General features: G+C 66.2%; 52 protein-coding genes, 3 tRNA genes and 3 pseudogenes (1 of these 58 running past the window's edge). 32 read left to right on the top strand and 26 right to left on the bottom strand.

The genetic code is table 11. From position 1 onward, the window contains the following. On the top strand, positions 1-839 hold the 3' end of the coding sequence (locus tag AC3FNH_RS27120; protein WP_488722256.1) for a peptidase domain-containing ABC transporter. It extends 2,299 nt beyond the left edge of the window; the window shows 839 of its 3,138 coding nt (coding positions 2,300-3,138); its start codon lies off the left edge, out of view; it ends in the stop codon at positions 837-839. After that, positions 836-2,161, top strand: a complete 1,326-nt coding sequence (locus AC3FNH_RS27115) for a sigma-54 interaction domain-containing protein (protein WP_488722255.1) — start codon at positions 836-838, stop codon at positions 2,159-2,161. The genes AC3FNH_RS27120 and AC3FNH_RS27115 overlap by 4 nt, the downstream gene beginning before the upstream one ends. Before the next feature lie 35 nt (positions 2,162-2,196). Here AC3FNH_RS27115 and AC3FNH_RS27110 read toward each other — a convergent pair whose 3' ends face one another. The 6 genes from AC3FNH_RS27110 to AC3FNH_RS27085 form a co-directional block, all read right to left on the bottom strand. Beyond that, on the bottom strand, positions 2,197-2,490 hold the full coding sequence (locus AC3FNH_RS27110) for a YkvA family protein (RefSeq protein ID WP_276098036.1): 294 nt from the start codon (positions 2,488-2,490) through the stop codon (positions 2,197-2,199). A gap of 179 nt (positions 2,491-2,669) precedes the next feature. After that, positions 2,670-3,815, bottom strand: coding sequence for a BMP family ABC transporter substrate-binding protein (locus AC3FNH_RS27105; protein WP_488722254.1), 1,146 nt, complete (start codon positions 3,813-3,815; stop codon positions 2,670-2,672). A 76-nt stretch (positions 3,816-3,891) separates the two neighbouring features. Then, positions 3,892-4,812 carry an ABC transporter permease gene (locus AC3FNH_RS27100; protein WP_276098034.1) on the bottom strand — a complete coding sequence of 307 codons (921 nt, stop codon included), beginning with the start codon at positions 4,810-4,812 and terminating at the stop codon, positions 3,892-3,894. A gap of 17 nt (positions 4,813-4,829) precedes the next feature. Next, entirely contained in the window at positions 4,830-5,939 is a 1,110-nt protein-coding gene (locus AC3FNH_RS27095) for an ABC transporter permease (protein ID WP_276098033.1), read from the bottom strand. After that, complete coding sequence (locus AC3FNH_RS27090) at positions 5,932-7,509, bottom strand: ABC transporter ATP-binding protein (protein ID WP_488722253.1); 1,578 nt, start codon at positions 7,507-7,509, stop codon at positions 5,932-5,934. The genes AC3FNH_RS27095 and AC3FNH_RS27090 overlap by 8 nt, the downstream gene beginning before the upstream one ends. Positions 7,510-7,818: 309 nt before the next feature. Further along, positions 7,819-8,748: a pirin family protein gene (locus tag AC3FNH_RS27085; protein ID WP_488722252.1), complete on the bottom strand. Its 930-nt coding sequence runs from the start codon at positions 8,746-8,748 to the stop codon at positions 7,819-7,821. 681 nt (positions 8,749-9,429) lie between these two features. Here AC3FNH_RS27085 and AC3FNH_RS27080 point away from each other — a divergent pair. From AC3FNH_RS27080 to AC3FNH_RS27065, 4 genes and pseudogenes are all read left to right on the top strand, one after another. Further along, positions 9,430-10,146 carry an ABC transporter permease gene (locus tag AC3FNH_RS27080; RefSeq protein ID WP_488722251.1) on the top strand — a complete coding sequence of 239 codons (717 nt, stop codon included), beginning with the start codon at positions 9,430-9,432 and terminating at the stop codon, positions 10,144-10,146. Positions 10,147-10,169: 23 nt separating this feature from the next. Then, positions 10,170-10,796, top strand: a pseudogene (locus AC3FNH_RS27075) (glycine betaine ABC transporter substrate-binding protein); the annotation flags it as partial. A gap of 11 nt (positions 10,797-10,807) precedes the next feature. Continuing rightward, a pseudogene (locus tag AC3FNH_RS27070) lies at positions 10,808-11,973 on the top strand (osmoprotectant ABC transporter ATP-binding protein OsmV). Between the two features lie 31 nt (positions 11,974-12,004). Then, entirely contained in the window at positions 12,005-12,364 is a 360-nt protein-coding gene (locus tag AC3FNH_RS27065) for a hypothetical protein (protein WP_488722250.1), read from the top strand. Here AC3FNH_RS27065 and AC3FNH_RS27060 read toward each other — a convergent pair. Next, positions 12,321-13,766 carry a heavy metal sensor histidine kinase gene (locus AC3FNH_RS27060; protein ID WP_488722274.1) on the bottom strand — a complete coding sequence of 482 codons (1,446 nt, stop codon included), beginning with the start codon at positions 13,764-13,766 and terminating at the stop codon, positions 12,321-12,323. The two genes, AC3FNH_RS27065 and AC3FNH_RS27060, sit on opposite strands and share 44 nt — an antisense overlap. A gap of 11 nt (positions 13,767-13,777) precedes the next feature. After that, positions 13,778-14,464 (bottom strand): heavy metal response regulator transcription factor, encoded by a 687-nt coding sequence (locus AC3FNH_RS27055; RefSeq protein WP_276098029.1) that lies wholly within the window; start codon positions 14,462-14,464, stop codon positions 13,778-13,780. 196 nt (positions 14,465-14,660) lie between these two features. Here AC3FNH_RS27055 and AC3FNH_RS27050 point away from each other — a divergent pair, with 196 nt between their 5' ends. From AC3FNH_RS27050 to AC3FNH_RS27025, 6 genes are all read left to right on the top strand, one after another. Continuing rightward, a complete protein-coding gene (locus AC3FNH_RS27050; protein ID WP_488722249.1) occupies positions 14,661-16,475 on the top strand; it encodes a copper resistance system multicopper oxidase in 1,815 nt (604 codons plus the stop codon). Beyond that, complete coding sequence (locus tag AC3FNH_RS27045; protein ID WP_276098027.1) at positions 16,475-17,497, top strand: copper resistance protein B; 1,023 nt, start codon at positions 16,475-16,477, stop codon at positions 17,495-17,497. Before AC3FNH_RS27050 ends, AC3FNH_RS27045 begins: the two co-directional genes overlap by 1 nt. 60 nt (positions 17,498-17,557) lie before the next feature. After that, positions 17,558-17,944 (top strand): copper homeostasis periplasmic binding protein CopC, encoded by a 387-nt coding sequence (copC, locus tag AC3FNH_RS27040; RefSeq protein ID WP_488722248.1) that lies wholly within the window; start codon positions 17,558-17,560, stop codon positions 17,942-17,944. 4 nt (positions 17,945-17,948) lie between these two features. Beyond that, positions 17,949-18,860, top strand: a complete 912-nt coding sequence (gene copD / locus AC3FNH_RS27035) for a copper homeostasis membrane protein CopD (protein ID WP_276098024.1) — start codon at positions 17,949-17,951, stop codon at positions 18,858-18,860. Positions 18,861-18,902: 42 nt separating this feature from the next. After that, positions 18,903-19,394, top strand: coding sequence for a DUF411 domain-containing protein (locus AC3FNH_RS27030; RefSeq protein ID WP_488722247.1), 492 nt, complete (start codon positions 18,903-18,905; stop codon positions 19,392-19,394). Positions 19,395-19,518: 124 nt separating this feature from the next. Then, positions 19,519-19,791: a helix-turn-helix domain-containing protein gene (locus tag AC3FNH_RS27025; protein WP_488722273.1), complete on the top strand. Its 273-nt coding sequence runs from the start codon at positions 19,519-19,521 to the stop codon at positions 19,789-19,791. A 243-nt stretch (positions 19,792-20,034) separates the two neighbouring features. On the opposite strand, the gene AC3FNH_RS27020 is transcribed toward AC3FNH_RS27025, so the two are convergent. Further along, positions 20,035-20,124: transfer RNA gene (locus tag AC3FNH_RS27020), tRNA-Ser, on the bottom strand. A gap of 237 nt (positions 20,125-20,361) precedes the next feature. Between AC3FNH_RS27020 and AC3FNH_RS27015 the strand changes: the two genes are divergently transcribed. Then, the gene (locus tag AC3FNH_RS27015) at positions 20,362-20,868 is read left to right on the top strand and encodes an outer membrane lipoprotein (protein ID WP_276098021.1); all 507 of its coding nucleotides are present in this window, start codon (positions 20,362-20,364) and stop codon (positions 20,866-20,868) included. An 81-nt stretch (positions 20,869-20,949) separates the two neighbouring features. Here AC3FNH_RS27015 and hemW read toward each other — a convergent pair whose 3' ends face one another. The 5 genes from hemW to AC3FNH_RS26990 all read right to left on the bottom strand — a co-directional run bounded on the left by hemW (position 20,950) and on the right by AC3FNH_RS26990 (position 25,669). Next, a complete protein-coding gene (hemW, locus tag AC3FNH_RS27010) occupies positions 20,950-22,191 on the bottom strand; it encodes a radical SAM family heme chaperone HemW (RefSeq protein ID WP_488722246.1) in 1,242 nt (413 codons plus the stop codon). After that, the gene (gene rdgB / locus AC3FNH_RS27005; protein WP_488722245.1) at positions 22,188-22,805 is read right to left on the bottom strand and encodes an RdgB/HAM1 family non-canonical purine NTP pyrophosphatase; all 618 of its coding nucleotides are present in this window, start codon (positions 22,803-22,805) and stop codon (positions 22,188-22,190) included. Before rdgB ends, hemW begins: the two co-directional genes overlap by 4 nt. 15 nt (positions 22,806-22,820) lie before the next feature. Then, positions 22,821-23,540 carry a ribonuclease PH gene (gene rph, locus AC3FNH_RS27000; protein WP_488722244.1) on the bottom strand — a complete coding sequence of 240 codons (720 nt, stop codon included), beginning with the start codon at positions 23,538-23,540 and terminating at the stop codon, positions 22,821-22,823. 99 nt (positions 23,541-23,639) lie between these two features. Beyond that, positions 23,640-24,554: a PP2C family protein-serine/threonine phosphatase gene (locus AC3FNH_RS26995; RefSeq protein WP_276098017.1), complete on the bottom strand. Its 915-nt coding sequence runs from the start codon at positions 24,552-24,554 to the stop codon at positions 23,640-23,642. Between the two features lie 50 nt (positions 24,555-24,604). After that, positions 24,605-25,669: a serine/threonine protein kinase gene (locus tag AC3FNH_RS26990; protein WP_488722243.1), complete on the bottom strand. Its 1,065-nt coding sequence runs from the start codon at positions 25,667-25,669 to the stop codon at positions 24,605-24,607. Positions 25,670-25,825: 156 nt separating this feature from the next. Between AC3FNH_RS26990 and AC3FNH_RS26985 the strand changes: the two genes are divergently transcribed. The 4 genes from AC3FNH_RS26985 to AC3FNH_RS26970 all read left to right on the top strand — a co-directional run bounded on the left by AC3FNH_RS26985 (position 25,826) and on the right by AC3FNH_RS26970 (position 30,403). Further along, the gene (locus AC3FNH_RS26985; RefSeq protein WP_276098015.1) at positions 25,826-26,761 is read left to right on the top strand and encodes a YicC/YloC family endoribonuclease; all 936 of its coding nucleotides are present in this window, start codon (positions 25,826-25,828) and stop codon (positions 26,759-26,761) included. Positions 26,762-26,823: 62 nt separating this feature from the next. Then, the gene (gmk, locus tag AC3FNH_RS26980) at positions 26,824-27,474 is read left to right on the top strand and encodes a guanylate kinase (protein ID WP_276098014.1); all 651 of its coding nucleotides are present in this window, start codon (positions 26,824-26,826) and stop codon (positions 27,472-27,474) included. Between the two features lie 90 nt (positions 27,475-27,564). Continuing rightward, on the top strand, positions 27,565-27,768 hold the full coding sequence (gene rpoZ / locus AC3FNH_RS26975) for a DNA-directed RNA polymerase subunit omega (RefSeq protein ID WP_006578656.1): 204 nt from the start codon (positions 27,565-27,567) through the stop codon (positions 27,766-27,768). Between the two features lie 208 nt (positions 27,769-27,976). Beyond that, on the top strand, positions 27,977-30,403 hold the full coding sequence (locus tag AC3FNH_RS26970; RefSeq protein WP_276100778.1) for a RelA/SpoT family protein: 2,427 nt from the start codon (positions 27,977-27,979) through the stop codon (positions 30,401-30,403). Between the two features lie 17 nt (positions 30,404-30,420). Here AC3FNH_RS26970 and greB read toward each other — a convergent pair whose 3' ends face one another. Further along, positions 30,421-30,987: a transcription elongation factor GreB gene (gene greB / locus AC3FNH_RS26965; RefSeq protein WP_488722242.1), complete on the bottom strand. Its 567-nt coding sequence runs from the start codon at positions 30,985-30,987 to the stop codon at positions 30,421-30,423. A 132-nt stretch (positions 30,988-31,119) separates the two neighbouring features. Here greB and AC3FNH_RS26960 point away from each other — a divergent pair. The 4 genes from AC3FNH_RS26960 to AC3FNH_RS26945 all read left to right on the top strand — a co-directional run bounded on the left by AC3FNH_RS26960 (position 31,120) and on the right by AC3FNH_RS26945 (position 32,375). Continuing rightward, positions 31,120-31,196, top strand: a tRNA-Arg gene (locus AC3FNH_RS26960). Positions 31,197-31,444: 248 nt separating this feature from the next. Continuing rightward, entirely contained in the window at positions 31,445-31,729 is a 285-nt protein-coding gene (locus AC3FNH_RS26955; RefSeq protein WP_488722272.1) for a hypothetical protein, read from the top strand. Between the two features lie 213 nt (positions 31,730-31,942). Continuing rightward, positions 31,943-32,182 (top strand): hypothetical protein, encoded by a 240-nt coding sequence (locus AC3FNH_RS26950; protein WP_488722241.1) that lies wholly within the window; start codon positions 31,943-31,945, stop codon positions 32,180-32,182. Positions 32,183-32,299: 117 nt separating this feature from the next. Beyond that, positions 32,300-32,375: transfer RNA gene (locus AC3FNH_RS26945), tRNA-Met, on the top strand. A 155-nt stretch (positions 32,376-32,530) separates the two neighbouring features. Here the strand turns inward: AC3FNH_RS26945 and AC3FNH_RS26940 are convergent. Next, positions 32,531-32,800 (bottom strand): hypothetical protein, encoded by a 270-nt coding sequence (locus AC3FNH_RS26940; RefSeq protein ID WP_488722240.1) that lies wholly within the window; start codon positions 32,798-32,800, stop codon positions 32,531-32,533. A gap of 94 nt (positions 32,801-32,894) precedes the next feature. Further along, the gene (locus tag AC3FNH_RS26935; RefSeq protein ID WP_276098010.1) at positions 32,895-33,197 is read right to left on the bottom strand and encodes a hypothetical protein; all 303 of its coding nucleotides are present in this window, start codon (positions 33,195-33,197) and stop codon (positions 32,895-32,897) included. 265 nt (positions 33,198-33,462) lie between these two features. Between AC3FNH_RS26935 and AC3FNH_RS26930 the strand changes: the two are divergent. The 3 genes and pseudogenes from AC3FNH_RS26930 to lpxO all read left to right on the top strand — a co-directional run. Next, positions 33,463-33,588, top strand: a pseudogene (locus tag AC3FNH_RS26930) (DUF2252 family protein); the annotation flags it as partial. 36 nt (positions 33,589-33,624) lie between these two features. Further along, positions 33,625-33,930, top strand: coding sequence for a hypothetical protein (locus tag AC3FNH_RS26925; protein WP_224078107.1), 306 nt, complete (start codon positions 33,625-33,627; stop codon positions 33,928-33,930). Positions 33,931-34,076: 146 nt separating this feature from the next. Next, entirely contained in the window at positions 34,077-34,979 is a 903-nt protein-coding gene (gene lpxO / locus AC3FNH_RS26920; RefSeq protein WP_276098009.1) for a lipid A hydroxylase LpxO, read from the top strand. A 72-nt stretch (positions 34,980-35,051) separates the two neighbouring features. Here the strand turns inward: lpxO and AC3FNH_RS26915 are convergent, their stop codons facing one another. Further along, positions 35,052-36,527, bottom strand: coding sequence for a sensor domain-containing diguanylate cyclase (locus AC3FNH_RS26915; RefSeq protein ID WP_488722239.1), 1,476 nt, complete (start codon positions 36,525-36,527; stop codon positions 35,052-35,054). A gap of 192 nt (positions 36,528-36,719) precedes the next feature. Beyond that, positions 36,720-38,156 carry an aminotransferase-like domain-containing protein gene (locus AC3FNH_RS26910; RefSeq protein ID WP_276098007.1) on the bottom strand — a complete coding sequence of 479 codons (1,437 nt, stop codon included), beginning with the start codon at positions 38,154-38,156 and terminating at the stop codon, positions 36,720-36,722. Positions 38,157-38,334: 178 nt separating this feature from the next. Between AC3FNH_RS26910 and AC3FNH_RS26905 the strand changes: the two genes are divergently transcribed. Both AC3FNH_RS26905 and AC3FNH_RS26900 read left to right on the top strand, forming a co-directional pair. Next, positions 38,335-38,700: a hypothetical protein gene (locus AC3FNH_RS26905; RefSeq protein ID WP_488722238.1), complete on the top strand. Its 366-nt coding sequence runs from the start codon at positions 38,335-38,337 to the stop codon at positions 38,698-38,700. 122 nt (positions 38,701-38,822) lie between these two features. After that, complete coding sequence (locus AC3FNH_RS26900) at positions 38,823-40,439, top strand: NAD(P)/FAD-dependent oxidoreductase (protein ID WP_276098005.1); 1,617 nt, start codon at positions 38,823-38,825, stop codon at positions 40,437-40,439. Here the strand turns inward: AC3FNH_RS26900 and AC3FNH_RS26895 are convergent, their stop codons facing one another. Then, positions 40,440-41,723 (bottom strand): TIGR03862 family flavoprotein, encoded by a 1,284-nt coding sequence (locus AC3FNH_RS26895; protein WP_488722237.1) that lies wholly within the window; start codon positions 41,721-41,723, stop codon positions 40,440-40,442. Between the two features lie 94 nt (positions 41,724-41,817). Between AC3FNH_RS26895 and AC3FNH_RS26890 the strand changes: the two genes are divergently transcribed. Beyond that, a complete protein-coding gene (locus AC3FNH_RS26890; RefSeq protein ID WP_488722236.1) occupies positions 41,818-42,402 on the top strand; it encodes a DUF1415 domain-containing protein in 585 nt (194 codons plus the stop codon). Between the two features lie 15 nt (positions 42,403-42,417). Here AC3FNH_RS26890 and AC3FNH_RS26885 read toward each other — a convergent pair whose 3' ends face one another. Continuing rightward, on the bottom strand, positions 42,418-43,251 hold the full coding sequence (locus AC3FNH_RS26885) for a class I SAM-dependent methyltransferase (protein WP_276098002.1): 834 nt from the start codon (positions 43,249-43,251) through the stop codon (positions 42,418-42,420). Between the two features lie 260 nt (positions 43,252-43,511). Here AC3FNH_RS26885 and AC3FNH_RS26880 point away from each other — a divergent pair, with 260 nt between their 5' ends. The 4 genes from AC3FNH_RS26880 (at position 43,512) to AC3FNH_RS26865 (ending at position 48,124) form a co-directional block, all read left to right on the top strand. After that, entirely contained in the window at positions 43,512-45,134 is a 1,623-nt protein-coding gene (locus tag AC3FNH_RS26880; RefSeq protein WP_488722235.1) for a flagellar assembly protein A, read from the top strand. Between the two features lie 295 nt (positions 45,135-45,429). After that, complete coding sequence (locus tag AC3FNH_RS26875) at positions 45,430-45,777, top strand: ArsR/SmtB family transcription factor (RefSeq protein ID WP_488722234.1); 348 nt, start codon at positions 45,430-45,432, stop codon at positions 45,775-45,777. Next, positions 45,767-46,240 carry an SRPBCC family protein gene (locus AC3FNH_RS26870; protein WP_488722233.1) on the top strand — a complete coding sequence of 158 codons (474 nt, stop codon included), beginning with the start codon at positions 45,767-45,769 and terminating at the stop codon, positions 46,238-46,240. The genes AC3FNH_RS26875 and AC3FNH_RS26870 overlap by 11 nt, the downstream gene beginning before the upstream one ends. Before the next feature lie 327 nt (positions 46,241-46,567). Continuing rightward, complete coding sequence (locus AC3FNH_RS26865) at positions 46,568-48,124, top strand: methyl-accepting chemotaxis protein (RefSeq protein WP_276097998.1); 1,557 nt, start codon at positions 46,568-46,570, stop codon at positions 48,122-48,124. Between the two features lie 59 nt (positions 48,125-48,183). Here the strand turns inward: AC3FNH_RS26865 and AC3FNH_RS26860 are convergent, their stop codons facing one another. From AC3FNH_RS26860 to AC3FNH_RS26845, 4 genes are all read right to left on the bottom strand, one after another. Beyond that, positions 48,184-49,914: an acetyl/propionyl/methylcrotonyl-CoA carboxylase subunit alpha gene (locus AC3FNH_RS26860; protein ID WP_488722232.1), complete on the bottom strand. Its 1,731-nt coding sequence runs from the start codon at positions 49,912-49,914 to the stop codon at positions 48,184-48,186. Beyond that, positions 49,911-51,572, bottom strand: coding sequence for a 5-oxoprolinase subunit PxpB (gene pxpB / locus AC3FNH_RS26855; RefSeq protein WP_488722231.1), 1,662 nt, complete (start codon positions 51,570-51,572; stop codon positions 49,911-49,913). The genes AC3FNH_RS26860 and pxpB overlap by 4 nt, the downstream gene beginning before the upstream one ends. Before the next feature lie 18 nt (positions 51,573-51,590). Next, a complete protein-coding gene (locus tag AC3FNH_RS26850; RefSeq protein WP_488722271.1) occupies positions 51,591-52,391 on the bottom strand; it encodes a putative hydro-lyase in 801 nt (266 codons plus the stop codon). A gap of 68 nt (positions 52,392-52,459) precedes the next feature. Then, positions 52,460-53,749 carry an MFS transporter gene (locus AC3FNH_RS26845; RefSeq protein WP_488722230.1) on the bottom strand — a complete coding sequence of 430 codons (1,290 nt, stop codon included), beginning with the start codon at positions 53,747-53,749 and terminating at the stop codon, positions 52,460-52,462. Positions 53,750-54,120: 371 nt separating this feature from the next. Here AC3FNH_RS26845 and AC3FNH_RS26840 point away from each other — a divergent pair, with 371 nt between their 5' ends. Beyond that, positions 54,121-54,789 carry a GntR family transcriptional regulator gene (locus AC3FNH_RS26840; protein WP_276097994.1) on the top strand — a complete coding sequence of 223 codons (669 nt, stop codon included), beginning with the start codon at positions 54,121-54,123 and terminating at the stop codon, positions 54,787-54,789. A 577-nt stretch (positions 54,790-55,366) separates the two neighbouring features. Here AC3FNH_RS26840 and AC3FNH_RS26835 read toward each other — a convergent pair. Beyond that, on the bottom strand, positions 55,367-55,664 hold a 298-nt coding region (locus tag AC3FNH_RS26835; protein WP_488722229.1), incomplete at its 5' end, for a hypothetical protein.

The following is a 55,664-nucleotide window of genomic DNA, read 5'->3' as shown; positions in this document are numbered from 1 at the left end:
ACGATGCGGGCGTGGCGATGGAGCGGCTCGGCGACGTGCTGGACCTGGAGCCCGAGCAGAAGCCGCAGGACGTGATGTCGCGCGTGATGCTGCCGGACCTGCAGGGCGAGATCGAGATGGACGGGCTTTACTTCCGCTACGGCGGCGAGGATACGGCCTATGTGCTCGAAAACATCAGCCTGCATATCAAGCCCGGCGAGATGGTGGCGATCGTCGGGCGCAGCGGTTCGGGCAAGACCACGCTGGCCAAGCTGCTGGTCGGGTTCTACCGGCCGACGGAGGGCTCGATGAAGGTGGACGGCTACGACATCGGCGTGATCGACACCGAGTTCTACCGCGCGCAGGTAGGCTACGTGATGCAGACCAACCTGCTGTTCTCGGGCACCATCGCCGAGAACATCGCCTGCGGCGACGAAAGTCCGGACCGGCGCCGCATCGAGGAAGTGGCCCGGATGGCGGACGCGCACCCGTTCATCACCAAGCTGCCGCTCGGCTACGAGCAGATCGTGGGCGAGCGCGGCATGGGGCTGTCGGGCGGGCAGATCCAGCGGCTGTGCATTGCGCGCGCGCTGTACCACGACCCGCGGCTGCTGGTGTTCGACGAGGCCACGTCCGCGCTCGACACCCAGTCCGAGAGCAACATCCTGGCGAACATGCAGGAGATCCTGCGCGGGCGCACGGCGGTGATCATTGCGCACCGACTCAGCACCATCATGCAGGCCGACAAGATCCTGGTGCTGTACGAGGGCGCCATCGTCGAACAGGGCCGTCACGAGGAACTGCTCGAGCGCAAGGGCATGTACTACCAGCTGGTGCAGAAGCAACTGAGTGCAGCATGAAGCTATACAACCAGGGCGGACGGCCGCCCGCAGCCAACGCCGCCAGTACCTCCACGGTCTCGTTCGCGGGGCTGATGGAGAAGATCGAGATCTTGCGCTCGACGCTGCGCTGGTCGTCGCGGCTGGAGCGGGCCGATATCGAGAAGCTGCTCAAGCAGGCCACCACGCTGCGCGACGAGGTGATGGGGCTGTCCCACAAGGAGCGCTTCATCCACGCCGCCGCCGGTGGCGAGGCGCCGGTGGAGGAAGAAGTCGAGCGCATGCCGCGCGAGCGGCGCCAGGCGCTGCTGGAACGCAGCTTCATCTTCGAAGGCACCTTCGGCGACAACCCGAAGCTGCTCGAATCGCTGGAGATCGCCGAGAAGGCCGCACCTACCGATCTCCCGGTGCTCATCGACGGCGAAAGCGGCACCGGCAAGGAACTGATGGCCAAGGTGATCCACGCCAACGGCTCGCGCCAGGAACGGCCGTTCATCTCGGTCAACTGCGGGGCGATTCCGGAAAGCCTGCTGGAGTCGGAGTTGTTCGGTCACAAGAAGGGCGCCTTCACGGGTGCCAGCAACGACCGGCGCGGCAAGTTCGAGAGCGCGCATACCGGCACTATCTTCCTCGACGAAATCGGCGAGCTGCCGCTGACCGGGCAGGTCAAGCTGCTGCGCGTGCTGGAAGCGCACGAGATCCAGCGGGTGGGGTCGGACGAAGTGATTGCCGTCGACACGCGCATCGTCGCCGCGACCAACAAGGACCTGCGGCGCATGAGCAAGGAGGGGACCTTCCGCGAGGACTTGTTCTACCGGCTCAGCGTGATCCACGTGTCGCTGCCCGCGTTGCGCGAACGGCGCGATGAAATCCCGTTGCTGGTCGCCTATTTCAGCGACGAAGCGGCCGGCATGCTCAAGCGCCGGCCGGTCCGGCTCACGCCACGGTTGCGGGATTTCCTGATGCACTACGAGTATCCCGGGAATATCCGCGAACTGCGCAACCTGATGTATCGCGTGTCTTGCCTGGCCGGCGATACGGCGGACCTCGTCCACCTGCCGCAGGACATCCGTCCAAAGCCGGTGGCGCTGGCCGTGGTGCCGCTCGGGCCTGTCGGCGCGGTGTCAGCGCTGCCTGCCTCGCTGAGCGAGGCCAAGCGCGCTGCCAGCGATGAGGCGGAACGGGCGTTTCTTGAACGGGGGCTGCAGGAAGTGGGGGGGACCGTGGCAGAACTGGCGCGGCGGTGCGATATGAATCGTTCCCACTTGCAGATGCTGCTCAAGAAGCATGGGATTCATTCGAAGGATTTTCGGGGGCAGAGGGAGAAGGGGGGAGGGGGATGAGGAGGGTCTGGGGCGCACCCCAGACCCAGCGAGATTCACCGCGCCCGGACCGTAGTCGCGCCCGCGCGCGCCTGCGCCTGCCGCAGAATATGCGGGGGCAGGCGCTTGAGCATGAAATGCACGGCAAGCGGAATCAGCACCACGTCATCGACGATGCCAAGCCCGGCGATGAAGTCGGGAATCAGGTCGATAGGTGAAACCGCATACAGCAGCAGCCCAAAGGCTGCAGGCCTGAGCCACCGCGGCGCATCCGGATGCCGCAGCGCATACCAGAACAGGCGGCCGTCGCGCCGCACCAGCGTCAACAAGGCCGAGAAACGCTTCCACATGAGTGGCCTCCATCACATTATGGGCGCCGGCCAGCGGCGCATGCACAGATAGCTTGGGCCGGTCGGGGCGGCTTCAAGTTCCGGAGAATGGCGGGGCAGGGAAAGAGAAGAGGGGTGCGCCCCGGCAAGGCCGGGGCGGGCCGGCATGCCGTGGCGGCATGCCGGAAGAGGACTGCCGATCAGCCCGGGATCTTGCCTTCCACGCCTTCGACGTAGAACTTCACGCCGTGCAGGAAGTTATCGTCGGCGGTCTGGTCCTTGGCGACCTGTTCCTTGCCGGTGTTGTCCTTGATCGGACCCTTCCAGATCGGCGCCGAACCGTCAACGATGCCCTTCTTGCGCTCGGCGACCAGCGCCTTCACGTCCTCGGGCACGATCGTATTGAAGTCCTTCAGGTCGATCATGCCTTCCTTCAGGCCCCACCACGTGGTACCGCTCTTCCAGCGGTTGTTCAGCACGTCATCCACCACCTTGCTGTAGTAGACGCCCCACTGGATTTCCGAGGCGGCCAGGTGAGCCTTCTCGCCGAACTTGCTCATATTGCTGTCCCAGCCGAACGCATATACGCCCTTTTCCTGCGCGGTCTGCACCACGGCGGCAGAGTCGGTGTTCTGCATCAGCATGTCCACGCCCTGGCCGATCAGCGTCGTGGCGGCTTCGCGCTCCTTGCCCGGATCGAACCACTTGTTCACCCACACCACCTTGACGGTCGCGTTCGGGTTGACGCTGCGCGCACCGAGCGTGAACGAGTCGATGTTGCGGATCACCTCGGGAATCGGCACCGAACCCACCACGCCCATCTTGCCCGACTTGCTCATCTTGCCGGCGACCACGCCCGCCAGGTAGGCACCCTCGTAGGTGCGCACGTCATACTGGGCGAGGTTCTCGGCGGTCTTGAAGCCGGTGGCGTGCTCGAACTTCACGTCCGGGAATTCCTTGGCGACCTTCAGCATCGACTCCATGTAGCCGAAGGTGGTGCCGAAGATCAGCTTGTTGCCCTGGCTGGCCAGGTCGCGGAACACGCGCTCGGCGTCGGCGGCGGACTCCGGCACGTTCTCGACATAGGTGGTCTTGACCTTGCTGCCGAACTTCTCTTCCACGGCCTTGCGGCCGGCGTCGTGCGCGTAGGTCCAGCCCGCATCGCCCACCGGGCCGATGTAGACGAAGGCGACCTTGAGCGGCTCGGCCTTCTGTTCAGCGGCGGGCGCGGAGGCCGGTGCGGCGCTCTCTGCCGGCTTCTCGGCTTCCTTCTTGCCGCAGCCGGCCAGGGCCAGCACGGCGGTGGCGGCCAGTGCCGCCAGGGTCTTCCTGCGCGTGACGATCATTGATTTCTCCTTGTGATGAATTGATGAATTGTGTTGGCTTTCGAAGGCTCGTTGAAATGGGACTGGGGCAGCGGCATCACGCACTGCCCGGACGGAACGGCTTGCCCAGCGAGGCGGGCATGTTCAGCCGGATCCAGGCCGGATTGCGCGAGATCAGCGCCAGCACGACGATGGTGGCCGCGTAGGGCAGCATCGACAGGAACTGCGACGGCACCGAGACGCCAATGCCCTGCAGGTAGAACTGCAGGATGGTCACGCCGCCGAACAGCCATGCGCCGACCAGCACGCGGCCCGGGCGCCAGGTGGCGAACGTGGTCAGCGCCAGCGCGATCCAGCCGCGGCCGGCGACGAGGTTTTCGACCCACATCGGCGTGTACACCAGCGACAGGTAGGCGCCGGCCAGGCCGCAGCAGGCGCCGCCGAACAGCAGCGCGCCGAAACGGATGGTGCGCACCGGATAGCCGAGCGCATGCGCGGATTCCGGCGATTCGCCGATCGCGCGCAGCGTCAGCCCGGCGCGCGTGCGGAACAGGAACCACATGATGGCGAAGCACAGCAGCAGGCTGAAGTACACCATCCAGTGGTGCTGAAAGAAGGCAGGACCGATAAAGGGAATGTCGGCCAGGCCCGGGATCGACCTGGCCTGCGCGGGCATGGCGTGGCCGACGAAGCGCTGGCCCATGAAGGCCGACAGCCCGGTGCCGAAGATCGACAGCGCCAGGCCGGTGGCGACCTGGTTGGTGGCCAGCACCAGCGCCAGCCACGAGAACAGCGTGGCCATCAGCATGCCGGCCACGGCGCCGGCGAGAAAGCCGAGCAGCGGCTGCTGCGTCTGGTAGCCGACCATGAAGCCAGTCACGGCGGCGACCAGCATCATGCCTTCGGCGCCCAGGTTGAGCACGCCGGAACGTTCGTTGATGAGCAGCCCAAGCGCGGCCAGCAGCAGCGGCGTGCCGGCGTTGATCGCGGTGGCGATCAGAGGAGCGAGTTGTTCCATGTTGTACGTAGCTCCGCTCAGGCTGCCGTGGCGCGCCAGCGCAGGCGGTTTTCGATGAGGGTGTCGCAGGCCAGCAGGAAGAACAGCAGCATGCCCTGGAACACCCAGCCGATGGCCGACGGCAAGCCCAGCCGCGATTGCGCCATTTCGCCGCCGATATAGAACAGCGACATCATGATGCCGCCGAACACGGTGCCGACCGGATGCAGGCGGCCGACGAACGCGACGATGATGGCCGTGAAGCCGTAGCCAGGCGAGATCGACGGCAGCAGTTGGCCGATCGGGCCGGTGACTTCGAACGCGCCGGCCAGGCCCGCGGTGGCGCCCGAGATCAGCAGGGCGCTCCACAGCGCGCTGCGCGATGAAAAGCCGGCATAGCGCGCGGCGGCCGGCGCGGTGCCGCCGACCTGCAGGCGGTAGCCGGCGAAGCTGCGGAAAACGAACACCGTCATCACCGCGACCAGCACCAGCATCACCGCAAAGCCCGCATGCAGGCGCGAGCCGGACATCAGGTTCGGCAGCAGGTATTCGGACGAGAACACCCTGGACTGCGGAAAGTTCATGCCGTTGGGATCCTTGAGCGGTCCATTGACGACCCATAGCATGAGCTGCTGCGCGATGTACGTGAGCATCAGCGAGACCAGGATCTCGTTGGCGTTGAAGCGGTCCTTGAGCAGCGCCGTGATCGACGCCCAGGCCATGCCGCCGATCACGCCCGCGAGCGAAGCCAGCATCAGCACGACGGTTCCGTTCAGCGTCTGGCCTGGCACATCGAAGAACAGCACCGTGGCTCCCGCGAAAATGCCGCCGGCGATAAGCTGGCCATCCGCGCCGATGTTCCACACATTGGCGCGGTAGCAGACCGACAGGCCCAGCGCGCACAGCACCAGCGGCACGGTCTTGAGCAGGACTTCGCCAATCGCGCGCTTGTCCCGGAGCGGATCCGCGAGGAACACCTTGAGCGCGGCCATCGGGTCCTTGCCGAGCGCCAGGAACAGCAGCGCGCCGAACAGCAGCGTGAGCGCGAGCGCGATCACCGGCGAGGCATAGGCCATGCTCCGCGACGGCAGGCCGCGCGGCGCCAGCGTGATGGGGGAGCGGGGCAGGAGCGAGCGCATCTCAGCCATGGCTGGCCACCTCCGCTGCGTGGGCGTCGCGCGACTGCGCCGGTCCGCCTTCCCACAGGCCGCTCATCCACAGGCCGATCTGTTCGCGCGTGGCGGTCTCGGCCGGGATCGATGGCGACAGGTGGCCCTTGGCGATGACGTGCAGCCGGTCGCAGATCGCGAACAGCTCGTCGAGTTCTTCCGAGACCACCAGGATCGCGCAGCCGGTGGCCTTGAGCGCGAGGATCTCGTTGTGGATCTGCGCGGCGGCGCCGACATCGACGCCCCAGGTCGGCTGCGCGACGATCAGCACCTTGGGTCCGCTTTCGATCTCGCGGCCGACGATGAATTTCTGCAGGTTGCCGCCGGACAGGCTGCGGGCCAGCGCGTCGGGCCCGCTCGCTTTCACGCGGAAGCGGCTGATGATCGAAGTGGCCAGGCCGGCCGCCGCCTTCGGCGAGATCATGCCGTTGCGTACGTATGGAGGTGTCTGGTGCGACAGCAGCGTATTCGTTGCCAGGCTCATGCCGGGCACCGCGCCGCGCCCGAGCCGCTCTTCCGGCACGAAGGCCAGCCCCGCGCGCCGCCGCTGGCGCGCATCGAGCCGGCCGACCGGCTTGCCCGCGAGCCGCACCGAGGCGGCTTCCACGCGCGTGTCTTCCCCGGACAGCGCGGCCAGCAGCTCCTGCTGACCGTTGCCCGATACGCCGGCAATGCCGACGATCTCGCCGGCGTGCACGTCGAGCGAGATGCGCTGCAGCTCGGTCGCGAACGCATGCGCGCGCGGCAGCGACAGTTCCTGCACGCTCAGGCGCACCTCGCCGCGCTGCGCGGTCACGCGCGCTTCGCGCGGCGGCTCGCCGCCGATCATCAGGCGCGACAGCGAGGCCGCGCTTTCCTGGCGCGGGTCGCACACGCCGGTGACCTTGCCCATGCGCATCACGGTGGCGTGATGGCAGAGCGCACGGATTTCGTCGAGCTTGTGGCTGATGTAGAGGATGCTGGTGCCTTCGGCCGCGAGCTGGCGCAGCGTGACGAACAGCGTTTCCACGGCTTGCGGCGTCAGCACCGAGGTCGGCTCATCCAGGATCAGCAGCTGCGGGTTGGCCAGCAGCGCGCGCACGATCTCCACGCGCTGCCGCTCGCCGACCGACAGCGTATGGACATGGCGGTTCGGTTCCAGCGGCAGGCCATAACGCTCGGCGGTGGCGCGGATGCGCTCGGCCAGCTGCTTCATGCTGCTGCCCGCGCCCTGGCGGCCGCCAGGCAGGCCCAGCGCGATGTTCTCGGTCACGGTCAGGGTGTCGAACAGCGAGAAATGCTGGAACACCATGGCAATGCCCAGGTTGCGGGCGTCGTGCGGGCTGTTGATCGTGACCGGTGCCCCGTTGAAGTGCATCTCGCCGGCGTCCGGGCGGACCGCGCCGAAGATGATCTTCATCAGGGTGGATTTGCCGGCTCCGTTTTCGCCCAGAACGGCATGGATTTCGCCGGGGGCGACGCTGAGGCTGATGTCATCGTTCGCGATGACGCCGGGATAGCGCTTGCTGATATGGGCTAGCGCCAGCCTGGGAGGGTGTTGTGATGTCACTGAGGCGGCTCGGGTTGTTATGGCAGCAACGTGGAAGGCAGGCATTCAGCAGCAGTGCGTGGCGCAGCATCGCCGCGACGCATTGCAGCATTCATCATGATTTCGTGATGCACGATATTGGTTAAGAATTATATAAGTGCGTGGCTCCGTGGCGGCTGGTTTCCGGGGTTTGTCCAAGCGCCGCAACGGTTGGCGGGTGGTTGCAAGTCGCATGCCGGGGATCGCAAAGAAAAACCGCCGCTCTCCTTTCGGAGGGCGGCGGTCTGAAGCGCTTCGGGGCCCTGGCGCGAGGGTCGTGGCAGGCGGGGTTCAGGCCCCGGTAGCAGCCGGGATCGTCGCAAAACGCCCGTCGCGGAAGTCCGCCAGCGTCTGGTAGATCTGCTCCTGCGTGTTCATCACGAACGGCCCATACTGGGCGATCGGCTCGCCCAGCGGCTGTCCGGCGATCAGCAGGAAGTGGGCATCGGCTTCGGCGCTGACGATCACGCCATCTGCCGTGCTGGCGTTGTCGAGCACGCCCATGCGCTGCGACTCGACCACCGCCTTCTCGCTGCCTTCACCGATCGACACCTCGCCCCGGTACACATAGACGAAGGCGTTGTGCCCGGCCGGCAGCGCCTGCCGGAACTGTTGGCCGGCAGGAAGGTGCACGTCAAGGTAGACCGGTTCCGTCACCGGGCGCGTTACCGCGCCGGACACGCCGTGCGAGGCTCCGGCCAGCACGCGCACGGTGCCGCCGTTGTCCAGCGCCACGGTCGGGATCGAGGCGGCGGGCATGTCGCGGTACCACGGGGCGGTCATCTTGTCCGCCGCGGGCAGGTTCAGCCAGAGCTGGAAGCCTTCCATGCGGCCGTCTTCCTGCTCGGGCATTTCCGAGTGCACCACGCCGGCGCCCGCCACCATCCACTGCGCGCCGCCGTTCTCGAGCAGGCCCTCATTGCCGGCGCTGTCACGGTGGCGCATGCGGCCGGCCAGCATGTAGGTGATGGTCTCGAAGCCGCGATGCGGGTGATCGGGGAAGCCGCCGATGTAGTCGTCCTTGCTGTCGGTGCCGAAGGCATCGAGCATCAGGAACGGGTCCAGCCGGCGCTGCAGGTTCTGCGTCAGCACGCGCGTCAGCTTGACGCCGGCGCCGTCCGAGGTGGCGATGCCGCGCACGACACGGTCCACGGTGCGGGAGCGCTGCACGGATTCCTGGGCGGTGGCCGGAACGGTGGCGAGAGGGTTGCGGGTGTCCATGAACTTTCTCCGGTTGGCGGGCCGTCTGGCGGGCATTGCTGCTGCCTGCATCGGGCCGCGTCGTGTTCAGCTACACCGACAATGTAGAGGTTTGGCCGCGAAAGAGTAGAGGGCGCGCAGGCAACACATTGTTCTATCCATGCGCGCAATATCCACGGATTCAAGCCAGCACGGCAACGGTCGGAGCCACTTTTGCGGGCTCCGCAGCGGGGGGTGCGCACGTCTTTCGAGCAGGGCTAAAGACCCGTCCGGAAGGTGGCTGGATAGGCGGAAATGACAAGATCGATGAAGATGCGTATATCTTTGTCATCCGTTGCTGTGGATTGACTTGCCTGGCTAAGCCGCCAGGCCTTGTCTGGCAACGGCCCGATGAATTCGGTGGCGCGTCGACCTCTTCACTTTCAGCGCTGCCCTGGCCACCTGCCTTCCGGTAATCAACCGACCCGGGTGCGCCGCTTCAGGGGTGCGCCGCGAGCAACGCCGCGGCATCCCGTCAACCGGGCTTCCCACCCATGGTGTGGAAGTCCAAAAGCCCGTCCGCCGGCAATCGTGCCGGTCATGGCGGCAATGCAATCTGAACCGGGACGGCGGCTCCCCCAACTCACGGCCGCCTAGCCCATATTGTTTTCCGCGAACGGAAAGTGGTTTTTTGTCCGCTTTCGATTCGCGGCGAGGGGAGATATGTCAAAGCAATCCATGCGTGTGTTCGCCTGGGGATGCCTGACCGCGCTGGCATTGGGCGGACTGGTTGCCTGGATCGGCGCGGACGTCATTCGCCAGCACCAGGATCGCCTGCTCTATGACGTGGCCGACCACCTGCGGCTGGTCGCGTATTCGATGGCGCTGGCACTGGCCACCGGCATTCCGGCCGGCATCGCGCTGAGCCGTCCGTGCATGCGCCGCTGGGCAGACCGGCTGATGCAGGTCTTCAACGTCGGCAACACGGTGCCGTCGCTGGCGGTACTGGCACTGGCGCTGGCCGCGCTCGGCATCGGCGAGCGGCCGGCCATCCTGGCACTGTGGCTCGCGTCGCTGCTGCCGATCGTGCGCAATACCTACGAAGGCCTGCGCAATGTCTCGCCCACGCTGCGCGAAGCCGCGCGCGGCATCGGCATGACGCCGTGCCAGCGGCTGCTGCGCGTGGAGCTGCCGAATGCGCTGCCGGTGATGCTGGCGGGCATCCGCATCAGCCTGGTGATCAACGTGGGCACCGTGCCGCTGTCGTTCCTGATCGGCGCCAACAGCCTCGGCGAACTGATCTTCCCGGGCATCTACCTGAACAACCAGCCGTTGCTGCTGCTCGGCGCCGCCGCCACCGCGCTGCTGGCGCTGGCGCTGGACGCGCTCTTTGCCGGCGCCGGCAACCTGTACCTGCGCCGCCGGGGCCTGGCGCGATGAATGGCGGCCGGGAGGAGAACCGAATGGAACCGAAACGAGACCGCGAACGCCGCGCCTTCTGGGCCTTCATGCTGGTGGGCACCGTGCTCGCCGCCGTGCTGCTGAGTTCCGCGCCGGCCCGCGCGCAGGCGCCCGCGGCCGAAGCCGTGCCGGTGCGCGTGGGCGGCAAGAACTTCACCGAGCAACTGATCCTGTCGTCGCTGACGTCGCAGTATCTGCGCGCCAAGGGCATCGGCACCGAACTGACCGCGGGCCTGGGCAGCACGCTGATGCGCCAGGCCCTGGAGAGCGGCCAGCTCGACGTGGTGTGGGACTACACCGGCACCGCGCTGATCGTCTTCAACAAGGTCGAGGAAAAGCTCGACGCGAAGGAGAGCTACGCCCGCGTAAAGGCGCTGGACGCGGCCCGCGGCCTGGTCTGGCTGGAGCCGTCGGGCATCAACAACACCTATGCGCTGGCCATGCCGAAGGCGCGTGCGCAGGCGAGCGGCGTGACTACGCTGTCGGCCTATGCAGAGAAGATGCGCAAGGGCGGCGAGGGCGCGCAACATCCGTTCGCAGTGGATATGGAATTCGCCGCACGGCCGGATGGCCTGGACCCGCTCAAGGCCCGGTACAGGCTGCCGTTCACGCGCCGCGACGTGATTAAAGGAATCCGACTATGATCGAACTCGACCAACTCACCAAGGCCTTCCCGCAGAAGGATGGCACTGAAGTGCGGGCCGTGGATGCTGTCTCGCTGACGGTGCCGCGCGGGGAAATCTGCGTGTTCCTCGGGCCGTCGGGCTGCGGCAAGACCACCACGCTGAAGATGATCAACCGGCTGATCGAGCCGACCTCGGGCACGGTGCGCATCGACGGCGAGGACACCGTCGGCATCGACGGCGTGGCGCTGCGCCGCAAGATCGGCTACGTGATCCAGCAGATCGGCCTGTTCCCGAACATGACCATCGAAGAGAACATCATGGTGGTGCCGCGCATGCTGGGCTGGGACAAGCGCCGCTGCCACGAGCGCGCGCGAGCTGATGTCGATGGTGCAGCTCGACCCCGGCGGCATGCTGTCGCGCTATCCGCGCGAGCTGTCGGGCGGGCAGCAGCAGCGCATCGGCGTGATCCGCGCGCTCGCGGCCGACGCGCCGGTGCTGCTGATGGACGAGCCCTTCGGCGCGGTCGATCCGATCAATCGCGAAAGCATCCAGAACGAATTCCTGCAGATGCAGCGCCAGCTCGGCAAGACCCGTGATCATGGTCTCGCACGATATCGACGAGGCCATCAAGCTTGCCAGCAAGGTGGCGGTGTTCCGGCGCGGCAAGCTGGTGCAGTTCGATCATCCGGACGCGCTGCTGGCGCATCCGGCCGATGCGTTCGTGCAGGCCTTTGTCGGCCACGACAACACACTCAAGCGCCTGCTGCTCGTGAGCGCCGGCGATGCGGCCACCATGCCGCCGAGCTGCCGGCCGGACATGGCGCTGTACGACGCGCTCGGCGTGATGGACGACGCCGACGTGCGCCACCTGCCGGTGGTCGACGATGCACAGCGCGCGCTTGGCTACGTCACGCGCCGTGATGCGCGCGCGGGCAGCGGCCTCTGCCGCGACGCGATGCGTGCGTTTCCCGCCACGGCCACATCCGACGAGCATCTGCGCATCCTGCTGTCGCGCATGTACCAGCACAACACGAGCTGGCTGCCGGTGGTGGACGCAGACGGCGCGTACCTTGGCGAAGTGACGCAGGATTCGATTGCGGGCTATCTCAGCTCGGGCCGCTCGCGCGGCAGCGCGCCGCTCATCCAGCCGCCGCACGAAGCTCTGCGCGCCGCAGCGTGAACCCCGGGGCGGTTCGCGCTATGCTGGTGCCATGGTCCGCTATTGCCGCTCCCCTCTGTGCCTGATGATCGAAACCCGCTGGCTGGTGCCGCGCGGGTTTGACGGCTTCACGCCAGGGCCGCTGATCCTGTTGCGCCCCGGTGCCAGCCACGCGCTGATCGAGCATGAGAAGGTGCACGTGCGCCAGTTCTGGCGCAGCTGGGGCCTGATGGGTGTGCGCTATCTGCTCAGCCGCCGCTGGCGGTTGCGCTATGAGGTCGAGGCCTATCGCGAGCAACTGCGGCACAGTCCGCCCGGCGCGGCGCGCACCCTGGCGCGCCTGCTGGCAACCAGCTACCGGCTCAAGATCACGGAAGACGACGCGTACCGCCTGCTGACGGCGAGCGAATGACGGCACACGCCGCCGCCGTGGCTGGCGCCGCCTGCCGCCGGAAGGTGAGCGTAAAGCGTGTCTTGCCACCCGCCGACTGCACGGCGATGGTTCCCCCATGCGCGGCCATGATCGCGCGCGTGATCGACAATCCCAGTCCCACGCTGTCCGACTCCGGACGGACGCGAGACCTGTCGCCGCGCGAGAAGCGGTCGAAGATCACGGGCAGCAAGTCCGGCCGGATTTCCTGGCCTTCATTCTCCACGGCAATGGCGACCCCATCGGCACCGTCATCGATTTCCACCGTGATGCTGCCTCCCGGCGGCGTATAGCGCAGGGCGTTGGACAGCAAGTTGCTGAGCGCGCGGCGCAGCATCAGCCTGTCGCCCACGAAGCGCCCCTCGCCGCGCGACGCCAGGCGCACGTGCTTGTCCTCGGCCAGTGCTTCGTAGAACTCGAACAGCGCATGGACTTCGACCGCCGCGTCGATCGGCTCGGCGCAGGGCAGGGTGAGACCGTGTTCCATCTGGGCCAGGTAGAGCATGTCCGACACCATGCGCGTCAGGCGCTGGAGTTCTTCGGCGTTCGATGCCAGCACATCGCGGTACTTTTCTGCCGCGCGCGGTTGCGAGAGCACGACGTGCGTCTGCGTCATCAGGTTGGTAAGCGGCGTACGCAGTTCATGCGCAAGGTCGGACGAGAACTCGGAGAGTCGTTCGAAATCGCGCTGCAAGCGCTCCAGCATCGCATTCAGCGTCGCCGCCAGGTCCGCCATTTCCACCGGCACCGCTTCCACCGGCATGCGCGCGTCGAGCTTGTGCGCGGTCACGGCGCGTGCGCGCGTGGCCATGGTGCGCAGCGGTGCCAGCCCGCGCCGGGCGGCCCACCAGCCGAGCAGGCCGCTGGCCAGCGCGGCCAGCGCGACGTAGAAGACCAGCGAACGACGGAATGCACGCATGAAATGCGCATGGATCTCGGTGTCCATGCCGACCACGATGGTCAGTGGCGCCGCCAGCCCGCCCGTGGCTTGCGCGGTGGCGCGCAGGCCCCGGTAGCTCTTGCCATCCTGTTCCCAGACAAAGTTCTCGCGCCCGGCCGGCAGAACCGCGGCGGTGCCAAGCGCGGTCTGGAAATCGAAGCCGTGGCTGGTGTACAGGGTCCGGCCGTCGGCCGCGCTGACTTGGGCGATGAAGCCGGGATGGTGCTCCAGCGCCAGGGCCAGTTGCTCGGGCATCGACGCCGAGGCGTTCTCGGTGACGATCCGCTGGATCAGGCGGACGTTGTCGCCCAGGCTCGCAAAGTCCTCTTCCGCGAAATGCCGGTCCATGGCTGTCGCGATCAGGATGCCGAGCCCGAGCAGCACGCCAGCCGACGACAGGCAGAACAGCGCGGTCAGGCGCGTCGTCAGCGAGAAGCGCCGCATCGCGTCGCCCATCACGCCGCTTCCTCGGGGTCTTCGAGCACGTATCCCATGCCGCGTACGGTCTGGATCAGCTTGGTGTCGAAATCGTCGTCGATCTTGGCGCGCAATCGGCGGATGGCGACATCGATGACATTGCTATCGCTGTCGAAATTCATGTCCCACACCTGCGAGGCGATCAGCGAGCGCGGCAACACCTCGCCGCGCCGGCGCACCAGCAATTCCAGCAGCGAGAACTCCTTGCTGGTCAGCACGATGCGGCGCCCGCCGCGCGATGCGCGCCGGCGCGCCAGGTCCAGCACCAGGTCGCCGACCTGCACGCGCTCCACGCTCACCTGCGCGCTGCCACGGCGCAGCAGCGTGCGCACGCGTGCCAGCAGTTCGGCGAAGGCGAACGGCTTGACGAGGTAGTCGTCCGCACCGAGTTCCAGTCCCTTGACGCGGTCGGCCACGCTGTCGCGCGCGGTCAGGAACAGCACCGGAACGCGGTTGTCGGCCGCGCGCAGCGTCTGCACAATGCGCCAGCCATCCACGTCGGGCAGCATCACGTCCAGGATGATCAGGTCGTAGACCTCGCTCATGGCCAGATGGTGGCCGTCCAGGCCGTTGGCGGCCAGGTCCACCACGAAGCCCGCCTCGGTCAGGCCCTGCCGGAGGTATTCACCGGTCTTGGCCTCGTCCTCCACTACCAGCAGTTTCATCTGCGCTTTCCTTGTTGCCCGCCATGCACCGCACGCCGCTGGCGACCGGCCACTGTAGCCCAGGGCAATGAACATCAAGATGACATGAAGATTACCGGATTGTAATTTCGGGGTCATGTGCATGTTCCCTGGCTTTGCGTATGCTTTGCTTGCCGCTCACAAGTGCGGCTGCCGACTCTCCAAGGACTGATTTCCCATGCGACGCGATCCCTCCACCGGCCTGCTGCTGCCCAACCTGTCCCGCCGGCGCTTCGTGCAGGGCCTGGCGGCCGGTGGCGTGCTTGCGGGCCTGCCGGCCTGGCATGGGACGGCATGGGCGCAGCCGGGCGCGACCTCCTTCGGCACGGCGCCGGTGCTGCGCGGCACCGAGTTCGATCTCGTCGTCGACGAATCGGTGGTCAACTTTACCGGCCAGCCCGGCGTGGCCACCACCGTCAACGGCATGCTGCCTGGCCCAACGCTGCGCTGGCGCGAAGGCGAGACCGTCACCATCCGCGTGACCAACCGCCTGCGCGAACCGACCTCGATCCACTGGCACGGCATCATCCTGCCGTACCAGATGGATGGCGTGCCCGGCATCAGCTTTGGCGGCATTGCCCCGGGGGACACTTTCACATACCGCTTCAAGGTCGCGCAGAGCGGCAGCTACTGGTACCACTCGCACTCCGGCTTCCAGGAGATGACCGGACTGTACGGCGGCATCATCATCGACCCGGCCGGCGAAGACCCGGTGAGGGCCGACCGCGATTACACGCTGCTGCTGTCGGACTGGACCGACGAGGACCCGATGCGCGTGCTGTCGAAGCTGAAGGTCCAGAGCGGCTACTACAACTACAACCAGCCGACGGTGGTCGATTTCTTCCGCGACGTTTCGAACGACGGCCTGAAGGCCGCACTCGACAAGCGCCGCATGTGGAACCAGATGCGCATGAGCCCGACGGATCTCGCCGACCTGTCGGGCGCGACGCTGACCTACCTGGCCAACGGCCTGACGCCAGCCGGCAACTGGACCGGGCAGTTCCGGCCCGGCGAGAAGGTGAGGCTGCGGCTGATCAACGGCGCGGGCAATACCTTCTTCGACGTGCGTATCCCCGGCCTGAAGCTGAAGGTGGTGCAGGTCGACGGCATCAACATCGACCCCGTGACGGTCGACGAGTTCCGCTTCGGACCCGGCGAGACCTGCGATGTCGTGGTCGAGCCGCGCGACGAGGCCTATACGATCTTCGCCCAGTCGATGGACCGCACTGGCTATGCCAGGGGCACGCTGAGCGTGCGCGATGGCATGCAGGCACCGGTGCCCGCACTGGACAAGGCCGAGTGGCTGACCATGGGCGACATGATGGGCGACATGGCCGGCATGCAACACGGCGCCACGCACGGCGCGGACCATGCGGGCATGCAGGGCATGGACCACGGCAGCATGGCCATGGATCACAGCCAGCACGCGACGCATGGCGCGGCGCCTGACAATCCGCTCAAGGTCCCGGGCAAGACCGTGCGCCACGCGCGCACCGAGTACGGCGCCGGCACCGACATGCGCGTGGACACGCCGCGCACGAACCTCGACGACCCCGGCATCGGCCTGCGCAACAACGGACGGCGCGTGCTGACGCTGGCCGACATGCGCACACTGGGCGGACCGCCGGACCCACGCGGGCCGGAGCGCGAGATCGAGCTGCACCTGACAGGCAACATGGAGCGCTACACCTGGTCGTTCGACGGCGTCGAGTTCGGCAAGTCGACACCCGTGCATTTTCGCCATGGCGAGCGGCTGCGCGTCATCCTCCACAACGACACCATGATGACCCACCCGATGCACATGCACGGCATGTGGAGCGACCTGGAAGCGCCGGACGGCACGTTCCTGGCGCGCCGGCACACGATCCCGGTGCAGCCGGCACAGCGCATCAGTTTCCTGGTCACGGCCGACGCGCTGGGCCGCTGGGCGTGGCATTGCCACCTGATGCTGCATATGGATGCGGGCATGTTCCGCGAAGTGGTGGTGTCGTGATGGCACGCTTCGCACGCAACGCCGCCATGCACGCGCGCACCAGGAAGCTGCTCGCCGCGATCCTTGCGGCCGCGGGAATCGGATCGGCCTGGGCACAGGACCCGCATGCGGGGCATCAGCAACATCAGTCATCCAGCGACTCGGGGGCGGTCGCACCCGTCGTGGAAGACGATGGCATGGAAGGCATGCAGAGCATGGAAGAGGGCTCCGCGCCCACTGCACCGATGCCTCAGCCCAATTCCGTGCCTGCCACGGACCATGGCGACATGAAGATGCAGGGTGGGAGTGCGCCGCCCGACGCGCGCGACCCGCACGCGTACTCGGGTGGCTACCAGCTTGGCGCAGGAAAGTACGCGCTGGGCCCCACGCGCCATCTGCACATGGCGGACGAGCACACGTTTGCCGCGGTACTCATCGACCGGCTGGAGTGGGCACATGCCAACGGCGCCAACGCCGCGAACTGGGAAGCACAGGCCTGGATCGGGGGCACCTACAACCGGCTCGTCATCAAGACCGAAGGCGAAGCCGCGGGCGGCAAGGTGCACGATGCGCGCACCGAACTGCTGTGGGGCCACGCCATCGCTCCCTACTGGGACACGCAGCTTGGCTGGCGCAATGACGTGGGCAGCGGGCGCCCGGCGCGCAACTGGATAGCGTTCGGCGTGCAGGGCCTGGCGCCGTACTGGTTCGAAGTCGATGCCACCGCCTACGTGGGCGACAGCGGGCGCACCGCGCTGCGCCTGTCAGCCGAGTACGAACTGCTGATCACGCAGCGCCTGATCCTGCAGCCGCGCATCGAGGCCAATCTGTATGGCAAGAACGATCCCGAGACCGGTACCGGCAGCGGCCTGTCAAACGGCACCGCGGGGCTGCGCCTGCGCTATGAAATCAACCGCCAGTTCGCGCCCTACATCGGCGTCGAGCGGTACCAGACCTTCGGCAATACGTCGGACATGGTCAGGACCGCCGGCGGCCGCAGTGGCGAGACCCGCTTCGTGGCTGGCGTGCGGGTCTGGTTCTGAGGCATGCTGTAGGCAAGCCGGTCGTTAAATCATCAGTTAAATCATCATCAAAGGGCCCCCATGTTCGACATCCGTACCACTGCTAAATGCTTGCTTGCCGTATCGGCCCTGCTCGCAGGCGGCCAAGCGTTCGCTCATCCGCAACTGCTTGCGTCCGTGCCGGCCGACAGCGCCGAGATCGCGGCGCCCGCGCGGATCGAGCTGCGGTTCTCGGAAAGCCTTGTTGCACGCGTGTCCGGCGCCAAGCTCGTCATGACGGGCATGCCCGGCATGGCGGACCATGCACCCATGAACGTGGCTACCCGCGTCTCGGCCGGGGACGACCCGAAGACGATGGTGATCACTCCGGTCAGCCCGCTTGTGCCGGGTACCTACCGCCTGGACTGGCGCGCGGTGGCGTCCGACACGCATCCTGTCAGCGGCAAGCTCTCGTTCACCGTGAAATAAGCCGATGGACGCTGACTGGGCGACCGTTGCCCTGCGTTATGCGCTGTATGTCGACCTGACGCTGCTGTTCGGCGTGCCGCTTGCGGCAATGTGGTTACTGCGTGTGGACGCGCACCTGGCCACGTACGGGAAGCGCGCCACCGCGTTCATGGCGGCGGCGGGCATCGTGCTTTCCGTGCTTGGCCTGCTGGTGGCCGCCAGGACCATGATGGGCGAGGAGTCATACCTGGCCATCGATGGCGAGACCGTCCGCATGATCGTGACCGAGACTGGCCTGGGCGTTGCGTGGCAGGTGCGGATGCTGGCGCTGCTCGTCTGCCTGATCGCAAGCGGGGCGCCGCGCCAGTGGCAGGCGACGCGCATCGTATTGCCGCTGGCCGCGGCCATCGCATTGGCCACGCTGGCCTGGGGAGGGCACGGAGCCATGAGCGAAGGCGTGCAGCGCGCGATCCATCTGCCGGCGGACATCGTGCATCTGCTGGCGGCCGGCGCGTGGGTGGGCGCACTGGCCGTCTTTGTGTGGCTGTCGCTGCCGCAACACGCCACGACAAGCGTTGGTGTGGCCGAGTTGAGCCGCGTCGCGAGCGGATTTTCCCGTATCGGTGCCGGCATCGTCGCCACGCTGGTGGTGACCGGTATTGCCAACTACACCTTGATCGCCGGGCCGGACCTGTCCGGCTTGCTGTCTGCGCCCTACGGCGGGCTGTTGCTGGCCAAGCTTGCGCTGTTCGGCGCGATGCTGGGGCTGGCGGCCATGAATCGCTACCGCCTGGCGCCGCGGCTGGCGCGAGCCGTGCACACGCGCGACGACGGCGCCGTGCTTGCGTTGCGCCGAAGCGTATGGTGCGAGTCGGCGTGTGCCATGATCGTGCTGTGGCTCGTGGCATGGCTTGGAACGCTGTCTCCCGGGCACTGATCCTGCCGGCCCATTCCCTGAACCTGTATTCCATTCCGATCCATGAAAGCCGAACCTGTTGTCACCAACTCTCTTCGCCGGACCGTTCTCGCCGCGCTGGCGCTGTTGCCCGCTGCCGCCTGGGCCGGGGCTTCGCCGTCCGCGACTGCGGTCAAGGTCTGGAAATCTCCCGCGTGCGGTTGCTGCAAGGACTGGGTGTCGCATCTGCAGGCCAACGGCTTCCAGGTCACGACTTATGAAGTGGATGATCTCCCCGCCGCGCGCAGCAAGGCGGGCATGCCTGAGCGCTACGGGTCGTGCCATACCGCGGTAGTCGAAGGCTATGCGCTCGAAGGGCATGTGCCGGCGCGCGAGATTCGCCGCCTGTTGCGTGAGCGACCCGCCGCGGTGGGCCTGGCGGTGCCGGGCATGCCACTGGGATCGCCGGGCATGGACGGGCCGGAGTATGGCGGACGCAAGACGCCGTATGAGGTGCTGCTGGTGATGCGGGATGGCAAGGCGAAGGTTTTCCAGGCCTATTCCCAGGGCAATTGACAGCCGTGCCATGGGCTGCATTGCCTGGTGTTCGTACTGCGAGGCGACTGGCTGCGGGCACTAAGCCTGCGCAAGGCAAACTCCCGTGAGGTACGCGACTATGAACAGAAAATCTAAGCTCACGATGCCGACGCCCCTTGAAGACGCGGCGATCGCGCGAGGCATCGCTGGCCCCAACATGATCCCGAACGAAGTGGTGGGTCGTACCGTCGACGGTGCGACGCCCGTGAAGGCATGGCGCGAGCATCTTGGCTTCACCCAGGCCGAGGTGGCTGCGAAGCTGGGCATCACGCAGGGTGCCTACGCGCAGCAGGAAGCGCGCGACGAGCTGCGCCGCTCCTCGCGCGAGAAGATCGCGGCTGCCCTCGGGATCTTCCCGCAGCAGCTCGACTTCTGACACCCGGTGGCCAGGCTGTCGGCTGCGCTATAAGCGCATCTATTCGATTCTGCCTTCCGCATACCTCGGACCCTGTCCAATTGAGCCAGCGCGGAGTCATGGCTTTCTTGCGCCGTGCCAGAGGCACGTGTGCCGATACCCGCGGATGACCGCCTGCCCGCCGATCGTGACCTTGAACCGCAGCGCGCGGTTGCGTATGCGGGTGGTTCTTGGGAAGGTATCGGAACGCCGTGGAATGAGGAATGGCGGAAGCGGTGAGATTCGAACTCACGGATGGGTCACCCCATCGGCAGTTTTCAAGACTGCTGCCTTAAACCACTCGGCCACGCTTCCATAGAGTGCCGGCACTGTAGCGCGGTTCGCGCGACATGCCGCTGGCCGCAAGGGCCAGTACAGGACGCGCATTATACAAGGCCCGGGCGCTTCCTTGGGTGAATCTGGTGATCCCTGTTGTCGGAGCCTGTCTGACACGGCGGAACCTTATGCCTGCCGCACGGCTCATACCGGTGTGCCGGGATCTGCTTAAGTGCTGTTTTCCCGGCTTCACCTGGCAACAGAGGAGAATTCCAGATGCAAAGCAAGTCGAAGAATCGGATGGCGCTTGCGGCCGTGCTGGCTGCAATCGGGCTGGCCGGTTGTGCGGCGCCTTACAACAATGGGTACAACACCGGCTACAACGCTCCGCCCCCGCCGCAGACCAGCAACGGCGGCTATGCCACGCAGGCGCCGGCAGGTTCGGTGTACTACGGACGCGTGGAATCCATCGAGCCGATTACCAGCACGCAAAACAGCTCCGGTCTTCTCGGCACCGTGATTGGCGGTGCCGCAGGCGGGCTGCTGGGACACCAGGTCGGCGGTGGCACCGGACAGACCGCGGCGACGATCGGTGGTGCGGTGCTTGGCGCCGTGGCCGGCAACCAGATCGAGAAGCGTGCGGGGAGCAATACGCAAACCGCCTATCGCGTCAATGTCCGGCTCGACGATGGCCGGGTTGCCACCGTGACGCAGAGCAACCTTGGCAACTTGCAGGTCGGCATGCGCGCCCGCGTGGCCAATGACATGGCCGTGCCGTACTGATCCCGGTTAAGGTCGACCAAGCAACGAAGGCCACGGCAATGCCGTGGCCTTCGTACTTTCGTGCCAGGCGCGTCGCCGTCCTCAGTCTTTCAGGAACATCTCCTGCAGGTCATTGAGGAAGCGTCGTCCGAGTTCGGTCGGGCGGATTACCGTGGGGTCGGCGTCAATCAATCCCTTCTTCTCCGCCGCCGCGAGCTGCCGGCTGATGGCGTGCAGCGGCAATCCCGTCATGTCGTGGAAGCTCGAGGCCGGCACGCCGTCGGTCAGCCGCAGCGCGTTGAGCATGAACTCGAATGGCAGCTCATCCGCGCCGACTTCGCGCGCTTCCTGCACCGCGCTGCCGGCCATGGCCTGCTCCATGTAGGTGGCCGGATGCTTGTGCCGCATCTGGCGCAGGACGCGGTTGGGGAACGACAGCTTGCCGTGCGCACCGGCGCCAATGCCAAGGTAGTCGCCAAAGCGCCAGTAGTTCAGGTTGTGCCGCGCTTCACGATGCGCGCGCGCGTAGGCCGAGGTCTCGTAATGACGATAGCCGGCCTGCGCCGTGCGCGCCTCTATCAGGTCCTGCATCTCATAGGCGAGGTCGTCGTCCGGCAGCGCGGGCGGGTACTTGGCGAACAGCGTGTTGGGCTCCAGCGTCAGGTGGTAGAGCGACAGGTGCGCGGTGCCATACGACAGCGCAGTCTCGAGGTCGTCGCGGCACTGCTCCATGGTCTGGCCGGGCAGCGCGTACATCAGGTCGAGGTTGATGTTGTCGAAGCTGCGCTGCGCGATGTCGATGGCCGCGCGTGCCTCGCGTTCGCCGTGGATGCGGCCGAGCGCCTGCAGGTGGCTGTCGTTGAAGCTCTGGATCCCGATCGAAAGCCGGTTCACGCCGCTCGCGCGGTAGCTGGCGAAGCGTTCGGCCTCGAACGTTCCCGGGTTGGCCTCCATCGTGATCTCGGCGTCGGCATCGAGCGGCAGCAGTGCACGGATATCCGATAGCAGCCGGTCCATGCCGGCCGCGGACAGCAGGCTCGGTGTGCCGCCGCCAATGAAGACCGTATGGACCGGGCGGCCCCATACCAGCGGCAGCGATTGCTCCAGGTCGGCGCGCAAGGCGTCCAGGTAGGCGTCTTCCGGAATGTCGTGGCTGCCGTCCTTGCCAGGCACCGCATGCGAATTGAAATCGCAGTAGGGACACTTGCGCACGCACCACGGCACATGCACGTAGAGCGACAGCGGCGGTGAGCCCGGCAGCGCGATCTGGCCGGGCTTGAGCCAGAGTTGCGTGTTGTCGGCGGGCGCGGCCGGCGATGTGCTGGCCGGTACGATCGGAATCATCGCGCTGCCTGCCCGCGGCTTTCGGTCTGCAGCCGTGCCGCCAGCGAACGCAGCGCCAGTGCGCGATGGCTGACTGCGTTCTTTTCTTCGGCGGGCAGTTCGGCGGCGGTCTTGCCCAGCTCCGGCAGCAGGAAATGCGCGTCGTAGCCGAAGCCGCCGGCACCGCGCGGGGCATCGACGACTTCGCCATGCCATACGCCTTCGGCGATGATGGGGCAGGGATCCGCGGCATGCCGGACGAAGACCAGCACGCAGTAGTAATGCGCGCGGCGGTTCAGCTTGCCGGCGAGTTGCGAGATCAGGTGCGCGTTGTTGGCGGCGTCGGACTTGGCCCGGCCGGCCATCTGCGCGTAGCGCGCCGAGTAGACGCCCGGGGCACCGTCGAGCGCCTGCACGCAGATGCCCGAATCGTCGGCCAGCGCGGGCATGCCGGCCAGCCGGCTGGCGTGCCTGGCCTTGGCCAGCGCGTTCTCGACGAAGGTTCCGAACGGCTCTTCGGCTTCGGGGACACCCAACTCGCCTTGCGATACGACATCAAAGCCGAGCGGGGCCAGCAGCGCGCCGAATTCACGCAGCTTGCCAGGATTGTTTGAGGCCAGGACCAGGCGTTGCATGGTGTACCGCGTCCTTCAGGCCAGGCCCAGCGCCTGGCGCTGGTGCCGGACCAGTTGCGCGATGCCGGCTTCGGCCAGGCGCGTCATGGCGTCGAGGTCGGGGCGGCTGAAGGGCGTGCCTTCGGCGGTGCCTTGCACCTCGACGAAGCCGCCGCTGCCGGTCATGACCACGTTCATGTCGGTATCGCAGTTGCTGTCCTCGGCATAGTCCAGGTCCAGCACCGGCACGCCGTCGACCATGCCGACCGAGACGGCCGCGACGAAGTCGCGGATCGGGCTGGCGCTGAGCTGGCCGTTGCGCAGCATGGCCGAGACCGCGTCATGCGCGGCCACGAACGCGCCGGTGATGGCCGCCGTACGGGTGCCGCCGTCGGCCTGCAGCACGTCGCAGTCGAGGTGCAACGTGTATTCGCCCAGCGCGGCCAGGTCGAAAACCGAGCGCATGGCGCGGCCGATCAGTCGCTGGATTTCCTGGGTGCGGCCGGTCTGCTTGCCGCGCGCGGCTTCGCGGTCCGAGCGCGTATGCGTGGCGCGCGGCAGCATGCCGTATTCGGCCGTAACCCAGCCTTCGCCGCTGCCTTTTTTGTGCGGCGGCACCTTGGACAGCACGCTGGCGGTGCACAGCACCTTGGTATCGCCAAAGGCACACAAGACGGAGCCTTCGGCGTGGCGGGTGTAGTGACGGGTCAGGCTGATAGAACGCAGCGCATCGGCTGCGCGTCCGCTGGGTCGCATGGGAGTGGTTCGCTCGAATCGGGTGGAGACCGCGATTCTAACCCTGGCGGGCTTTGCGTGCCCGCCTTCCCGCCTTCCTGCCGTTACCGGCTGGCGTGCTCAGCGCATCAGGTTGCTGGTCTTGTCGATGGCCGCGCGGATCTCGGCGATGGAGCGCTCGATTTCCTCTTCGGAGAGCAGGTCGGCCTCCGTGCCCGGTCGTTCGAGAATGGAGGTCGTGAAGGCGTTCAGCGGCAGGGTGTCGGTCATGACGGATTCGTCGCCCGTTGCGCTGGCGTCGAGTTCCCACATCATGGCGATGCCGGTGGTGTTGTCGGCACCTTCGCCGGCTTTTTCCAGCGCGCGCGTAATCAGTTCGGGTACCGCCTGCACGACCGAGAGCCTGGTGAGCCTGTCCACGATCTCCGGCTCTTCAAGCGGTCCCCACAGGCCGTCGGAACCCAGCAGCGCAACATCGCCCGGCTCGAGCCGCACCGGACCGCCGATGTCGATCAGCGGCAGGTTGGGCGACCCGAGGCAGTTGTAGAGCTTGTTGCGCTCGGGGTGGTTGGCCACTTCCATGGGCAGCACGCGTTCCTGCTGCAGCAGGTTCTCGATCTTCGAGTGGTCGCGCGTACGCGTCAGAAGCCGGCCCTTGCGCACCATGTAGAAGCGCGAGTCGCCGGCATGGGCCCAGTGAATCTGGCCATGCTGTATCAGGCAGCAGACCACGGTCGTGCGCGGCACGTCCGAAAGCCGGTGCGCTTCCGCGTAACGGTGGATCTCCCGGTGCGCCAGCATGATGGTGTCCTGCAGGAAATCCGCCGGGTTGCGGATGACCGGGCGGGCCTGGGTCTGGAACTGGCGCGCCAGCGTCTGCAGTGCCTGCTGCGCGGCGACTTCGCCGAAGGCATGGCCGCCCAGGCCGTCGGCCAGGACCATCAGCAGGGCATCGCGCGTGAAGCAATAGCCCATGCGGTCCTGGTTGATGCGGCGGCCGCCTTTCCTGCTTTCCTGATAGACGGAGAATCGCATGTTGGCTGTTTCGGAAGGGTTCGGTTCGGAAATGCGGGACTGTGAGTGATTTAGTCGCCGCTTGTGTCCGCGGGCTGGCGCGCGGGGGCGCCTGCCGTGTCATCGCGGCGGCGCAGCAGGTTCAGGAAGCGGCTGGACGGGCCGGTCCGCTCCGCGCGATCCCCGGGGGCGGGCGGCGCCATCTGGGCGGCTTGCTCGCCGAGCGCGTTGGTTTGCTCGCGCAACTCCTTTTGCAGGCGGAAGACGCTCTGCGGGCGCTCCGCCGGAGCGAGCCGCAGGCACCATTCGACCAGGTCGACGAGGCCGTTGGTGTAGCTGCTGCGCAGGCGCGTGATGGCGTCGCCCATGCGGTCGTCCTTTTCGCGCTGGTTGGCTTCCTGCGGCGGCATGCCGGCCATGCAGGCATAGAGCGTCGCGCCCAGGCTGTAGACGTCGGTCCAGGGCCCGAGCTCGTTGTGCTTGCCGTAGAGTTCGGGCGCGGCGAAACCCGGGGTGTACATCGGCTGGAAGCGCTTGGCTTCCATGGTGAGAGTTTGCCGCGCGGCGCCGAAATCAAGCAGGATCGGTGATTCGTCTTCGCGCAGGTAGATGTTGCCGGGCTTGATGTCCAGGTGCAGCAGCTTGTGGATATGGACTTCGCGCAGGCCGCTCATCAGGTCATGGAAGACCTTGCGGATGAAGTGTTCGCGCAGCACCTTGGCGCGGCCCTGCTGGCGCGCGGCCAGGATGTGCTCCTGCAGCGTCTTGCCCATCTCATAGTTCATCACCATGTAGACGGTCGAGTTCTCGCGGAAGAAGTTCACCACGCGGACGACGCTGTGATGCGAGATGCGGGCCAGCGAGCGGCCTTCTTCGAAGAAGTATTTCAGGCCCAGGCGGAACGACGCCGCGTTTTCCTCGGGCACCATCGGGATCAGTTCGCCGGGATTGCGGCGCGCCAGCGACGAGGGCAGGTATTCCTTGATGGCGACCGGTGCGCCGGTCTCGTCCGTGGCGAGGTAGACGAAACTAAACCCCCCGCTGGCCAACTTCTTTACAATACGATAGTTGGACAACAGCGTGCCGACGGGCAGCGGTGCACTCTTGGGTTGTGTAGCGCCCTTGGGCTCTGTCATAGGAATCGGACCGGATTTGCCTCGGATTGTCACGGCTAATCGGTCACTTGTAAAGAACACAATAGCGGGCATTGTGGCCCCATTTCGGCGGATGCAAGACGCCCTTGCTGCGGCCCCAGCCTACCCCCGGGGCCGCGCCATTTCGCGAGAATATTAATGATCCACAGCATGACAGGTTATGGCCTGGCAACCCGCCAGGCGCCGCTGACAAACGCGCAGGGTGAGCCCAGTGGCAGGACGGCTTCCGTTTCGGTGGAATTCCGGACTGTCAATTCGCGTTTTCTCGACCTGTTGTTCCGCGCCCCCGAAGAGTGCCGCGCCTTTGAGCCGGCGCTGCGCGAGATGCTGATGGCCGAACTGTCGCGCGGCAAGCTCGAGTGCCGCATCAACCTGCAGCGCACCGATACCGGCGGCGCCACGCTGGCGCTCAATGAGGGCCTGCTGGGCCAGATCCGCGCACTGGAATCGACCGTGGCGAATACCTTCCCGACGGCGGGTACGTTGCGCATGGGCGAGATCCTGCGCTGGCCCGGCGTGCTGGTCGAGCCCGAGCTGTCCCAGGACGCGCTGCGCGAAGCCGTGATGGGCGCCGCGCGCGAAGCGCTCGACCAGCTGCGCGAAGCGCGCCGCCGCGAGGGCGATGCGCTCAAGGCCACGCTGATGGAGCGTATCGATACGATGCTGGCCATCGTCGAACGGCTCACGCCTGCCATTCCGCAGCTGATCGCCCATCATCAGGGCAAGCTGACCGAGCGCCTGCAGGAAGCGTTCAACCTGGCGGCGCCGGCCGGCATGCCGTCGATGAGCCGCGACGAGATCGCCGAGCGTATCCGACAGGAGGCCACGGTCTACGGCATCCGCATCGACATTGCCGAGGAACTGTCGCGCCTGCAGGCACACCTGAATGAAACCCGTCATATCCTGAAGAAGGGCGGGCAGGTCGGCAAGCGGCTGGATTTCATGATGCAGGAGCTCAACCGCGAGGCCAACACGCTGGGTTCCAAGGCAGCCGCCAAGGAGTTGGCCGACGCATCGATGGAGCTCAAGCTGCTGATCGAGCAGATGCGCGAGCAGATCCAGAACCTCGAGTAACACCCGTCCAACGCACGACGTTTCACCTGGCGCCACGACGCCTGAAGATCCAAAGAATTCACATGAGCGATACGCCCCACACTGCCATCGATACCGTCTACCCCGGCAACCTGTTCATGGTGGTGGCACCCTCCGGAGCCGGCAAGTCGACCCTGGTCAACGCACTGCTTGCGCAGGACCCGGCGATCCGGTTGTCGATCTCCCACACCACGCGCGCGCCGCGCCCCGGCGAGCAGGACGGTCGCGAGTACCATTTCTGTTCCGTGGACAAGTTCCGCGCCGCGCGTGATCGCGGCGAATTCCTCGAGTGGGCGGAAGTCCACGGCAACTACTACGCGACTTCGCGCGTGTGGATCGAGGAGCAGATGGCGCAGGGCAACGACGTGCTGCTCGAGATCGACTGGCAGGGCGCGCAGCAGGTGCACAAGCGCTTCTCCAATGCGATGGAGATCTTCATCCTGCCGCCGTCGCTGACAGCGCTGGAAGAGCGCCTGAAGAAGCGCGGGCAGGACGAGCCGAACGTGATCGTGCGGCGCCTGCTGGCCGCCGGCAGCGAAATGTCGCATGCGTCCGAGTCGGATTACGTCATCATCAACGAGGTGTTCGACGATGCGCTCGAGGAACTGCGCAATGTGGTGCGCGCCACGCGCCTGCGCTTTTCGTCGCAAAAGGCGCGCCACGCCGAGCTCTTTATCGAGCTTGGCATTCACTGAGCGCTGATGCGCGCGGGGCGCCGCCGGGCGATTCCCGCGCGGTGCTGTAAAATAGCAACCCAACAGGTTTTGTCCCAAGGTGGATTTGATATGGCGCGTATTACCGTCGAAGATTGTCTGAAACACATCCCGAACCGCTTTGAGCTCGCCCTGGCGGCCACGTACCGTGCGCGCCAGCTGGTGCAGGGCCACACCCCGAAGGTGGAAGCGAAGGACAAGCCCACTGTGGTTGCCCTGCGCGAGATCGCCTCGGGCCAGGTCGGCATCGAGATGCTCAAGAAGGTCCCGACCTGATTTCCCGGGCGGCCTGTGGTTCATCCTTGCATCGTGTGCGCGCACATCCAGCAACCGGATTCCAGGGGCCGTCCCCATGCCTTCGTCACAGCCATCCTCAACCGTCGCTCCCGGCCAGCAGGCCGGCACCGCGCACCCGCGCGGCGAGACGGGCAGCGATGCCGGAGCGGCGTCCGCGCGTAAGCGTTCTCCTTCTGGCCAGGCATCCGTGACCGCGCGCACCGGCGCTCCCAATCTTCCTGATCCGCTCGGCAACGATGTTGTCGGCGAGCGTGCCGTCGTGCCGCCGATGGCGCAGGGCAAGGCGCGCATGGCGCCCGCATCATCGATGCAAGACGAGTTGACGGCCGTGCACGAGGCGCCGACGCCACCGACAGCCGACAGCCTCTTCATCGACGCTGTGCTGGCGCAGTCATACCGGCATTTCTTCGGGCCGACCTCGCAGCCCGCGGTGCCGCCGCGCCAGCAGGTCATCTCGATCTCGCGGCTGATGGAGAAGCTGGCCTACCTCAAGGCGCCGGACCAGGCACGCGTACGCGAAGCCTTCCAGTTTTCCGACGAGGCCCACCTGGGCCAGTACCGCCAGAGCGGCGAACCGTACATCACCCACCCGGTGGCGGTGGCCGAACTATGCGCGGACTGGCGGCTCGATGTGCAGTCCATCATGGCGGCGCTGCTGCATGACGTGATGGAAGACCAGGGCATCACCAAGAGCGAACTGGCCGAGAGATTCGGCCCCAAGGTCGCCGAACTGGTCGATGGCCTGACCAAGCTGGACAAGCTCGAATTCCAGAGCCGCGAGCAGGCGCAGGCGGAGAGCTTCCGCAAGATGCTGCTCGCCATGGCGCGCGACGTGCGCGTGATCCTGGTGAAGCTGGCCGACCGTACGCACAATATGCGCACGCTCGACTTCGTGCCGCCGGAGAAGCGCCGCCGCATCGCGCTCGAGACCATGGAGATCTATGCGCCGATCGCGCACAGGCTCGGTCTCAACACGATCTACCGCGAGCTGCAGGAGCTGTCGTTCAAGGTCGGCTCGCCGTTCCGCTACGCCACGCTCGAAAAAGCCGTGAAGGCCGCGCGCGGCAACCGCCGCGAGGTGGTCAAGCGCATCCTCGAGGCCGCGCAGAAGGGGCTGGCCGACGCTGGCATCGTCGCGGAACTTTCCGGCCGCGAGAAGACGCTCTACAGCATCTACCGCAAGATGCACGACAAGCAGTTGTCGTTCTCGCAGGTGCTGGACGTGTACGGTTTCCGCGTGGTCGTGGAAACGCAGATGCACTGCTACATGGCGATGGGTGCACTGCATGGCCTGTACAAGCCGATGCCGGGCAAGTTCAAGGACTACATCGCGATCCCGAAGATCAACGGCTACCAGTCGCTGCATACGACGCTGGTGGGCCCGTTCGGCACGCCGGTGGAGTTCCAGATCCGCACGCGCGAAATGCACCAGATCGCCGAGGCCGGCGTGGCCGCGCACTGGATGTACAAGACGCAGGCGGATCATGCGAATGACATCCAGCAGCAGGCGCACCAGTGGCTGCAATCGCTGCTCGATATCCAGAGCCAGACCGGCGATTCGCAGGAATTCCTCGAGCACGTCAAGATTGACCTGTTCCCCGACGCGGTCTACGTGTTTACGCCCAAGGGCCATATCCGCGCATTGCCGCGCGGTGCCACCGCGCTGGACTTTGCCTACGCGGTGCACAGCGACCTGGGCAACCAGTGCGTCGCCGTGAAGATCAACAACGAGCTGCTGCCGCTGCGCACGGAGCTCAAGAGCGGCGACATCGTCGAGGTGGTGACGGCGCCGTATTCCAAGCCGAACCCTGCATGGCTGTCGTTCGTGCGCACCGGCAAGGCGCGCGCGGCCATCCGCCACTACCTGAAGACCACCAAGCTCGACGAGGCGATACAGCTCGGCGAGCGCCTGCTCGAACAGTCGGCGCGCCAGCTCGGCATCGAGTTGAAGGCCGTGCCGCAGTCGGTGTGGGAGCGCATGATCCAGTGGACCGGCAACAAGCACCGCGAAGACATCTTTGCCGACCTGGCGCTGGGCCGGCGCGTGCCCGCCGTGGTGGCCAAGCGCATGGAGATCCTGCTGCAGGAGCTGTCCGGCGATGTCGACAGCGCGCTGCTGGCGGCGGTGCAGACCTTCTCTGGCGAAGAGGCGCCGGCGGTGCCGATCACGGGCGACGAGGGCATGTCGATCCTGTTCCCGGTGTGCTGCCGCGCAATCCCGGGCGATCCGATCGTTGGCTACCTGGGCAAGGGTGAAGGCCTGCAGATCCACGTGCAGGACTGCAAGGTGGCCAAGCGCCTGCACAGCAAGGACCCGGAACACTGGATCGACGTCATGTGGGCGAAGAAGACCGCGCGCGCGTTCGACGTGTCGATCAAGGTCATGGTGCGCAACGTCAAGGGCATCGTTGCCCGCGTGGCCGCGGACCTGACCTCGGCCGACGCCAACGTGGCGCACGTGTCGATGGAGCAGCAGGACGGCAGCCACCAGGAAGCCACCTACATGCAGTTCATCATCCAGGTACAGAATCGCCTGCACCTGGCCAACGTGATGCGCGCCCTGCGACGCAATCCGGACGTGATCCGCATCTTCCGCGACCGCAACGACGGCTGAGCGCCGCCGTTGTGCAATCAGTCCGCCGCGCGCGGCGGATAGCTGACTTCCAGGATATCGATCTGTTCCATCCCGGCCGGCGTGCGCAGTGCCACGGTATCGCCTTCACGCGCCTTGATCAGTGCCTTGGCGATCGGCGAGATCCAGCTCACGTGGTTCGTGTCGAGATCCACCTCATCCATGCCGACGATGGTAATGGTCGTTTCCTCGCCGGACTGGTTGGCGTAGGTGACGGTCGCGCCGAAGAAGATCTGGTCGTTGTCGCCCTGCAGGGATGGGTCGACCACTTCGGCCTTGTCCAGGCGACGGGTCAGGAAACGGATGCGTCGATCGATCTCGCGCAGGCGCTTCTTGCCATAGAGGTAATCGCCGTTCTCGGAGCGGTCGCCATTGGAGGCGGCCCACGACACGATCTGCACGACGTCGGGACGCTCGACGTCAATGAGCTGCATCAGTTCGTTGCGCAGGCGGTTGTAGCCGTCCGCGGTGATGTAGTTCTTCGTCCCGGCGGGCAGTGGAGTAGCGCCTTCGGGGAGATCGTCCTCGTCGTCACCGGACGATTCTTTGACAAATGCCTTGTTCATGGTCGGAATCACATCTTCGGTCTGCCATTATAGAAAACCATGCCGGCAGCCCGCGCTGGCAAGAAAAACGAAAAAAAGTGCAGAAGGGGGTTCCCAAAAATGAAAACTCAGATATAATCTCATTTCTCGAGTGCGGCTGTAGCTCAGTTGGATAGAGTACTTGGCTACGAACCAAGGGGTCGTGGGTTCGAATCCTGCCAGCCGCGCCACCTATGTAGAAAGAAAAGGGCTTCCGGAAACGGAAGCCCTTTTTTATTTCCGCGTATTCCCGCACCGCTTTCATTATCGCGCTCTTGCGGCCTTTCATATCTCCGGCCGCCTGTCTCGCGCAACGCTTCCTCTTGTTCCTCATTTCATCGCGTGCAATCCGCTGATGGTGGTGCGCGTACCTTGCCGTCGCTCAGGGGTGCACCTAGGCTCGAAAGAAAGTGCGACAGTCTCGCGCAAGGAGATCGACATGGCGCAAACCGAATGGCGTGTGGAAGCGTATCGCGGCATGGACGTCTATGTGCTCGTGACGCAGCAGCATGCTGACCACGATGGCGTGGTCAGCATGGGGGGTTCGGCGCGCTGGGCTTATGAGGTTCGTGTTTGCCAAGAGGGCATGGATCCCGCCGATGCGGGCGACACGGAACTGCTCGTCAGCGGCATGCAGCAGTTTGCGACGCGCCACGCGGCGGAAGTCGCAGCGTTCAGCGCCGGCTATGCGCTTGTCGATCGGATCGTCGGGTCAGGCAAATAGCCTGTCATGTGTTGCCGGGTGTGTGCGGCCTGCATGAGCCCGCTTCAGCATGGGGTTCGATTATTTCGCTGCATGCAACGGCTTATATCATGCTGAGATCTTCGTCGATCAGCGTTGATTGACGTAAATCATTTTCGTCCTGGGGGTGCGCTCCTACTCTGGAGGTGGAGGCGGTCGATGTCCGGTCCGCCACGCAATAAAGGAGTACACGCCATGCCGGAATTTGAAGGCTACAAAATCATCTACGAAGTGATTGGCTTGCCCAAGGGCAAGTGGTCGATCGTGGTAGAGATTATTCAACGGCAGGACGGCGAGGTACTGGCGCCACGGCACAATCCGTTTCCGAACCAGCCCTTCGATACGAAGCTCGAAGCTCTCGACCAGGTGAACCAGTACATCGAAGCGGTCCTCGCTGAAACGGGGTCGGAAGGGAAGTTGCGACGCATCGCATGAAGTCGAATCTTCTCTTGGGACTGGCGCCCATGCGCCCATGCGCCCATAACTTTCGCGCGCAGTGAAAAAATCACTTGCCAGCTGCGCGCAAATGCTTCATAATTCATCTCCTTCAGACGCGGGGTGGAGCAGTTGGCAGCTCGTCGGGCTCATAACCCGAAGGTCGCAGGTTCAAGTCCTGCCCCCGCAACCAACGCCTTCAGCGCGTTTGGTACCTCAGGCCGTTCGGCCGTTTTTTCCTGAAAGATTTCGATAGCGCATCGCGCAGATTGACGTATCCACGCACGCATTGCATGCGCGGATGGCATTCGTCCGGACCAGGCGTACCTGATCGATTGTGGCGTGCTCTTACTTCGATGCCATGAGCTTCGCGGCGAGAGTGAAGGTGTCGCGTACGAGCGGTTGACCTTCGCGGTCGGCCGCTTCGGCGCGTTCTCGCAGGCGGCTCGCGAGCACGCTCAGCGTGCCGCTGTCCGCAGCGCTGCGCGACACGGCTTCGCGCGCGATCTCATCCAGCTCGCCGCTGACATCAGCGCCATCGAATGCGCTGACTGAAAGCGCCGAAATGCGTTCGAGATAGAGATTGACCAGCGCTTCGTCATGTTTCGGTTCGGGCATGTCCGCTCCTTGTCGACGACGGGAACACAAGGTCATTGTAGTGAAGGGGCGAGCCCCTTCCAGTACGCATGCCGCCAGGCCCGAAGGCCGGCATTCAGTCGTCCCGCGAGCGCCGCATGTGTTCCAGCGGCAAGGGCTGGACGCGGCGGCGCGCAGGACGCAAGGCCCGGGCAGGCCAGAGTACATAGTTGGTGTGCGGGTCGAGCGGCTTGCCGAAGTACGATACCCAGACCTGAACGCCATGTTCGGTCTCGGCAATGATGGCGGCAACCGCGCGGGCCGCGGCAGAAGGGGACTTGAGCAACTCGGCCAGGGCTTCGACACCCTGGACGACGTGGTGTTTGACACCGGCAAACCATGCGTACTGACGCATGGCGGACAACAAACGCTTGGTCATGAACGCGACTCTTCGTTGGGTTGCGAGTGAGTAAGACTGCATGTCACTCGCTTTGTTCAGTGCATCTTGCGACGCGCTCGCGAAAGGCGCAAAAACTCATGATACGCAACACCGCTATCGATATCGTGCGGGGTGCATCACTTCCTGGGTTGGTCGTCCCCGGGAGCAGCCGGCAGCGTATCATCTGCCGCCGCTTGGGGAAGAGAGTGATATCCCTGAGATGCGATGCAGCCGGTGCTCTGGCTGCCTCATTCCGCAATTGCTGGTAGCCTATTCGAACAGCTATGCCGACCAGGTCGAAAAGGATTACGAGCGCTTCGTGGCCGCGTGCCGTTCGGGCCGGCTTGAGGCGCGCACCGATGTCGACATGGCTGCGGATTTCCGCGTCTGACGCGGATGGAAAATGGATTGCCAGGAGCGCTTGCCGATGACCGAAGACATCCTGATGCAACTCATGGTCGAGGTCGAGAAGGAAGACCCGATCGACTATGCCAACCTGCCGTTCGACGATGCGGCGCTGCGCCAGCTTGCATGCCGGCTCATTGCCGAGCGCTCGAACGAGCTGGAGGCTTCTGGCATGCCCGCCGAGGCCCAGCTGGCGACAATGTGGGCGTCCACCGCCAAGCTGGTGCTGGAAAACCTTGTCCTCAACGCCAGGCTACTGACCCTGCAGGGCATGCCCGACGATGCGCGCGCGCTGATCGAGCGCATTTCACGCCAGTCGCGCGGCTAGTTCGCGCGCGGCGGTGATGGCCATGTGCCGCAGCTTTATCACGGTGCGGCAAGTCCACCATTTCGCTTAAAATACGCGCTTTGGCTCCGGCCCCGGCTGCGCGCGTTCCGTGCGTGCGGGCCTGTAGCCGCCTGGGAGAAATTCGGGTGATCAAGTGGATTATCGTCGCCAGCTATCTCGGCGCCATCCTGTATGTGCACTTCCGCGGCAAGGCGCGACTGCGCATCTGGCGACAGCTGCTCGACCATTCGGCGCTGGTCGCGCCGATCAACTGCTTCATGTATGCCTTCTCGGGGGTGCCGCGCACGCCCTACATCCCGGTCGACAACTTCCCGGACCTGGAACGGATCCGGGCAGCGTGGCCGGAAATCCGTGACGAGGGCCTGGCCCTGGCCGCGATGCGCAAGATCAAGGCCGCCGAGAAGAACGACGACGCGGGCTTCAATTCGTTCTTCAAGAACGGCTGGAAGCGCTTTTACCTGAAGTGGTACGAAGCCCAGCATCCATCGGCCGAGGCGCTGTGCCCGAAGACCGTGGCCCTGCTGCAAGGCATCCCCAGCGTGAAGGCCGCGATGTTCGCGGAACTGCCGCCGGGCGGCAAGCTCAACCCGCACCGCGACCCGTTCGCCGGTTCCCTGCGCTATCACCTGGGCCTGGCCACGCCGAACGACGACCGCTGCTTTATCGAGGTCGACGGCGAGCGCCACAGCTGGCGCGACGGGCAGGGCGTGGTGTTCGACGAGACCTACCTGCACTGGGCCGAGAACAAGAGCGATGCCAACCGGCTGATCCTGTTCTGTGACATCGAGCGCCCGATGCGCTTTGGCTGGGCCAGCAAGATCAATCACTGGCTGGGCCGCAAGGTCATGACCGCGGCAAGTTCGCCCAACGACGAGAACGACCAGACCGGCGTGATCAACAAGCTGTTCCGCTTCGTCTGGCTGGCCGGGCAATACCGCCGCCGCTACAAGGCGTGGAACCGCAAGCTGTACTACGTGACGAAGTTCGGGCTGATCATCGCGGGCATCGCGCTGATCATCTACCTGTAAGCACTGGCCCGTGCCGGTGTGAAGACAAAAAGAGCCGGCTGATGCCGGCTCTTTTGCATTGGGATGACGGACTCAGTCCCGCCGACGCTCGTCCTGGGCTTCGTAGTGGGCACGCTTGGCGTCATACATGCGGCTGTCGGCGACCTTCACGGTGTCGCTGAGGCGATCACCCTGATGGCAGGTCGCGTGGCCGATGGAAAGGCTCAGCGCGGTGCCCGGATAGAACTGGTTGTTCAGTTCCACCACCTTCTCGATCTGCTCGACCACCGTGGCGGCACCACGATCGTCGCGGCCCGGCAGCAGCGCCATGAACTCGTCGCCGCCAATGCGCGCCACGCAGACCTGTTCGCCCACGGCCTTCTTCAGTACCTCGCCGGCGCGCCGCAGCAGCGCATCGCCGTCACCGTGCCCGAACTGGTCGTTGACGACCTTCAACCCGTTCAGGTCCACGGCGATGACGCTGACCGGCCACGGGCCCTTGCGGCCCAGGCGGGCCAGTTCATCCTCGTAGTAGGCGCGGTTGTACAGCTTGGTCAGTACGTCGTGCTTGCCCAGGAACTCGACATAGGCCTCCGCCTTCTTGCGGGCCGTGATATCGGTGAGCGACACCAGCACCTGGTCCCAGTCCTGTTCGTGGCCGGGGAACACCGACCATTGCATGAAGACGTCGACCGGGCGCCCGTCCAGCGCGTAGTTGATGACCTCGCGCTGCTGCCAGAGCTTCTCGTGCCACAGGTCGATCAGCTGCTCGGCGAAGTGGATGCGCATGTCGTCGCGGAACACGTCGCCGAGGCGGGAAAGCAGGATTTGCTTGGATCCCGCGCCGAACATCTGCAGCGTCTGCTGGTTGACGTCGAGCACGCGGATCTCCTGCATGCAGCGCGACACGAAATCCGGGTGCACGTTGAGGAAGGTGCGGAAATCCGTAATGCCGGCCGCGCGCACTTCATCGAGCAGCATCTTGACGACGCTGAAGTCCTCCACCCACAGTGACACCGGCGAATGCTCGAACAGACCCAGCGCGTATTGCTCGCTGCGGCGCAGTTCGCGCTCGGTGCGCATGCGCGTGGTGATGTCCTCGATCGACAGCAGCACGCGGTCCCACATGGCCTCATGCCCGGGCATGACGGTGGCTTCCAGGCGGATATCGAGGCGCTCGCCTTCGAGCGTGTAGTTCACGGTCTGGCTGGTGAAGCGGTTGCCGCCGTCCCAGAGCTGGCCGAGCTCTTCGACGTGCTGGTCGAACATGTCGTCGCGGAACACGGTGTCGAGATTGGCGACGAGGTCGGCGAGGTCGGCGGCGCGAAACAGCTCCAGCGTGCGGCGGTTCACCGAGATCACGCGGATCAGCGACGAGCAGTGCGCCACTTCATCCGGGTTGGCCCGCAGGTAGGCCCGCAAATCCGTCACCCCTTCGGCGCGCAGCCGCTCGAAGTGCTCGCGCACGGCGCTGAAGTCTTCCAGCCAGAGCGAGACCGGCGCCAGTTGAAACAGGGTCTGGTAGTCGTCGTCGACGCGCGACGCCGCGGTTGCACTGCGCAAGGCCATTCTCCCCTCTTCTTGTTATCCATATCGCATTGGTGCAGCGGCGAACCGGCCATCAGTCCGGGGATCACCAGAAAGCGGCCGGCCACGCCAGCGGCAAGGATAGGGCAGCGCCAGCGAAAAAGGGAGCGGTGTTGCAAAAACGCGAGTGCCGCGCGGGTTGGCGCGGCGGTGCCCGGGAATCAGGCGGCCCCGCTACGCCGCCAGCCTGTGGACGACCGCCGCCACGGTGCCAAGCGCGTGCTCGAGTTGTGCCGAATATGGCGTGCCGCAGTTGATGCGCACAAAGCCGTCGCCGCGCGGGGAATTGGAAAACATCAGGCCTGGTGCTACATAGATGCCTTCGCGCAAGGCCTGCTCGAACACCGCTTCGGATGAAACGCCTTCCGGCAGCTCGACCCACAGATGGAAGCCCCCGCGCGGCAGCGTCAGCCGCGTGCCGGTGGGGAAAGTCGCGGCGATCACCTGGGCCGTCCATTCACGCTGCTGGCGCAGCGCCACGCGCAGCCGCCGCAGGTGGCGTTCATACCCGCCCGTCGCCATGAATTCGGCGACGGCCGCCTGGGACAACATCTCGTTGGGGCGCGACAGCGCGAACTTCAGCATTTCCACGCGCGCATGCCATTTGCCGCCGGCAATCCAGCCAAGCCGCACGCCGGGCGCCAGCACCTTGTGCACCGACGAGCAGTAGATCACGTTGCCGGTGCGGTCCCATGCCTTCGCGGCGGCCAGCGGCGTGTCGAGGTCGGCGGTGGCGGACAGGCAGTCGTCCTCGATCAGCGGCACGCCGTGATCCTCGCACCATTGCACCAGCCGGATCTTGTGGGCGTCCGGCATGACCGAGCCGAGCGGGTTCTGCAGGTTGGGCATGGCCACTACGGCGCGGATGTTGTCGTAGGTGCGCACGGCCAGTTCCAGGGCTTCCAGCGAAAGACCGGTCTGCGCGCTGCAGGGGATCTCGAGCGCACGCATGCCCAGGCTTTCCAGGATCTGCAGCAGGCCGTAGTAGGTGGGCGATTCCACCGCAATCACGTCACCCGGCCCGGCCACGGCGCGCAGCGCCAGTTGCAGGGCCTCGGTGCAGCCGTGGGTGATGAGCACTTCGTCGGGCGACAGCGTGAAGCGGCTGCGCAGCGCCAGTCGGGCCAGCGCGGCGCGCAGGGCCGGCTGGCCGCGCGGTGCCGCGGCTTCGCCATAGAGCGTGGCGTCGCGCCGCAGGATGCGCGCGGCTGCCTGCTGGAGCGCGGCGAGAGGATAGAGCGACGGCGCCCCGCGGGCGCCACCGAGGCTGAAGGTCGACGGGTCCTGCTGGCTGCGCGCGAGCACGGACGAGATGCGCTGGTGCATGCCGATGTATTGGGCCGGGTCGGGCAGCGTTGCCGCCGGCTCGCTGAGCGGCGCCAGGCGCAGGGGCGCGGCTGCGCGCACGAAGTAGCCCGAGCGCGGCCGGGCTTCCAGCAGGCCGTCGCTCTCAAGCTGGCGGCACGCCTGCAGCGCGGTCGACAGGCTCACGTCATGGGTGGTCATCAGGGCCCGCACCGACGGCATGCGGTGGCCTGGCGCCAGCGTGCCCGTGCGGATGGCCTGGCGATAGCGGTCGGCGAGTTGCTGGTAGAGCGGCGCGGAATCCATGCGGCATGATCGCCCGGTTGACGCGGGCGCGAACAGATACAGAAGGCGGGCTTCTGCATCGTAACAGAGCAAAAAAATCTGCACTGTTCCGGTCATGAGGCAGTCCCACTGTGGCTGTGTGGACCCAGGGGGCGCCGATACGCTGGGTTCTCGTCCGAACCACGCCAAGGAGCCGCTCATGCCAGCCCCGATTCCCACACTGAACGCGCCGATCCGCTATGCGCTCGGACCGGGCCAGGCGCTAAGGCGCCACGCTGCGCGCGGCACCGTCATTCACGTGATGGAGGGCCGTGTCGAGGTGGCCTTGCCTCTGCAATGGGCCGCTGTCGGCACCTTCGACCTGCGCCATCGGCTGGTGCCCGGAGCGGTTCTGGTGCTCGCCGAACGCGGCTGGCTGACGGTGACGGCCAACGGCGCGGCCGAAGTGATGTGGCAAGAGCCCGCGCCGGGCGCCTGGCAGTGCACATGGCGCGGGCTGGCTGGATGGCTGCGTCGCCGTGCCTGGCCGGGCGCCGCGGGCCCCGTCGAGGCGGAAACCCGCTAGAATGGCGCACCGGCCGGCCTTGCCCGGCCGATTGCCATCCTTCTGGCCCGCTCCCGAGGTCCCGTGACACGGGGACGCGGCCGTTCCGGCCACGACTGTGGCCGCATCCTCGCAGGTTTTCCATGCTCCGCCTTTCCGAACTCAAGCTCTCCCTCGAACACACCGAAGACGATCTCGACCGCGCCGTGCGCAGCGCGCTTGCGCAAATCGGCGTGAAGGGCGACGGGCTTGTGCAGTACACCGTGTTCCGCCGCGCGCATGACGCGCGCAAGCGCTCGGACATCAAGCTCACCTACATCATCGACATCGAGGTGAAGGACGAGCCCGCCGCGATCCGCCGCATGGCCGGCAAGCCGAACTGGAGCGTGACGCCCGACATGGCTTACCGCTTCGTCGCGCAGGCGCCGCAGGGCGGCAATACGCCGCGTCCGGTGGTGATCGGCATGGGGCCGTGCGGCCTGCTGGCCGGCCTGCTCCTGGCGCAGATGGGTTTCCGCCCGATCATCCTCGAGCGCGGCAAGGAAGTGCGGGAGCGCACCAAGGACACCTTCGGCCTGTGGCGCAAGAGCGTGCTCAACCCGGAGTCGAACGTCCAGTTCGGCGAAGGCGGCGCGGGCACGTTCTCCGACGGCAAGCTGTACAGCCAGATCAAGGATCCGAAGCACTATGGCCGCAAGGTGCTCAACGAGTTCGTGCGCGCCGGCGCGCCGGAAGACATCCTGTACAAGGCGCGTCCGCATATCGGCACGTTCCGGCTGGTGAGCATGGTCGAAAAGATGCGCGCGGAGATCCGCGAGCTCGGCGGCGAGGTCCGCTTCGAGACCCGCGTCGACGACTTCGACATCGAACGCGGCAAGCTGCGCGGCCTGAAGCTGTCCACGGGCGAGTACCTGCCGGCCGGGCACGTCATCCTGGCGGTGGGGCACAGCGCGCGCGACACCTTCCAGGTGCTGCATGACCGCGGCGTGTTCATGGAGGCCAAGCCGTTCTCGCTCGGTTTCCGCATCGAGCACCCGCAGGGCCTGATCAACCGCAGCCGCTTTGGCAAGTTCGCCGGCAACAAGCTGCTCGGCGCGGCCGACTACAAGGTGGTGCACCACTGCAGCAACGGCCGTTCGGTGTACAGCTTCTGTATGTGCCCGGGCGGCACCGTCGTCGCCGCCGCCTCGGAGCCGGGCCGCGTGGTGACCAATGGCATGAGCCAGTACAAGCGCGCGGAGCGCAACGCCAACGCGGGCATCGTGGTGGGCATCACGCCGCAGGACTACCCCGGCGGACCGCTGGCCGGCATCGAGTTCCAGCGCAAATGGGAAGAGCGCGCGTTTGAACTGGGCGGACGCAACTACAACGCACCGGGCCAGCTGGTAGGCGACTTCATCGCGCGCCGGCCGTCGACTTCGCTCGGTTCGGTCGAGCCGTCGTACAAGCCGGGCGTGACGCCGACCGACCTCAGCACCTCGCTGCCCGACTACGTCATCGAGGCCATTCGTGAAGCCCTGCCGGAGCTCGATAAGAAGATCGCCGGCTTTGCCATGCACGATGCAGTGCTGACCGGCGTGGAGACGCGCACGTCGTCGCCGCTGCGCATCGAGCGCAAGGCGGACTACCAGAGCGTGAATGTAGAAGGCCTGTATCCGGCCGGCGAGGGCGCCGGCTATGCGGGCGGGATTTACTCGGCCGCGATCGACGGCATCGAAGTGGCCGAGGCCGTCGCCCTGGCGATCGTCAACGGCCGCTGATCAGCGCGCCGAACGGGAAGACACCAGCCACTGCGCCGCGCCCAGGCCGGCGGTGCGGCCGCTCGCGAAGCAGGCCGTAAGCAGGTAGCCGCCGGTCGGCGCTTCCCAGTCCAGCATCTCGCCGGCGCAGAACACGCCCGGCAGCGCATCGAGCATCAGGCTGGCGTTCATCGCTTCAAAACGTACGCCGCCCGCGCAGCTGATGACCTCGTCGATCGGCCGCGCGCGCAACAGGCGCAGCGGCAGCGCCTTGATCGACGCGGCCAGTGTCGCGGTGTCCTGCATGGCTTCCTTCGACAGGCACTCGCGCAGCAGGCCGGCCTTCACGCCGGTGATGCCCAGCCGGCTCTGCAGGTGGCTCGACAGCGAACGCGAGCCGCGCGGATGCGAGACCTCGGCCAGCACGCGCGGTGCGTCATGGCCGGGCAGAAGGTCCAGGTGGATGACGGCTTCGCCGTCGCGATCGATCCGGTCGCGGATGGGCGCGGACAGCGCGTAGACCAGACTGCCTTCGATGCCGCCCGCGCTGATCACGAACTCGCCCTGGCGATAATGCGTGTTGCCCTGCGTGTCGGTCACCGCCAGCGCGACGGGTTTGACCGGGTGGCCGGCGTGGCGCTCGGAGAACATTGCGCTCCAGTCGACATCGAAGCCGCAGTTCGCCGGCCGCAGCGCGGCGATATCGACGCCATGCTGTGCGAGCAGCGGCACCCATGCGCCATCGGAGCCGAGCCGCGACCAGCTTGCGCCCCCCAGTCCTAGTACCACGGCATTTGCCTGCACGTGTTGTTCGCCGTGCGGCGTGGCGAAGCGCAGCGCGCGCGCCGCATCGTCAGTCCAGCCGAGCCAGCGGTGCCGCATATGGAACTGCACGCCGCTTTCACGCAGCCGGTGCAGCCACGCGCGCAGCATCGGCGCGGCCTTCATGTCGGTCGGAAAGACGCGACCGGAGCTGCCGACGAAGGTCTCGATGCCCAACCCGTGCACCCAATCGCGCAAGGCCTGCGCGCCGAAGTCCGCCAGCATCGGCGCGATCCGGTCGGTGCGTTCGCCATAGCGCGCAAGGAATGCCGGCTCGGGTTCGGCATGGGTCAGGTTCATGCCGCTCTTGCCGGCCATCAGGAACTTGCGCCCCACCGAGGGCATGGCATCGAACACATGCACGCGCACGCCATGCGCGGCCAGCACCTCGGCCGCCATCAGGCCAGCGGGGCCGCCGCCAATCACTGCGGCTTCAACCGGCAGGGTGGCAGGCGCGGCGGACGGGGTATCGGTGGACGGCATGGCAATGCGGGAAAGGATGGCAGGGACTTGCTACGCCGCGGATTATAGAGCCTGCGGCAGCGCTAAAATGGTGCTTTGTCCTTGCCTTGCCGCCATGCCGTCTTCCGCCAGCCATCAAGATGCCGTCATTGCCGCCACGCGCCATTGGCTGGCGCGCGCGGTGATCGGGCTCAATCTCTGCCCCTTTGCCAAGAGCGTGTATGTGAAAGAGCAGGTCCGCTACGTGGTCAGCGATGCAACGCAAGCTGCAGACTTGCTCGACGAACTGGAGCGCGAACTGAAGCTGCTGGCCGAGACCGACCCGGCACAGGTCGATACCACGCTGCTGATCGTGCCTGAAGCGCTGGCCGATTTCCTCGAGTTCAACGACTTTCTCTATTTCGCGGACCGGTTGCTCGGGAGCCTGCGCCTGGAAGGCACGTTGCAGATCGCGAGCTTCCACCCGCAGTACCAGTTCGAGGGGACGGAGCCGGACGCTATCGAAAACTACACCAACCGCGCGCCGTATCCCATCCTGCATCTGCTGCGCGAGGACAGCATTGCGCGTGCCGCCGAAGCGTATCCCGATGCGGCCGATATCTACGATCGCAATATGGCAACCCTGCGCCGCCTGGGCCACGCTGGCTGGCAGCGCTGGATGGACGGTGACGACGACGCGCCGCCCAAGTCGGATGCGTAGCGCCGCCGCTCCCGCTCAAGCGGGCGTCGTGAAGAACCGCTCGCGCATGTCTTCCAGCCCCAGCGTGCCGAGCACGCTTTCCAGCCGCTCGGCCGGGCGGCGGCGCGGCAGGTCCTTGAACTGGGCAATGATCAGCTCGTTTTTCATCGAGTGCTCCCAGCCGACCAGCTCGGTCACGCTGACCTGGTAGCCGTGCGCTTCGAGCTGCAGGCAGCGCAGCACATTGGTCACCTGGCTGCCGAATTCACGCGTGTGCAGCGGATGGCGCCAGATCTCGGTCAGCGGGTTGCCGGCGAGCAGGCGCCCCTTGTTCTTGCGCAGCACGCTCGCGACTTCGGCCTGGCAGCACGGCACCAGCACGATGTGCCGGGCGCGCTTGGCCAGCGCGAAGCGGATGGCGTCGTCGGTGGCGGTATTGCAGGCATGCAGCGCCGTGACCACGTCGACGGTCGGGGGCAGCGCCGGCGAGGCGATGGAGTCCGCCACCGAGAGGTTCAGGAAGGACATGCCCGGAAAACCCAGGCGCGTTGCCAGTGCCTGCGAGTTCTGCACCAGTTCCTCGCGCGTTTCGATGCCGAAGATGTGCGACTGGTCGTGCAGGCTCTTGAAGAACAGGTCGTACAGGATGAAGCCCAGGTATGACTTGCCGGCGCCGTGGTCGACCAGCGTGACGGCATCGCGCTCGGACTTGACCTCTTGCAGCAGCGGTTCGATGAACTGGAACAGGTGGTAGACCTGCTTGAGCTTGCGCCGGCTGTCCTGGTTCATCTTGCCGTCGCGCGTCAGGATATGGAGTTCCTTGAGCAGCTCGATCGACTGGCCGGGGCGGATTTCGTGGGTATTTGCCATGACTGCGGGAATGCGGGAGGCGGCGGGCGCGCCTCGGAAGCCGATAGTTTACCGAAAACGCTCCGCCAGTCTGCCATGGTGATCCGGTACTTCTATGCATGGTCCGAGTTTGTCCTGCCTCAAGTTTTGTTGCCAGCTGCCGTAGGTAATCGATTGACCACAAGCGGAGGTGCGGGTGTAGCCGCACTAGGCTGCTCAACTGCGCCTTGGCGGGTTGGGCAGAGAGTGGCCTGCCGCACAAAGGGAACCTTGGGGGACTCATGAGTCACGAGTCGGGTTTGCGCCTGGAGCTCAGCGAGCCAGGCGAGCAGGTGCGGGCACGCTATGTGCCCGAGACGGGCCAGCTGCCTCCGGACCATACGGCGCTCCGGGAGTGCCTGGCGAGCCATGGCTGGGAACAGGCACGGCTGGACCCGCGCGCCATTGCGCAATTCCTCAGCCAGTGCCAGCGCGCGGATCGCGAGATCGATGCCACGGTCGGCGCGCTCATCGACGGCGCGTTTGAACTCGATATCAGCGACGACCGCCTGGCCGTCCGCCTCACACTGATGCGTCCGGAAGGCGGCCGCCCGGTCACCGGGGCCGACATCCGGCGTGCCGTCGCCGAACGTGGCGTGACGGCCCAGATCCAGTCGCTGGTGCTGGAAGCCACGCTGGCGGAAGGCAGCTGCGAACTGCGCGAGATCGCGGCGGGCATCGCCCCGCGACAAGGCCAGCCGGCGCGCTTCGTCAACCTGCTGGAGCCACGCAAGCCCGCGCAGGCCGACGACGATGCCCCCATGGACCTGCGCGAACTGGGCAGCCTGACGCTGGTCACCCCAGGCACGCCGCTGATGCGGCGCATCCCGGCCGAGCCCGGCAGCGACGGCGTCGACGTCTTTGGCAAGGCACTGGCTGCCGATCCGGTCGAAGACACGCCGTTCGCCGAAGGCCTGACCGGTGCCGCCGCCGATCCCGACGATCCGAACCTGCTGGTCGCAGTCCTGGCGGGCTCGCCGGTGGTGGGCATCCATGGCACGTCGGTCAGTCCGGTGGTGCAGGTGGAATCCGTCGACCTGCACTCGGGCAATGTGGCGTTCGACGGCACGCTGCGCGTCTCGGGCGACATCCGCACCGGCATGTCGGTGAAGGTCACCGGCGATGTGCTGGTGGATGGCGTCATCGAGGCCGCCACGATCGAGGCTGGCGGCAGCATCGTGGTCAAGGGCGGCATCATCGGCAAAGCCGAAACCGGGCACGGGCATGCGGACGCGACCGGGACCATCAGCCGGGCCAGCGTGCGCTGCCAGGGCGCGGTCCAGGCGCGTTTCATCGAGAACGCGGTGGTCGAGGCCGGCACGGAGGTTACCGTCGAAAGCGGCATCCGCCAGAGTGACGTGGCCGCGGGCGAGCGCATCGTCGTGGGCGGAAGCAGCGGCATGGGCAGCATCAGCGGCGGCCGCAGCCGCGCCTTGCTCGCGGTGCGAGCGGCCGTGTTCGGCGCGCCGGCGGGCAGCGCCACCATTGTGCAGGTGGGCCTGAACCCGTACGCGGACGCCCAGCGCGCGGCGCTCGAGACGGACCGCCGGCGTCTGCTGGAGGAGCAGAACAAGGTCAAGCAGCTGGTAGCGTTCTTCGCCAAGAACCCGGAACGTGCGGTCGGCGACCTGCGCGAGAAGGCGCGTGCCACGCTGTTCAAGTCGACGCGCGACCTGTTCGAGCTCGAGGAGAAGCTCGCCAGGCTCGGGGAGCAGATGCAGCCCGCGGCAGGCGCCGTGATCGACGCCGGCCGCCGCATCCACGGCGGCGTGACGCTGCAGGTGGGCAACCGCGTGCTCAAGGTGATGGAGGACAAGCCCGGCGGGCAGATCCGCCTCGTCGACGACCGCATCGCCGTGACCTGACCCGCATGGCTGCAGCCTGCCGACACCATCCGGCGGATTTTGTACTAAGCTGCAGACGTGTCCTGGGGTGCCGCAGGATAGGCGATGGCTAGTGTTGGGCAGTGAATGCGGAAGCGGACCAGCAATCTGTGGAAGCGTTACACGGAACCGACTCACGTGGCACTGAATCGCTGAAGGCCAGCTCGCGCTGGCCTTCCTTTTTTGGCCCGCTTGCCTGATCGCTCCGATCGCCCCCGATCCCGGTTGTGACTTCTCCGCCCTTGACGTCCTCGCGTTTCGGGATATAGTTAGCCACATGGCTAACTATTTTCTGCTCGACCCGGTCTTCCTCGCATTGGGGGATCCCACGCGTCGTGCCATCGTCAGCCGGCTCGGACAGGGCGCTGCCTCGGTCAAGGAACTGGCCGCGCCATTTGCCATGGCGTTGCCGTCGTTCCTGAAGCACCTGGGCGTGCTCGAGCGCAGCGGGCTGGTGCGCTCGCACAAGCAGGGGCGCGTGCGCATGTGCGAACTGGAACCGGCGACGATGCAGGCCGCCGAGACATGGCTGGCGGAACAGCGGGCGATCTGGGAGGCGCGCACCGATCGCCTGGCTGCCTATGTCGAAGCGCTGCATTCGAAGGAGACTCGCGATGAGCATTAGGCAGGACCTCGACCTTGAAATCTCTCGCATGCTGAAGGCACCGCGCGATCTCGTCTGGAAAGCCTGGACAGACCCGAGCCACCTGAAGGAATGGTGGTGCCCGAAGCCGTGGACCACCGAGGTCCTCGCCTTCGATCTCGCGCCGGGCGGAGCCTTCCACACGCTGATGCGCGGCCCCGGCGGCGAAACCAGCGACAACCCCGGCGTCTTCCTTGACGTGGTGCCGCGTTCGCGCATCGTCTGGACCTCGGCGCTGGTGGCCGGCTGGCGTCCGGCCGACAACCCGTGGCTGCCGATGACCGCGTACATCACCATGGACGATGAGGGCGAGCACACCCGCTACGTGGCCACGGTGCTGCACAAGGACAAGGCCTCGCGCGACCAGCATGAGCAGATGGGTTTCTTCGACGGGTGGGGTACCTGCATGACCCAGCTCGAAGCCTATGCGCAGTCGCTGAAGTAGCTGGCGTCGCGGCGCCGGTGTTGGTTGCCGCAGACACGAAAAGGCCCCGCAAGCGCCGCGCTTCCGGGGCCTTTTCCTTGCAGCTTGCCGGCGTACCAGGCGGGCCAATGCCTGCGCGAATGCAATCCGTCCGAAGGGGTAGCCGTGGCCGGCATTTGCGCGCCATCAAGTTGCTGCGATGTTCCCCGCGGGCCGTCTCGTCCTGAAGCAGCCCATCGGGAATACTGCCCCGCGGTGTCCGGCAATGCAGGGGTCGGGCGGGAAATCAGGGGCGGCTTCGCAAGAGAAGTCGGGGTCAAGGTTGCATCAGAACAGACAACCAGCAACATGAGATTGAATTTGCCGGTCACCGAACAGGAATACCGATTGCCATCGGACGAAGTCATCATCACCAGGACCGATACGCAAGGCAATATCGAGTACGCCAACCAGGCATTCTTCCGCAGCAGCGGCTATGACCGTGCCGAAGTCATGGGCCAGCCGCAGAACATCATCCGCCACCCGGACATGCCGGCCGCGGCCTTCGCCGATATGTGGGCGACCATCCGTGCCGGCACGCCCTGGTCTGGCGTAGTCAAGAACCGCCGCAAGGACGGCGGCTTCTACTGGGTGCTCGCCAACGTCACGCCGGTGCTCCAGGACGGCGAGGCCGTGGCCTATCTGTCGGTGAGAACCGCACCCACGCAGGCGCAGATTGCCGCGGCGACAAGGCTCTATGCCGACCTGAAGCGCGAGGAGCGGTCCCGCTGGCGGCTATCCGGCGGCGAGGCATGCCGCAAGGGCGCGGCCGGCCTGGTGCAGCGCCTGTTGCGGCTGCCCGTGGTGGCGCGGCTGCTGGTCGTCCAGTGCGTGCAGGTCCTGCTGATCGGGCTGGCGGCGGCGAGTGCGACCCTCTGGGCAGCGCCTCCTGCAGTCACGTGGGGGCTGGCTGGCGCGGCGGTCGCCATGTGCGCAGCGGCCGCGTGCTATCTGGCGCTCAATATCCTGCGGCCCGTCATGCGCCTGAACCGCAGCGCGCTGGCCGTGTTATCCGGCCAGTTGCAGCACCGCTTCCCCGAATGCGGCGATGCGCAGACGCGGCTGCTCGGCCGCTTCCTGAACCAGATGAACGCGCGGCTGGTGGGCGTGCTGCTCGATACGCGCAACTCGATCGAGAGCGTGTGGCAGTCCTCGGCCGGGCTGGCCAGCGGCAATGCCGACCTGTCGGAGCGCACCGAGCAGCAGGCCAGTGCCATCGAGGAAACCACGGCCACGCTGGCGCAGATCACCGAAACCGCGCGGCAGAACGCCAGCGACGCGGAGCAGGCCCACCAGGAAGGGCGCCGTACCGCCGAGGCAGCCTCTTCGGCGGCGGGCGGCGTGCGCCGCTCGGCGTCGCTGATGGAGCGGCTGACCACGCAATCGCGCAAGATCGCCGAGATCACGTCGGTGATCGACGACATCGCCATCCAGACCAACCTGCTCGCACTGAATGCCGCCGTCGAGGCCGCACGCGCGGGCCAGCACGGACGTGGCTTTGCCGTCGTGGCGGGGGAGGTGAGATCACTGGCTCAGCGCGCCGAAACGGCGGCGAAGCAGATCAAGGCGCTGATCGAAAACTCGCTCGAAGTCGTGCAGGCTAGCAGCGAGGCGGCCATCAGCGCCGGCAGCGAGATGGATCGCGTGGAGCAATCGGTGTCGGCGCTGACGCGGACGATCTCCGCCATCGCCAATGCCAGCCGCGGGCAGAGCGTGGAGATCGAGCAGACCAGCGCGGCGGTCGAGCAGATGACCCAGATCACGCAGATGAACGCGGCGCTGGTTGAGGAATCGGCTGCGGCGGCGATGGGACTGAAGCAGCAGGCGCAGGCGCTGGAGGATGCGGTGAACGTGTTGGCGAGCTAGCTCGCCGTGGTGTCCCCGGTGGCAGGTCCGGCGCAAATCCGGACCCGCCTGGCAGGTGCTCAGTCGATGGTCGCGATCGGCAGCCCCGCCGCCACGAAGATGCCCGCGGCCGTGCGCAGCGCAATGCGGCCAGCGCGATGCGCGTGGACCTGCATCTCCATCTTCATGGCCTCCATGACGGCGATCAGTTGTCCTTCCTCGACCTGGTCGCCCTCGGCCACCTTCCACGCATGCACGGTCCCGGCGACAGGGGCCGGTACATCGCGGGTGTCGACTGCGACTGTCTCCCCCGGCGTCACGGCCGGGTTTGCCGCCTGCGCATTGGCCAGTCCGCCCAGCAGCTGAGCCGGCAGGCCCAGCACCACGCGGCGGCCATCGATCTCGATGGCCGTGCGCAGCAGGCTGCCATCGGGTTGGGGCTCGGCGCGCGCGGCAGCGGCCAGCGGTTCGGCGAAGTCGGATTCGATCCAGCGGGTGTGCACGTTGAAGCCATCCGCACCAGCGAAGTCGGCGTGATCGATCACGGCGCGGTGGAAGGGCAGCACGGAAGCGACGCCTTCGATACGGAACTCGCGCAACGCACGGCGCGCGCGGGTCAGTGCCTGTTCGCGCGTGACCCCGGTGACGATGAGCTTGGCCATCAGCGAGTCGAAGGTGCCCGGCACGACGGAACCCGACTGCACGCCGGCGTCCACGCGCACGCCCGGGCCGGACGGGGGATCGAAGCGCTGTACCGGGCCCGGCGTGGGCAGGAAGCCGCGGCCCACGTCCTCGGCATTGATGCGGAACTCGATGGCGTGGCCCAGCGGGGCGGGCGTCCTGGTGATGGTGAGCGGCAGGCCGTCGGCCACGCGCAACTGCTCGACCACGAGGTCGATGCCGGTGGTCTGTTCGGTGACGGGATGCTCCACCTGCAGGCGGGTGTTGACCTCCAGGAACGAGATCACGCCGCCGGCACTCAGCAGGAATTCCACGGTGCCCGCGCTGGTGTAGCCGGCAGCGGCGCAGATGTCGCGTGCGGAGGCATGGATGCGCTCGCGTTGCGCATCGGTCAGGAACGGCGCCGGCGCTTCTTCCACCAGCTTCTGGTTGCGGCGCTGCAGGGAACAGTCGCGGGTGCCGAGCACCACCACGTTGCCATGGGCGTCGGCCAGCACCTGGGCCTCGATATGTCGCGGCTTGTCGAGAAACTGTTCGACAAAGCACTCGCCGCGGCCGAACGCCGCGACGGCTTCGCGCGAGGCAGAGTGATAGAGCTCCTCGACTTCATCCATGCGCCAGGCGATCTTCATGCCCCGGCCGCCGCCGCCAAACGCGGCCTTGATGATGATGGGCAGGCCGTACTGTTCGGCAAACGCCAGTACCTCGCCGGCATCCTTGACGGGGTCGGGCGTGCCGGCCACCAGCGGGGCGCCTACCTGCAGCGCGATCTTGCGGGCTTCGACCTTGTTGCCGAGCTTCGCGATGGTGGCCGGCGACGGCCCGATCCAGCGCAGCCCGGCGTCGATCACGGCCTGGGCAAAGGCCTCGCTCTCCGACAGGAAGCCATAGCCCGGATGGACGGCATCGGCACCGCTCTTGCGGGCGATCTCCAGCAGCTTGGCAATGTTCAGGTAGGTATCGGCCGGACGCTCGCCATCCAGCCCGTAAGCTTCGTCGGCCATGCGCGCGTGCAGGGCGTCGATGTCGGCGTTGGCATAGACGGCAACGGACTGCACGCCGTAGTCGGCACAGGCGCGGATGACACGGACGGCGATCTCGCCGCGGTTGGCAATCAGGACTTTTTTCATCGGGGTGCTCGGAAAGTGCCGGCCTCGCCCGGGGCGGAAGCCATAGAGAGTTCTGCAAAGGCGCGGATCGGATTGAAGCGCAGCCACGCGCCCACGGGAATCTGGCCGGCGCGGTCGAGGTGATACGGGGCTACCGTGGCAATCACGGGGTAGCCGCCGGTGAGCGGATGGTCGGCCAGGAACAGCACGGGCTGGCCGCTGGGAGGCACCTGCAATGCGCCCAGGGCCGTGCCTTCGCTCGGCAGCTCGCCGCCGATGGCGCGCTCCAGCGGCGTGTCGCCGGCCAGGCGCAGGCCGACGCGATTGGACTGGGGCGTCACCTGCCAGCGCTGCGCGGCCAGGCAGGCCACGGCCTGCGGCGTGAACCAGTCGGTGCGGGGGCCCATGACCACGTCCAGCACTACCTCCTGCTCCAGCGTAGGCAGGTCCGCGGCGGGCAGGGTCGGTTCGCCGACCACGACGCTGGCCGGAGCGGGGTGCAGGCCCAGCACATCGCCCACCGCCAGCGGCGCGGGACCCACGCCGGCCAGGGTGTCGGTGGCACAGCTGCCGAGCACGGGCGCGACGGCAAAGCCGCCGCGCGCGGCCACATAGCAGCGCGCGCCGGCAGCGGGCTGGCCGATGCCGAGCACGTCGCCATCGGCCAGGGCCAGGGCCTGGTGCGACGGCGGGCACCATTGGCGGCCATCCGCCGTGCGCAGGGTCAGGGGCGCGTCGGCGCCGGTGACGGCGACCACGGTCTCGCCAAGACTCTGCAGTTGCAGGCCGCCGCCCACGGTTTCGAGCGCCGCGCCGTTGCCGGGGTTGCCCGCGAGGCGGTTGGCCGCCTTGAGCGCGGCCTGGTCCATGGCGCCGGAGGCCGAGACCCCCTGACCGGCCTGGCCATGGCGGCCCAGGTCCTGGAATACGGTCAGCAGGCCGGTAGCCCTGACCTGGAGTGCGGTTTGCCCCGGGGCCAGCATGTCGCGGGTGCGGCCGTTACCCGGCGCGGCGATGGCGTGATTCGAGGCGCCTGCCCGGCGGCCCGTTTCCGCTTCGTCATCCAGCGTGGCGATATCGACAAAACGCACGCGGTAGCCGGGCTGCAGCAGCGCGGGCTGGTCGCGGCCCAGGTCCCACATGGCCACCGGCGTCACGCCGATGATCTGCCAGCCGCCCGGGCTGGCCTGCGGATATACGCCGCTGAAGGTGCCGGCCAGACCCACGGCGCCGGCCGGAATGCGCGTGCGCGGGGTGCTTCGGCGCGGCACATCGAGACTGGGGTGGCCGCCGGAGAGATAGGCGAAGCCCGGGGCAAAGCCGGTGAAGGCCACGGTGTATTCGCTGCCCGTGTGCCGCCGTACGACTTCCTCGGGCGTGAGGCCCAGCCGGTGCGCTACCTCCGCCAGGTCCTCGCCGTCATAGCGCACGGGGATTTCAACCAGCGTGCCGCCGCGCTCGGCGCGCGCTGCCAGGTCGCGCGAGGCGATGGCTTGCACCAGCGTCGCCAGACTCACGGCAGCGGGCCGGAAGCGCACGAGGATCGTGCGCGCGGCAGGGACCAGTTCGTCCACGCCTGGCAGGGGATCGCGCTGCAGCGAGGTCAGCAGGGCCAGAGTCTGGTCCAGGCCGGACAGCTCCACCAGCAACGCATTCAGGGAGACAGGAAGAAAGCGCAATGCAGGCTCCGGAAGCAATCAGACGTGGTAGGTGCTGTCGGGCACGTCGGTGATGAACATATGGCCGGGGGCGTGGGTCACGGCGAACGGCACGCCGGAAGCCATCACGGCGGCCTGCGGGGTGACGCCGCAGGCCCAGAAGACGGGGATCTCCCCCGGCTCGATACGCACGGCATCGCCGAAGTCGGGGCGGTGGATGTCGGCGATGCCCAGCGCGCCGGGGTCGCCCACATGGACAGGGGCGCCGTGCACTGACGGGAAGCGTCCAGAGATCATCGCGGCGTCAGCGACGCGGCCGGCGGGAATGGGCCGCATGGACACCACCATCTCGCCGTGCAGGCGCCCTGCGGGGCGACATTGGCGATTGGTGCGATACATCGGTACGTTGCAGCCGTCCGCGATGTGGCGTACCTCGATTCCCGCTTCCTGCAACGGCGTCTCGAACGTGAAGCTGCAGCCGATCAGGAACGTGACAAGGTCGGGATGCTCCTGCCAGAGCGGCGTGGCGTCGGCGACTTCTTCAGCGAGCCTGCCGTCACGCCACACGCGGTACAGCGGAATGTCGGTGCGGATGTCGGCGCCGTCGGCCAGCACGGTGTGGTGCGCTCCCGCTTCGATCACGTCGAGCACCGGGCAAGCCTTGGGATTGCGCTGGGCATAGAGGAGAAAGTCCCAGGCCCAGTCGCGCGGCAGCGCGATCATGTTGGCCTGCGTCATGCCGGGCGCCACGCCCGCCGTGGGAGCGATCTTGCCGGCACGATACGCGGCGCGTGCGGCCCTTGCCGCTGCGACGGCTGTGGTGCGGAGATCGTCGAACATATTGCTTGTGCTTGTCATGAGGGTTCCTTGCTGGCGCGATTCAGGCTTGTCGGCATTGAAGCCCCGACTCAGCGATCGGGAACCTGGCCCGGGGTGGCGGGCACGAGCACCGGATTGGCGGCCTCGGGCTCGTTCGTCAGCTCGCGCCCCTGGGTTTCCGGCAGCAGCAGGCAGGCGATCACGACCAGCCCGTACGCGCCGGCAGCCAGGTATCCGATTGCCGTACCGAGCGGCATCGACGTGCTCATGTGCCCGATCATCGCGGGAAACACCGCGCCCACGGCCCGTCCGAAGTTGTAGCAAAAGCCCTGGCCGGAGCCGCGGATGTGGCTGGGGAACAGTTCCGTCAGGTAGGCCCCCATGCCTGAAAAGATGCCCGACAGGAAGAACCCAAGCGGGAAGCCCAGGACAAGCATGGCCGCATCGGTAATGGGCAGCTGGGTGTAGCAGATCACGAGAACTGCCGCGCTCACTGCGAACAGCATGAAGCAGCGCCGGCGCCCAAGGCGGTCGGAAAGCCACGCGCTGGTCAGGTAGCCCGCAAAAGAGCCGGCAATCAGCACCATCAGGTAGCCGCTGGTGTTGAGCACGGAGAGATGGCGCTCCATCTTGAGGTAGGTGGGCAGCCAGGTCGTCACGGAGTAGTAGGCCCCTTGCATGCCGGTTGCCAGCAGGCTTGCCATCACCGTGACACCGAGTACACCAGGCTTGAAGATCAGCATGAAGCTGTTGCTCTGCCCCGTGCGCGCGAGCCTGGCCTTGGTTTCGCGGTACACCTCGGGCTCGCTGATGTTGCGGCGGATGTAGAGGATGAACAGGGCCGGCACCGCGCCCAGCCAGAACAGCACACGCCATGCATATTGCTGATCGAACAGCGCATAGACCGCCCAGAAGGCAATGGCGGAAATGCCCCAGCCCACTGCCCAGCTGCTCTGCACCAGCCCGACGGCCTTGCCGCGGTGGCGGGCACGGATCATCTCGGCAATCAGCACCGAGCCGACGGACCATTCACCGCCGAACCCCAGCCCCTGCAGCATGCGCGTGACGAACAGCTGCTCGGGGGACTGCGTGAATCCGCTCAGGAACGTGAACAGGCTGAACCAGAGCACCGTGAGCTGAAGGATCCGGACGCGGCCGTACTTGTCGGCCAGGATGCCGGCCAGCCATCCGCCGAGCGCGGAACTGATGAGCGCGCCGGTGGCGATGTAGCCAGCCTCGGCCTTGGTCATGCCCCATACCAGGATGAAGGTAGGGATCATGAACGTGTAGATCATGTAGTCGAAGGCATCGACGCCATAACCGACGAATGCGGCGAAGAGCGTTCTGCGCTCCTCCCGGTTGGTTTCCTTAAGCCACATGGTTGCGTTCTCCTTCGGGGAAGACGTCGGATGTTGGAGGACGTTGTTGCGCGCCAGCCTTCGCAACGATGTCCGGGTCAGCCTGCAGTGCCGGGATCCAGCGCTGCAGTCATGTGGTCCGGTTTAGCAATCTGCATGCCATGTGGGGGTAAAAATCACATATAGCTCAACCAGAACATAATTATTGTTGAACAATTTGACCGTATTGGCAGTTAAGGTATACACCTAGCCAGACAAGCCATGCCGTCTTGTCACCAAATCGGTGCATTCCGTTCATCAGGGCGGGGCATTTGCGTCATCAAAGTGCGCTAACATTCCACGCTTCCGGCCCGGCGTCTGGCCGGCACCTCCCAATGCGAGCCCCATAAGAGATGACATCGAGTGCTGACACGAGGAACCTGACCGAGCGCGTGGCGGAGCTCATTCGCCAGAAGATCGTGCATGGCGAGTTCGCGCCCGGGCAGCGCTTGTCGGAAGCGGCGTTGAGCGAGAGTTTCCAGATTTCTCGCAATACCCTTCGCGAGATCTTTCGCCTGCTGACCAAGGAGGGGCTGCTCAAGCATGAGCCCAACCGCGGCGTTGCGGTGGCCATCCCCAGCATCGCGGCCATCATCGATATCTACCGCGTGCGCCGGCTGATCGAGTGCCAGGCGTTGCGCCAGGCGTATCCGCGGCATCCGGCAGGCAAGCACCTGCACAGGGCGGTCGATATGGCGTCGGAATGCCGCGACCAGGGCGACTGGCAGGGCGTAGGCACGGCCAACATGGAGTTCCACATGGCCGTCGTGGAGCTGGCCGACAGCGAGCGCTTGAACGAGATGTTCTCGCGCCTGCTGGCAGAGCTGCGCCTGGCCTTCGGCATGTTGCAGGATCCCGAATTCCTCCACGCTCCATATGTGGAGATGAACCGGCACATTCTGCAATTATTCGAGGCGGGAAAGCTCGACGAGGCTGCTACCGCGCTTCAGGACTACCTTGCGCAGTCCGAGCGCATCGTGCTCGCGGCATGTGCGCGCCATCCGGTGTTCAAGTCGCGCTGAGCGGGGGGGGGAGCGGTAATTGGGGGGGGCAGGCGAGGCCTTGAGAGGGGCCTGATGCACGTGCATCGTCCAGAAACAACAAAGCCCAACCGGATGGGCTGGGCGAAGAGAGGAATCGAAAAGATCCTCCTGGTAGGCTTCCAGCATAAATCCGAGTCGTTTCTTGCTGATTCATACCCCCTAACATACCCCCAAATTTTTTCGGTGCCGGCACGTGGAGCAGGTTCGTGAGGCGAGTCGGCACCTTCTGGTGACCATTCTTGCGCCAGCGTTGGCAAGCGATGCCTAGGAGCCCCGCCATTCGGCGGGCTTTTTGTTGCCCGCACGCAAACTAGGCAGGCATAGAATGAGATATGGCCATTCCGCACGGAGGGCTCCGCCATGATCGGGTCACTTATGTTCCTCGGGGCGGTGCTTGCCATCTATGCCTACCTCCTCCGGGCCATCTTCCACAAAGGATTGGCACGGAGCGCAGTCCCTGGGCGCGGGTTCCGCTATTGGTGGGATCGTTTGATCCACTTCACCGAATAATTCCCCGCTGGCGAGCCCGCCACTCGACGGGCTTTTCTTTTGCCATTCAGAACGGGGGGAGAATGAACAAGATCACGTTTGCAGCCGCCATCCTGTGCCTGGCTGCCGGGTCGGCGAATGCCGCTTGCTTTGGCTCGCAGAACATGTACACCTGCACGGATATCTCGGCCAACTCGTACAACGTCAACCGGGCTAGGGCAACCACAGCCACCAAGAGCCCTATGACCGTTGCTGCCGATGCTTGATCTGACAGGGACGACGAATTTAGCTGATTCAGCAAGCCCTCCATGTCAGGATAGTTGTCGCCTCGCCGCCTTTCGATGAAGGACAATGGAGGGCGGAAG

The organism is Cupriavidus sp. 22TCCZM01-5 (assembly GCF_057798915.1).
Note: the sequence above shows the minus strand (reverse complement) of the source record. Positions and strands in the feature narration are given on the sequence as shown.

Coding starts and splice junctions, on each gene's coding strand:
- AC3FNH_RS27115 (WP_488722255.1), top strand. CDS start 836: ATGAAGCTATACAACCAGGGCGGACGGCCGCCCGCAGCCAACGCCGCC.
- AC3FNH_RS27110 (WP_276098036.1), bottom strand. CDS start 2,490: ATGTGGAAGCGTTTCTCGGCCTTGTTGACGCTGGTGCGGCGCGACGGC.
- AC3FNH_RS27105 (WP_488722254.1), bottom strand. CDS start 3,815: ATGATCGTCACGCGCAGGAAGACCCTGGCGGCACTGGCCGCCACCGCC.
- AC3FNH_RS27100 (WP_276098034.1), bottom strand. CDS start 4,812: ATGGAACAACTCGCTCCTCTGATCGCCACCGCGATCAACGCCGGCACG.
- AC3FNH_RS27095 (WP_276098033.1), bottom strand. CDS start 5,939: ATGGCTGAGATGCGCTCGCTCCTGCCCCGCTCCCCCATCACGCTGGCG.
- AC3FNH_RS27085 (WP_488722252.1), bottom strand. CDS start 8,748: ATGGACACCCGCAACCCTCTCGCCACCGTTCCGGCCACCGCCCAGGAA.
- AC3FNH_RS27080 (WP_488722251.1), top strand. CDS start 9,430: ATGTCAAAGCAATCCATGCGTGTGTTCGCCTGGGGATGCCTGACCGCG.
- AC3FNH_RS27065 (WP_488722250.1), top strand. CDS start 12,005: ATGGTCCGCTATTGCCGCTCCCCTCTGTGCCTGATGATCGAAACCCGC.
- AC3FNH_RS27060 (WP_488722274.1), bottom strand. CDS start 13,766: ATGCGGCGCTTCTCGCTGACGACGCGCCTGACCGCGCTGTTCTGCCTG.
- AC3FNH_RS27055 (WP_276098029.1), bottom strand. CDS start 14,464: ATGAAACTGCTGGTAGTGGAGGACGAGGCCAAGACCGGTGAATACCTC.
- AC3FNH_RS27050 (WP_488722249.1), top strand. CDS start 14,661: ATGCGACGCGATCCCTCCACCGGCCTGCTGCTGCCCAACCTGTCCCGC.
- AC3FNH_RS27045 (WP_276098027.1), top strand. CDS start 16,475: ATGGCACGCTTCGCACGCAACGCCGCCATGCACGCGCGCACCAGGAAG.
- copC (WP_488722248.1), top strand. CDS start 17,558: ATGTTCGACATCCGTACCACTGCTAAATGCTTGCTTGCCGTATCGGCC.
- copD (WP_276098024.1), top strand. CDS start 17,949: ATGGACGCTGACTGGGCGACCGTTGCCCTGCGTTATGCGCTGTATGTC.
- AC3FNH_RS27030 (WP_488722247.1), top strand. CDS start 18,903: ATGAAAGCCGAACCTGTTGTCACCAACTCTCTTCGCCGGACCGTTCTC.
- AC3FNH_RS27025 (WP_488722273.1), top strand. CDS start 19,519: ATGCCGACGCCCCTTGAAGACGCGGCGATCGCGCGAGGCATCGCTGGC.
- AC3FNH_RS27015 (WP_276098021.1), top strand. CDS start 20,362: ATGCAAAGCAAGTCGAAGAATCGGATGGCGCTTGCGGCCGTGCTGGCT.
- hemW (WP_488722246.1), bottom strand. CDS start 22,191: ATGATTCCGATCGTACCGGCCAGCACATCGCCGGCCGCGCCCGCCGAC.
- rdgB (WP_488722245.1), bottom strand. CDS start 22,805: ATGCAACGCCTGGTCCTGGCCTCAAACAATCCTGGCAAGCTGCGTGAA.
- rph (WP_488722244.1), bottom strand. CDS start 23,540: ATGCGACCCAGCGGACGCGCAGCCGATGCGCTGCGTTCTATCAGCCTG.
- AC3FNH_RS26995 (WP_276098017.1), bottom strand. CDS start 24,554: ATGCGATTCTCCGTCTATCAGGAAAGCAGGAAAGGCGGCCGCCGCATC.
- AC3FNH_RS26990 (WP_488722243.1), bottom strand. CDS start 25,669: ATGACAGAGCCCAAGGGCGCTACACAACCCAAGAGTGCACCGCTGCCC.
- AC3FNH_RS26985 (WP_276098015.1), top strand. CDS start 25,826: ATGATCCACAGCATGACAGGTTATGGCCTGGCAACCCGCCAGGCGCCG.
- gmk (WP_276098014.1), top strand. CDS start 26,824: ATGAGCGATACGCCCCACACTGCCATCGATACCGTCTACCCCGGCAAC.
- rpoZ (WP_006578656.1), top strand. CDS start 27,565: ATGGCGCGTATTACCGTCGAAGATTGTCTGAAACACATCCCGAACCGC.
- greB (WP_488722242.1), bottom strand. CDS start 30,987: ATGAACAAGGCATTTGTCAAAGAATCGTCCGGTGACGACGAGGACGAT.
- AC3FNH_RS26955 (WP_488722272.1), top strand. CDS start 31,445: ATGGCGCAAACCGAATGGCGTGTGGAAGCGTATCGCGGCATGGACGTC.
- AC3FNH_RS26950 (WP_488722241.1), top strand. CDS start 31,943: ATGCCGGAATTTGAAGGCTACAAAATCATCTACGAAGTGATTGGCTTG.
- AC3FNH_RS26940 (WP_488722240.1), bottom strand. CDS start 32,800: ATGCCCGAACCGAAACATGACGAAGCGCTGGTCAATCTCTATCTCGAA.
- AC3FNH_RS26935 (WP_276098010.1), bottom strand. CDS start 33,197: ATGACCAAGCGTTTGTTGTCCGCCATGCGTCAGTACGCATGGTTTGCC.
- AC3FNH_RS26925 (WP_224078107.1), top strand. CDS start 33,625: ATGACCGAAGACATCCTGATGCAACTCATGGTCGAGGTCGAGAAGGAA.
- AC3FNH_RS26915 (WP_488722239.1), bottom strand. CDS start 36,527: ATGGCCTTGCGCAGTGCAACCGCGGCGTCGCGCGTCGACGACGACTAC.
- AC3FNH_RS26910 (WP_276098007.1), bottom strand. CDS start 38,156: ATGGATTCCGCGCCGCTCTACCAGCAACTCGCCGACCGCTATCGCCAG.
- AC3FNH_RS26905 (WP_488722238.1), top strand. CDS start 38,335: ATGCCAGCCCCGATTCCCACACTGAACGCGCCGATCCGCTATGCGCTC.
- AC3FNH_RS26900 (WP_276098005.1), top strand. CDS start 38,823: ATGCTCCGCCTTTCCGAACTCAAGCTCTCCCTCGAACACACCGAAGAC.
- AC3FNH_RS26895 (WP_488722237.1), bottom strand. CDS start 41,723: ATGCCGTCCACCGATACCCCGTCCGCCGCGCCTGCCACCCTGCCGGTT.
- AC3FNH_RS26890 (WP_488722236.1), top strand. CDS start 41,818: ATGCCGTCTTCCGCCAGCCATCAAGATGCCGTCATTGCCGCCACGCGC.
- AC3FNH_RS26885 (WP_276098002.1), bottom strand. CDS start 43,251: ATGGCAAATACCCACGAAATCCGCCCCGGCCAGTCGATCGAGCTGCTC.
- AC3FNH_RS26880 (WP_488722235.1), top strand. CDS start 43,512: ATGAGTCACGAGTCGGGTTTGCGCCTGGAGCTCAGCGAGCCAGGCGAG.
- AC3FNH_RS26875 (WP_488722234.1), top strand. CDS start 45,430: ATGGCTAACTATTTTCTGCTCGACCCGGTCTTCCTCGCATTGGGGGAT.
- AC3FNH_RS26870 (WP_488722233.1), top strand. CDS start 45,767: ATGAGCATTAGGCAGGACCTCGACCTTGAAATCTCTCGCATGCTGAAG.
- AC3FNH_RS26865 (WP_276097998.1), top strand. CDS start 46,568: ATGAGATTGAATTTGCCGGTCACCGAACAGGAATACCGATTGCCATCG.
- AC3FNH_RS26860 (WP_488722232.1), bottom strand. CDS start 49,914: ATGAAAAAAGTCCTGATTGCCAACCGCGGCGAGATCGCCGTCCGTGTC.
- AC3FNH_RS26850 (WP_488722271.1), bottom strand. CDS start 52,391: ATGTTCGACGATCTCCGCACCACAGCCGTCGCAGCGGCAAGGGCCGCA.
- AC3FNH_RS26845 (WP_488722230.1), bottom strand. CDS start 53,749: ATGTGGCTTAAGGAAACCAACCGGGAGGAGCGCAGAACGCTCTTCGCC.
- AC3FNH_RS26840 (WP_276097994.1), top strand. CDS start 54,121: ATGACATCGAGTGCTGACACGAGGAACCTGACCGAGCGCGTGGCGGAG.